This window comes from Pseudomonas sp. GXZC (genome assembly GCF_026967615.1).
GTDB classification, from domain to species: domain Bacteria; phylum Pseudomonadota; class Gammaproteobacteria; order Pseudomonadales; family Pseudomonadaceae; genus Aquipseudomonas; species Aquipseudomonas azotoformans_A.
Genome location: NZ_CP114115.1, coordinates 1,940,614 through 1,997,815, shown reverse-complemented (window position 1 = coordinate 1,997,815; position 57,202 = coordinate 1,940,614). Strand labels below are relative to the sequence as shown.

Here is a 57,202-nt window from a genome sequence, read left to right as displayed (position 1 = left end):
CACCTTGCCTTCCTGCGCCGGGTCGATACCGCTGATCTCAATCGGCTGCATCGCGCCTTTGTAGGAGAACATGCCGTCCATCTGCGTGAAAGGTACGGCGGCGGTCACTTCCGGATTCTTCATCGCGGCGGCGGCCACCGGCTGCCAATCGTTAATCGGATTCACGCCGACGATGGTCGCGTGAGGCACCATGCCGAGGATGCGCGAGCTCATTTCGCGCTGGAAGCCGTTCATCACCGACAACACCACGATCATCGCCAACACGCCCAGGGCGAGGCCGATCATCGAGGTCATCGAGATAAACGAGACAAAACGGTTGCGGCGCTTGGCGCGGGTATAGCGCGTGCCGATGAAAATCGATAACGGTCTGAACATTCGCTTGCACCGCCTGAAAAAATGAAAAAGCCCGGCGCTTGAAGCGCCGGGCTTGAAACGGGTCAGATGGCGACCAGATGACCTTCCTGCAGGTGCAACACACGGTCCATCTGGCGGGCCATGCTCATGTCATGGGTCACCACCAGGAACGCGGTGCGCATCTGGGTGCTCAGTTCCAGCATCAAGTCCTTGATGCCCTGGGCGGTGTGGGAGTCGAGGTTGCCGGTCGGCTCATCGAGCATCACCAGCCCTGGGTTGTTCACCAAGGCGCGGGCGATGGCCACACGCTGGCGCTCGCCGCCGGACAACTCGGCCGGTTTATGCTCCAGGCGATGGCCGAGGCCAACGCGCTCCAGCAGTGCTTTGGCACGCTGGCGGGCTTCCGGAATCGCGTTCTTGCCGATCAGCAGCGGCATGCACACGTTTTCCAGGGCGGTGAACTCCGGCAGCAGGTGGTGGAACTGATACACAAAGCCCAGCGAACGGTTGCGCAACTGGCCGCGAGCCTTTTCACCGAGGGCCGACAGTTCTTCACCGGCCAGCCACACGCTGCCCTGGGACGGCGTATCAAGGCCGCCCAACAGGTTCAGCAAGGTACTTTTACCGGAACCGGAACTGCCCACGATCGCTACGCGCTCGCCTGGGTGCAGCTCAAGTTGCAGGTTGGACAGCACCACCACCGACTCCGGGCCTTCCTCGTAGGATTTGCCCAGGTCGCGGCAGCTCAGGATTGCTTTTTCACTCATGCCCGATTCACTCATAACGTAAGGCCTGTGCTGGCTGGGTACGTGCCGCGCGCCAGGCTGGATACAGGGTGGCAAGGAAACTCAGGACCAACGCAGCACCGCCCACCATCAACACGTCCTGGGCCTGAACCTGGGACGGCAAGTAGTCGATGAAGTAGACGTCGGCGTTGAGAAACTTGTGGCCGATCAGGGTTTCGAGGCCGGCGATGGCGGCGCTCACGTTCAGCGCGGCCAAAATGCCGACGGCCGTACCGATCAGGGTACCGACCACGCCGATCACGGTGCCCTGCACCATGAAGATCGCCATGATCTGCCCCGGCGTGGCGCCGAGAGTGCGCAGGATGGCGATATCGCCCTTCTTGTCGTTCACCACCATCACCAGCGTGGAGATGATGTTGAAGGCCGCCACGGCGACGATCAGCAGCAACAGCAGGCCGATCATGGCTTTTTCCATGCGGATGGCCTGGTACAGGTTGCCGTGGGTACGGGTCCAGTCGCGGGCGTAGTACTGGCTTTCACCCAGGTGCTGGGCGATTTCCCAGGCGCCGCGCGGCGCATCGAACAGGTCGGCGAACTTGAGGCGCAGGCCCTGCACCTGGTCCGGCTGCCAGCGATGCAGGCGCGCCAGGTCGGTGAGGTTGGTCAGGCCGAGGTAGCCGTCGATTTCGCCAGCGCCCACGTGGAAAGTGCCGACCACGGTAAAGCGCTTCATGCGTGGGAACATGCCCGCCGGGGTCACCGTGACTTCCGGCGCCACGAAGGTCAGCTTGTCGCCGAGGCCCACGCCGAGCTTGGCCGCCGCCTTGTCGCCGATGACAATGCCGAAGCTGCCGGGCGCCAAGTCGTCGAGTTTGCCCTGCAGCATGAACTTGTCGATGATCGAGACGTTGCGTTCCTGGACCGGGTCGATGGCATTGAGCAGGATCTTCTGCACCTTGCCGTCATGGGTCAGCAACCCCTGCATCTGGGTGAATGGCGCGACGGCCAGCACCTTGGGGTTCTGCTTGACCTTGTCGGCCAGGCTTTGCCAATCACTGATGGGCGCATCGCCCTCGATGGTCGCGTGGGGCACCATGCCCAACACGCGGGTGCGCATCTCATGATCAAAGCCATTCATCACCGACAGCACCACGATCATCACGACCACGCCCAAGGCGAGCCCGATCATCGAGGTCAGGGAAATGAACGACACAAAATGATTGCGACGCTTTGCACGGGTATAACGCGTGCCGATAAATACGAAGAGAGGTCTGAACATGTCGGGGCTTGTTCGGAGGAAAAGAAGACGTCCCGGTGGCGGGGTCTGGTAAGCAGCTTTACACTCTGACCATTACCGCTAGCTGGGGTTCGCCATGTCGACATTAGATGAAGAAGAACGCCGCGAATACTACCGTATCGACGACATGATCGCACTTCAAATCAAAAGCCTGTCTGCCCCCGAGGCGGCGAGCAAGGAAGTGTTGCTGGATGATTCTCCGCTGTTCAACTTACTCAGTGAACTGCACCTGAGTGAATTCGAAGCCCAGCACCTGCTGCGCCAGCTCAGCGAGAAGGATCGCACCCTCGCCGCCTTCCTGCGCGTGCAGAACAAACGCCTGGACCTGCTCAGCCAGATCATGGCGCGCGGGCTGCTGGATGAAGTCGGCGCGCCGCAGCCGGTGATCATTTCCGAAGGCGGCATCGACTTCCAACACCCCACGCCCCTGCCGGCTGGCGCACACCTGGCGGTCAAGCTGGTGCTGATGCCCCAGGCGCTCGGCCTGCTGCTGCGTGCGCGGGTCACCCATTGCGACCCCAAAGGCACAGGCTTTGATGTCGGCACGGAATTCGAATCCATGACCGACGCCCAACGCCAATTGCTGGCGCGCTACATCCTGCAGAAACAGGCCCAGGAACGCCGCCTGGCGCGGGAACAGAGCGACGCCCAAGACACTTGAACTCTCGAATTCACCCCGCCAGACGACCTGGCGTAAAGGAGCAACTGTGACCCTGATCTACGGCCACCGCGGTGCCAAAGGCGAAGCACCGGAAAACACCCTGACCAGCTTCCAGGAGTGCCTCAAGCACGGTGTACGCCGTTGCGAACTGGATTTGCACCTGTCCATGGACGGCGAGCTGATGGTCATCCACGACCCGACCCTCAAGCGCACCGCCGACCGGCGTGGCAAAGTCGTCGAATACTCGGCGGCGGACCTGGTGAAGATGGACGCACGCAAAGGCGGCCCAGGCTGGGTCAAGCCGTGCCCGATTCCGCGTTTGGAAGAGCTGTTCGAAAAGTGTGACTTCGATCACTGGCAACTGGAAGTCAAAAGCGCCTCGCGCACCCGCGCCGCCACCACCGTACTGGCGATTCGTGAAATGGCTGTGCGTTTCGGGCTGATGGACAAGGTCACCGTGACCTCAAGTTCGCGGGAAGTACTGAAAGCCGCCGTTGAACTCACACCGGACCTGTCACGCGGACTGGTGGCGGAATATGCCTGGCTCGACCCGCTGAAGGTCGCGCAGAACTATGGCTGTGAGATCTTGGCGTTGAACTGGACGCTGTGCACCCCTGAGCGACTGGAAAAAGCCCAGCGCCAGGGCTTGCACGTGTCCGTGTGGACCGTCAACGAACCCGCGCTGATGCGCAGGCTCGCCGACTTCGGCGTAGATAGCCTGATTACAGACTTTCCCGGTTTGGCCACTGCCACTCTCGGGAATTACTGAAATCGGTCTCCCCGGCCGGCTCAGGCCACCGGCCGGAGCCGCTCAAAAAAGCCGGTTGAGGCCGTCGTAGGCCGCTACCCGATAGGCTTCCGCCATGGTCGGGTAGTTGAACGTGGTGTTGACGAAATACTTCAGGGTATTGAGTTCACCCGGCTGGTTCATGATCGCCTGGCCGATGTGCACGATCTCAGAAGCCTGGTAGCCGAAGCAATGCACGCCGAGGACTTCCAGGGTTTCACGGTGGAACAGGATCTTCAGCATGCCTTGGGGCTCACCGGCGATCTGCGCACGCGCCATGCTCTTGAAGAACGCCTTGCCCACTTCGTAAGGCACCTTGGCCTTGGTCAGTTCGTGTTCGTTCTTGCCGATCGAGCTGATCTCGGGAATCGTGTAGATCCCGGTCGGCACGTCGTTCACGTAGCGCCAACTGCCATTGTCGACGATGCTGCCAGCGGCCGAGCGGCCCTGGTCATGCGCCGCACTGGCCAGGCTCGGCCAGCCGATCACGTCACCGGCGCCGTAGATGTTCGCCACGCAGGTGCGATAGTTCTCGTCCACTTCGATCTGGCCACGGCTGTTGACCTTGACCCCGATATTTTCCATACCCAGCTTGTCGGTGTTGCCGGTACGGCCGTTACACCACAACAAGGCATCCGCCTTGATCTTCTTGCCGGACTTGAGGTGCAGGATCACACCATTGTCCAGGCCTTCGACGCGCTCGTACTCTTCGTTGTGGCGCACGGTGATGTTGTTGTTGCTGAAGTGGTAACTCAACGCCTGGGAAATTTCCGAGTCGAGGAAGCTCAGCAACTGGTCGCGGTTGTCCACCAGCTCCACCAGCACGCCCAAGCCGCTGAAGATCGAGGCGTATTCACAGCCGATCACGCCAGCGCCGTAGATGATCAGTTTGCGCGGGGTGTGGCCCAGGCTCAGGATGGTGTCGCTATCGTAGATACGCGGATGGTGGAAATCGATGTCCGCCGGGCGGTACGGGCGCGAACCGGTGGCGATGATGATGTGCTTGGCCACCAGCTTCTCGACCACGCCGTTGGGGCAGACCACTTCGATGGTTTGCTCGTCGGCGAAGCTGCCGGTGCCGAAGAACAGGTCGACGCGGTTACGGGCGTAGTAGCCGGTACGCGAGGCGACCTGCTTGGAGATGACTTTCTCGGCGCTCTTGAGCACGTCCGGGAACGAGAACCAGCGCGGCTCACCAATGGCCCGGAACATCGGGTTGGTGTTGAACTGCATGATCTGGCGCACCGAGTGACGCAAGGCCTTGGACGGGATGGTGCCCAGGTGGGTGCAGTTACCGCCGACCTGGCGACGGCTATCGACCATCGCCACCTTGCGCCCAGCTTTGGCGGCGTTCATCGCCGCACCTTCTCCAGCCGGGCCGGAACCCAGTACCACCACGTCGTAGTTGTAGACAGCCATGCGTACTCCTCAGAACAGGCCAGGCGTACGGTTGGACGCCGGGCTAAATCATGCCGCGGCCAGCGGTCATGAAGGACAATTCGGCTCAAGTGTGTGAACCGGGGCACAGTCTATATAAGGCTCAACGCCGCGAACATTAACCCTTGGTCGCGTCGTAGGCCAGTCTTGCCTTTACTACACCATCAGGAAATTGCAATTACACTGCCAGCAAGCCCCTTTGCAGGACTGACCATTATGCGGCATGTCGCTTTCTGTTTATTACTGATGCTGTCGATCACGGTGCAGGCCAATGAGGCGGATCGGCTGAAACAGGCCGACTTTCCGGTGCAGTCCCAGCAATTGACCTTGAAAAACCAGGCGGTGCTCACCTATCTCTGGGCGGATGTTTACGCGGCTGCACTGTATGCCCCGTCCGACGTGAGCGCCAAGCAGGCCTGGGCGCAACAAAAAGCGCTGCGCCTGACGCTGTATTACTTTCGCGACATCGACCGCAATGATGTGATCAAAGCCGCCACTGCCACGCTGGAGCGCCAGCAGACCAACGCCCGCCTCAAACCCGAAATAGACAAACTACACGCCAGCTTTCGCGATATCCGCAGCGGTGATCGGTATGCCCTGGACTTTCGTCCGGGACGTGGTTTGAACCTGGAGATCAATGGGCAGGTGGTGTTCAGCAGTCGTGATGACGAGCTAGCGCGGGCTTACCTGGGCATTTGGCTAGCGCCCAAAGGGTTGTCCGACAGTTTGCGCGACAGACTCCTCCTATAGGAGCGAGCGTTTTGTGGCGAGGGAGCTTGCTCCCGCTGGGCTGCGAAGCGGCCCCAAAAAGCATGCGGGCGCTACGCACCCGAGCGGGAGCAAGCTCCCTCGCCACAACAATCCCCCCCTTGCAAAAAAGCAAATACGAAAAAGCCCCGAACCAGTCGGGGCTTTTTCATTTACGGCTGATACTTAGCGCGGAAACGCAGGCGGGTTGACCCCAGCCATGTCTTCCATCACGCGAACCACCTGGCAGCTGTAGCCGAACTCGTTGTCGTACCACACGTACAAGACAACGCGGTTGTCCTGGGTAATGGTCGCTTCCGCGTCCACCACACCGGCGTGGCGCGAGCCCACGAAGTCGGTGGAGACCACTTCCTGCGAGTTGACGAAGTCGATTTGCTTATGCAGATCGGAGTGCAGCGCCATGTAGCGCAGGTACTCGTTCATCTCTTCACGGGTGGCGGCTTTCTCAAGGTTCAGGTTGAGAATGGCCATCGACACGTTGGGCGTCGGCACGCGGATCGCGTTGCCGGTCAGCTTGCCGGCCAGCTCAGGCAGGGCCTTGGCAGCAGCAGTGGCAGCGCCGGTCTCGGTGATCACCATGTTCAACGCGGCGCTACGGCCACGGCGATCGCCCTTGTGGAAGTTGTCGATCAGGTTCTGGTCGTTGGTGTACGAGTGAACGGTCTCGACGTGGCCGTTGACGATGCCGAACTTGTCATTCACCGCCTTCAGCACGGGCACGATGGCGTTGGTGGTGCAGGAAGCAGCGGACACGATCTTGTCGTCAGCGGTGATTTCGCTGTGGTTGATGCCGTGAACGATGTTCTTCAGCTTGCCTTTGCCAGGCGCGGTCAGGACAACGCGATCCACACCCGGGCAAGCCAGGTGCTGGCCCAGGCCTTCGGCGTCACGCCATACGCCGGTGTTGTCCACCAGCAGGGCGTCCTTGATGCCGTACTGGGTGTAATCCACCTCGGACGGGTTTTTCGCGTAGATCACCTGGATCAGGTTACCGTTGGCGGTGATGGTGTTGTTTTCTTCGTCGATGACGATGGTGCCGTTGAACGGACCGTGTACCGAATCGCGACGCAGCAGGCTGGCGCGCTTGGTCAGGTCGTTCTCGGCGCCTTTGCGCACGACGATGGCACGCAGGCGCAGGCCGTCGCCGCCACCGGTTTTTTCGATCAGGATGCGTGCCAGCAGGCGGCCGATACGACCGAAGCCGTACAGCACCACGTCGGTACCTTTGCGGGCAGCGGCGTTTTGCTGGCCAACCACATCGGCCATTTCTTCACGCACGAACTGCTCGGCGGTACGGCCGGCACCTTCCTTGCGGAATTTGTAGGCCAGCTTGCCCAGGTCTACCGAAGCCGCGCCGAGCTTGAGCTCGCTCATGGCTTTAAGCAGTGGGAATGTTTCGTGGACGGAGAGTTCGCTGTCGTCGGCGGAACGGTGACGCGCAAAGCGGTGGGCTTTGAGAATCGCGATGACGGACTGGTTGATCAGGCTGCGGCCATAGATCGAGCTCACCACATTGTTATTGCGGTACAGCTGACCGATAAGCGGGATCATCGCTTCTGCGAGTGCTTCACGGTCGATCCATTCACCAAGACACTGGTCGGGCTTCTGAGTCACGGGAACCTTCCACATGTAGGGGCTGAAAAAAGGGGCTACATTATGCCGCCCGACTGCCCCCGGAGCAATGCGCGTCCGGCAACAAAAAGTCCTTGCGAAAAATTGACACCCCGCTACAGCCCAGTAAATACGCGGGTTCCAGAAGGCCACTAATGGCAGGCGCGGAACAACTTGTCCGTAACCCTCCGAAAAACGCGTACATTTTGGCACTACATATTGAGTCAAAACCCGCCATTGTTTGTCTTAGCCACTACATTTCCTACAAACCGTAATAGGCTCAGTCAGCAACTGACAGACGGCGCCCCGCACCGTTACAATTACCGACTTTGTCGCAACGCTTGGAGCTCAACCTTCCGTGCCCGTCCTGCGTCTACCGCTACTCCCTGCTGCGGCAGGCAAACAGCACTGGGGCAACCTGCCCGGTGCCGCCCTGAGCCTGGCCATCGCCGAGGCTGCCAGCGCAGCCAAACGCTTTACCCTGCTGCTCACCGCCGACAGCCAAAGCGCCGAACGGCTGGAGCAGGAGCTGAGCTTCTTCGCCCCCGATTTGCCGGTGCTGCATTTCCCAGACTGGGAAACCCTGCCCTACGATCTGTTCTCGCCGCACCAGGACATCATCTCCCAGCGCATCGCCAGCCTGTACCGCTTGCCGGAACTGGCCCACGGCGTGCTGGTGGTGCCGATCACCACGGCCTTGCATCGCCTGGCGCCGACCAAGTTCCTGCTGGGCAGCAGCCTGGTGCTGGATATCGGCCAGAAGCTGGACGTCGAACAAATGCGCACGCGCCTGGAAGCCAGCGGCTATCGCTGCGTCGACACGGTGTACGAGCACGGTGAGTTCGCGGTGCGTGGCGCGCTGATCGACCTGTTCCCGATGGGCAGCAAATTGCCCTATCGCATCGACCTGTTCGATGACGAAATCGAGACCCTGCGCACCTTCGATCCGGAAAACCAACGCTCCATCGATAAAGTCGAATCGGTCAAGCTGCTGCCCGCACGGGAATTCCCGCTGCAGAAAGACGCGGTCACGCGCTTCAAGGCGCGCTTCCGTGAACGCTTCGACGTGGACTTCCGCCGCTGCCCGATTTTCCAGGACCTGAGCAGCGGAATCACCCCGGCCGGTATCGAATACTACCTGCCGTTGTTTTTCGACGAGACCTCCACCCTCTTCGATTACCTGCCCCAGGACACCCAGGTGTTCTCGCTGCCAGGCATCGAACAGGCGGCGGAAAACTTCTGGAACGACGTGCGCAACCGCTATGAAGAGCGCCGCGTCGACCCGTCCCGCCCTTTATTGCCGCCCGCCGAACTGTTCCTGCCGGTGGAAGACTGCTTCGCGCGCCTGAAAAGCTGGCCGCGCGTGGTCGCCAGCCAGCAGGATGTGGAAACCGGCGTCGGCCGCGAACGCTTCCCGGCGGGCACACTGCCGGACCTGGCGATCCAGGCAAAAGCCACGCAACCGCTGGAAGCGCTGTCCAATTTCCTCGGCGACTTCCCCGGCCGCGTGCTGTTTACCGCTGAATCCGCCGGCCGTCGCGAAGTGCTGCTGGAACTGCTGGAACGCTTGAAGCTGCGACCGAAAACCGTCGATAGTTGGCCGGACTTTGTCAAAAGCAAAGAACGCCTGGCGATCACCATCGCCCCGCTGGACGAAGGCCTTTTGCTGGATGATCCGGCCCTGGCGCTGATCGCCGAGAGCCCGTTGTTCGGCCAGCGCGTGATGCAACGTCGCCGCCGCGAAAAACGCGCCGACGCCAACAACGACGCGGTGATCAAGAACCTCACCGAACTGCGCGAAGGCGCGCCGGTGGTGCACATCGACCACGGCGTCGGCCGCTACCTGGGCTTGCAGACCCTGGAGATCGACAACCAGGCCGCCGAATTCCTCACCATGGAATACGCCGAGGGCGCCAAGCTCTATGTGCCAGTGGCCAGCCTGCATTTGATCGCGCGCTACACCGGCAGCGATGACGCCCTGGCGCCCTTGCATCGCCTGGGCTCCGAGACCTGGCAGAAAGCCAAGCGCAAGGCCGCCGAGCAGGTGCGCGACGTCGCCGCCGAATTGCTCGACATCTATGCCCGCCGCGCCGCCCGCGAAGGTTACGCGTTTGCCGACCCGAAAGCCGACTACGCCACCTTCAGCGCCGGCTTCGCCTTCGAAGAAACCCCGGACCAGCAAACCACCATCGAAGCGGTACGCGCCGACATGCTCGCGCCCAAGCCCATGGACCGCCTGGTCTGCGGCGACGTGGGCTTCGGCAAGACCGAAGTGGCCATGCGCGCCGCCTTCATCGCCGTGCACGGCGGCCGCCAGGTGGCAATCCTGGTGCCCACCACCCTGCTCGCCCAGCAGCACTACAACAGCTTCCGCGACCGCTTTGCCGATTGGCCGGTGACCGTGGAAGTGATGAGCCGCTTCAAGTCGGCCAAGGAAGTGAATGCCGCCGTCGCCGACCTGGCTGAAGGCAAGATCGACATCGTGATCGGCACCCACAAGCTGCTGTCGGATGATGTGAAGATCAAGAACCTGGGCCTGGTGATCATCGACGAAGAACACCGCTTCGGCGTGCGCCAGAAAGAACAGCTCAAGGCCCTGCGCAGCGAAGTCGACATTCTCACCCTCACCGCCACGCCAATTCCGCGTACATTGAATATGGCGGTGTCGGGCATGCGCGACCTGTCGATCATCGCCACACCGCCGGCGCGCCGCTTGTCGGTGCGCACCTTCGTGATGGAGCAGAACAAAAGCACGGTCAAGGAAGCACTGCTGCGCGAGCTGCTGCGCGGCGGGCAGGTGTATTACCTGCACAACGACGTAAAGACCATCGAGAAATGCGCCGCCGACCTCGCCGAGCTGGTGCCGGAGGCACGTATCGCCATCGGCCACGGGCAGATGCGCGAGCGCGAACTCGAACAGGTGATGAGCGACTTCTACCACAAGCGCTTCAACGTGCTGATCGCCTCGACCATCATCGAGACCGGCATCGACGTGCCGAGCGCCAACACCATCATCATCGAGCGCGCCGACAAGTTCGGCCTGGCGCAATTGCACCAGCTGCGTGGCCGCGTCGGACGCAGTCACCACCAGGCGTATGCCTATTTGCTCACGCCGCCGCGCCAACAGATCACTTCCGACGCAGAGAAGCGCCTGGAAGCCATCGCCAACACCCAGGACCTGGGCGCCGGTTTTGTGCTGGCCACCAACGACCTGGAAATCCGCGGCGCCGGCGAACTGCTGGGCGACGGCCAGAGCGGGCAGATCCAGGCAGTGGGTTTCACGCTGTATATGGAGATGCTTGAGCGCGCCGTAAAAGCGATCCGCAAGGGCGAGCAGCCGAACCTCGATCAACCGTTGGGCGGTGGTCCGGAGATCAACCTGCGCTTGCCGGCGTTGATTCCCGAAGATTACCTGCCAGACGTGCACGCGCGGCTGATTCTGTACAAACGCATCGCCTCGGCCACCGATGAAGAAGGCCTTAAAGACCTGCAGGTCGAGATGATCGACCGCTTCGGCCTGTTACCGGAACCGACCAAGAACCTGGTGCGCCTGACCCTGCTCAAGTTGCAGGCCGAACAGTTGGGCATCAAGAAGGTCGACGCCGGGCCGCAGGGTGGACGCATCGAATTCGAAGCGCAGACGCCGGTAGACCCTCTAGTGCTGATCAAACTGATCCAGGGCCAGCCCAACCGCTACAAGTTCGAAGGGGCTACGCTGTTCAAGTTCATGGTGCCGATGGAGCGTGCCGAAGAACGCTTTAATACCTTGGAGGCGTTGTTCGAGCGCCTCATCCCGAAATCTGCTTGAAGGACGCCCCAATGCGCCTGTTCCGCATGTTGTGCCTGTTGTTGGTGGTCGTGGCCCCTGCGGCGTTCGCCGACAGCCCGTACCAGGTGGAAATGATCCTGGTGCGCCAGAACGCCGAGCCGGTGATCAACAGCCGCGCCGCCCCGGAAAACTGGGATGCCGGAGCGGCGCGCCTGGGCGACAGACTGAGCCCGCCGCGCCTGTCCAACATTGTCGACAAGCTGCGTGCCGACTCTACCTACACGGTGCTGCTGCATAAGGCGTGGGAACAGAACCTGGGCGAGCAGCCGGTCAAGGTCGCGATCACCGACGGTTCGGAGCAATTCGGCCAGTTTCCGATCGAGGGCGTGTTGAGCCTGCAACTGGGGCGTTTCACCGATATCGATGCGAACTTCTGGATCAACCAATTCGACGCCAACGGCAGCGTGATCGCCAGCGAGCACCTGAGCCAGACCGACGTGCGCACCAAAAACAACCAACTGAACTACCTGGACGGCGGCCACCTGGCGCTGCTGATCAAGATCACCTCGCTGACCGCCAAGCCCCCCAGCGCGCCCCCGCCCGACATCCAGGACTGATCCAGCACCATGTCCCTCACGTCGTCGCTGACCAAACCCCTGGCCCCTTCGTGGGCCAATCGCTTTAAAGAGCAGAGCCTTGAGCGCGGGCGACGTTATGCCCTGGAAAACCGGGTGCGCATCGTCGAGTGCGGCGACAGCACCATCGTCGCCAGTTGCGAAGGCTCAGGCAGCAATGTGTATCGCCAGACCATCTCGCTGCGTGAATCGGCCAAGGGTACCTTGATCCTGGTGGACAGCCGCTGTACCTGCCCGGTGCACACCAACTGCAAACACATCGCCGCGGTATTGCTCAAGGTCCAGGAAACCCTGGCCTACCCCGCCGCCGCACAGGATGCAGAGCTTCTGGAAAAACTCCAGGCCGTGCTGGAAAACCGTGCGGTGCTGCCGCAAGTGGTGATGGAAGACGTGGTGCCGGTACCGCGCCTGTGGATGGCCAGTGTCGAATTCAGCGCCTTCGAACCGCGCAACGGCAAGATGCAGCGCTATATCCAGCACCGGGCGGCGCTGTCGTTCAACTACCTGGGTAACTACGTCAGTGGGCAGAAAAACGCTGACATCATCGTGCGCCAGGATACCCAGAGCCTGCGGATCAAGCGGCATCCGGAGCTTGAGCAACCGTATCGCGAACAACTGCGCCTGCTGGGCTTCAAGATCGCCACACGCCAGAGCAAGGCCCTGCCGGAAAGCGCCGGCGAGCTGTTCGAGATGGTCAATGACAGTGCCTGGCTCACCTTCACGCTCAATGCCACGCCGACACTGCGGGCCGAGGGCTGGGAACTGCTGATCGACGATGATTTCGGCTTCGACCTCAGCGCCGTCGATGACTGGTATGCCACCGTTGATGAAGGTCCGGAGCGTGATTGGTTCGATCTGGAGCTGGGGATCATCGTCAATGGCGAGCGACTGAGCCTGTTGCCGATCCTGCTGAACCTGATGCGCTCCCACACCGAGATACTCAACCCGGAGAAGCTGGCGCGGCGCCGCGATGATGAGCTGATCCTGGTGAATATCCCAGGCCTGCCCAATGGTCATGGCCCGATACAAGTTGCGCTGCCCTACGGTCGATTGAAACCGGTGCTGGCGACCCTCGGTGAGTTTTACCTACAGGAAGCCGGCACCACCACGCTGCGCATGGCCAAGGCCGATGCGATCCGGCTCAACCCACTGGAAGACTTGCCGCTGCAATGGGAAGGTGGCGAGAAAATCCGCAATTTTGCCCAGCGCCTGCGGGATATCAAGGACTTTACCTGCGTAGCGCCTGAAGGGCTGAACGCGACCTTGCGCCCTTACCAACTAGAAGGCTTGAGCTGGATGCAGTCGCTGCGTCAGCTGGATGTCGGCGGCATACTTGCGGATGACATGGGCCTGGGCAAAACCCTACAGACCCTGGCGCATATCCTCACCGAGAAGGCCGCGGGTCGCCTGGATCGGCCGTGCATGGTGGTGATGCCCACCAGCCTGATTCCCAACTGGCTGGATGAGGCGGCGCACTTCACACCGCAACTCAAGGTGCTGGCGCTGTATGGCGCAGGGCGCAAGAAACATTTCGCCAACCTGCAGGACTATGACCTGCTGCTGACCACCTATGCGCTGCTGCCCAAGGACATAGAACAACTCGCCGCCCTGCCCTTGCATGTGCTGATCCTCGATGAAGCCCAGTACATCAAGAACCCGTCCAGCAAGGCGGCCCAAGCGGCGCGTGAGCTGAACGCACGCCAGCGCCTGTGCCTCAGTGGTACGCCGCTGGAAAACCACCTGGGCGAGCTGTGGTCGTTGTTTCACTTCCTGCTGCCGGGCTGGCTCGGTGACGTGAAAAGCTTCAACCGCGATTACCGCGTGCCCATCGAAAAGCGCGCCAGCGATGTACGATTGCAGCACCTCAACGGTCGGATCAAACCTTTCCTGCTGCGCCGCACCAAGGAACAGGTGGCGACAGAATTGCCACCCAAGACCGAGATCATCCACTGGGTCGACCTCAATGAAGCCCAGCGCGACGTGTACGAAACCATGCGCCTGGCCATGGACAAGAAAGTCCGCGACGAGATCACCCGCAAAGGCGTGGCGCGCAGCCAGATCATCATTCTTGAGGCGCTGCTGAAGTTGCGCCAGGTTTGTTGCGACTTGCGACTGGTCAACGACGCGACCCTGCCCGCCCGTGGCAGCAGCTCCGGCAAGCTGGATAGCTTGATGGAGATGCTTGAGGAACTGTTTGAGGAAGGTCGGCGGATCCTGCTGTTTTCCCAATTCACCTCAATGTTGAGCCTGATCGAAGTCGAGCTGAAAAAACGTGGCGTGGCCTACGCACTGCTCACCGGCCAGACCCGGGATCGGCGCACACCGGTGAAAGACTTCCAGAGCGGCAAGCTGCAGATTTTTCTGATCAGCTTGAAGGCCGGGGGCGTGGGCCTGAACCTGACCGAGGCCGATACGGTGATCCACTACGATCCTTGGTGGAACCCGGCCACGGAAAACCAGGCCACCGACCGTGCCTATCGCATTGGTCAGGAGAAGCCGGTGTTCGTCTACAAGATGATTGCCCGGGGCACGGTGGAAGAGAAAATCCAGCACCTGCAGAAGGAAAAGTCCGACCTGGCAGCGGGCGTGCTGGATGGGCGTACTACTGGGGATTGGCAGTTGGGCAACGAGGATATCGAAGCGCTGTTTGCGCCGTTGCCCAACAAACAGGAAAAGCGCTAGATCAACTGCGCATCGCGCAAGGCAGTGAGGGCTTTCAGCCAGCGCGGATCCTGCTTGTAGTCCGTCGACGCAATCGCCTGGCCGCGCATCCGTGCGATTCGGGCCGATGGCTTGACCTTCATACGCTGGGCGGCGGTCAACGCCAGTTCTGCAGCCGCGCGATCATTGCACACCAACCCCATGTCACAACCCGCCGTCAGCGCCGCTTCGATACGGCTGGCCGCGTCGCCCACCACATGGGCACCGGCCATGGACAGGTCATCACTGAAAATCACGCCATCGAACTGCAACTCACCACGCAGGATGTCCTGCAACCAGCGTCGCGAAAACCCGGCTGGCTGGGCGTCGACCTGCGGATAGATCACGTGCGCGGGCATCACCGCCGCGAGTTGCTTGCTCAAGCGTGCGAAAGGCACCAGGTCATTCGCACGAATCTGCTCAAGACTGCGTTCATCATTGGGAATGGCGACGTGGGAATCGGCCTCAGCCCAACCGTGACCAGGGAAGTGCTTACCGGTGGCGGCCATGCCGGCGCTGTTCATGCCACGGATAAATGCACCGGCCAACACGGCGGCACGCTCCGGGTCACCTTCGAAGGAACGGGTTCCGACCACGGCGCTGCGTTGGTAGTCCAGGTCCAGCACCGGGGCGAAGCTCAGGTCCAGGCCAACGGCCAACACTTCTGTCGCCATGATCCAGCCGCACTGCTCGGCCAAATACTCGGCGTTGGGGTTGTCCGCCAATGCACGCATGGCCGGCAGGCGCACAAATCCCTGGCGCAGGCGCTGTACGCGGCCGCCTTCCTGGTCGACGGCCAGCAACAGGTCCGGGCGCACGGCGCGAATCGCGGCGCTCAATTCCCGCACTTGGCGCGGATGCTCGATATTGCGCGCGAAAATGATCAGGCCGCCCACTTCAGGCTGGCGCAGCAGGTGGCGGTCCTCGGCCGTCAGCCAGGTGCCGGCCACGTCGACCATCAAAGAACCTTGCAGGGCAGCAGTCATAAACCTTCCTTAAATAACGCACACAACCCGTTGCCCTCACCAGGCACAGTGAGCACAACGGGTTATGAGTCAATAGCTGTATTCGGCATGGGCCGCTAGCTTAGCGGATGCAAGCGACCGCGCCCACCCGGCGCGGTCAAACCTTGGCGGGGGCTGGCGCGGACTTGCTGCGTGGGCGCAATTGGGCGGCGGCCATGGCGGCGTCGGTCACGCCGGTTTCGGCGCGCATGCCGGCGGCCAGGAACGGCACCATCAGGCGCATGACCTGCTCAATGGAGGTGTTGACGCCGAAATCAGTCTCGGCAATGGCCCGCAACGCTTTGATCCCAGACATGCTGAACGCAGCGGCACCGAGCATGAAGTGCACACGCCAGAACAGCTCGATCGGCGGAATACGCGGAGCGGCCTCGTTAACCAGCAACATATAGCGACGAAATACCTTGCCGTACATGTCTTCGAGGTAACGGCGCAGGTGCCCCTGGCTCTGACTGAAGGCCAGGCCCAACAGGCGCATGAAGATCGACAAATCATTGCCACTGCGAGGCTGAACCACCAGGGCTTGCTCAACGAGGATTTCCAGCAGCTCTTCCAGGGTCGGCTTATGGTCAGCTTTGGCCTGGCGACGCTCCAGCTCACGGTCGAGGCTCGCGCAGAACGGCCCCAGGAAGCGTGAGAACACCGCCTGGATCAGGGCCTTTTTCGAGCCGAAATGATAGTTCACTGCGGCGAGGTTGACGCCAGCCTTGCTGGTAATCAGCCGCAATGAAGTTTCAGCAAATCCTTTTTCCGCGAACAATTGCTCGGCAGCATCGAGAATGCGTTCAACGGTTTCCGACTGGGCCATGGCTACTCCGCCTGACAAACACTTGTTTGAAACATACGTTTCAGGGTGTGTCTTGTCAAGCCTGCGGGTTCGCTTTCCGGCCGGGCAGTCATACATTTCATCGCTATTTAATCACATCCATACCGGTCTGTAGGCAGCGCTATCCCTGGCTTGTGGGAAGCATGCCCGATGACCGTCCAGCGGAGGGGCAGAAAAGGATGATTGCCAAGCGTAGTTCACTGTATATAATCCCAGTCACTGTATAAAAAGACAGAGCGATCAACATGCTAAAACTGACGCCACGCCAAGCTGAGATTCTGGCTTTTATCAAGCGCTGCCTCGATGACAACGGCTACCCGCCGACACGAGCGGAAATTGCGCTGGAACTGGGGTTCAAGTCCCCCAACGCCGCTGAAGAACACCTCAAGGCCCTCGCTCGCAAAGGCGCGATCGAGATGACCCCCGGTGCCTCGCGCGGTATTCGAATCCCTGGCTTCGAAGCCAAGGCCGACGAATCGACCCTGCCGATCATCGGCCGTGTCGCCGCCGGCGCGCCGATCCTGGCGCAGCAGCACGTCGAGGAATCCTGCAACATCAACCCGACCTTCTTCCATCCTCGCGCCGACTACCTGTTGCGGGTCCACGGCATGAGCATGAAGGACGTGGGCATCTTCGATGGCGACCTGCTGGCCGTCCACACCACCCGCGAAGCCCGTAATGGCCAGATCGTCGTCGCCCGCATCGGCGATGAAGTCACCGTCAAACGCTTCAAGCGCGAAGGCAGCAAGGTCTGGCTCCTGGCCGAGAACCCTGAGTTCGCCCCGATTGAAGTGAACCTGAAAGACCAGGACCTGGTGATCGAAGGCTTGAGCGTCGGCGTCATTCGCCGCTAGAGGAGGCATCATGCAACTCGTCCACACCCCACAACACACACAACTGTCGCTGTTCGAGGCCTTCATGGCCCAACCCCTTGCGCCTATCCTCAAGGAAACGGTCGAGGCGCCCTGGGGTGCCGAACCTGAGGCGTTCAGTGAATTGTCGTTGCGCGGTGCAGCGGGGAGTTGCCTGAGCCTGCTCGCGCCGATCCTGCGTGATCTGAGCGAAGAGCAGGACGCCCGCTGGCTGACGCTGATCGCCCCGCCCGCCAGCCTGACCCAGGCCTGGCTGCGGGATGCCGGCCTCAACCGCGAGCGCATTCTGTTGCTGCAACCGCGTGGCGCACAAAGCGCCCAGCAGTTGACCTGTGAAGCACTTCGACTGGGTCGCAGCCATACGGTGGTGAGCTGGTTGAACCCACTGAGTGTCAGCGCCAAGCAACAGTTGATCAGTGCCGCGCGCACGGGGGATGCGCAGAGCTTGAACATTCGATTGGGCTAAACGGCTTTTGTAGTGAGCGGGCTTGCCCCGCGCTGGGTGGCGAAGCCGCCCCAAATTCAAACACCTCGGTGTTTCTGAAATACCGCAGCGGCCTTGTTGGGGCGGCTTCGCCACCCAGCGCGGGGCAAGCCCGCTCACTACAACGATCACCGTCAGTCAGTGAAGAACCCGCGGCCCCTCGTCTTTCTCCGGCTCGCCTTCTGCCAATCGACCGGCCATCTGCACACCCACGCTCAACATGGCTTTAGCCACTTCCACGTGCTGGCCCTGCAGGAACTGTTTGGCATCCTCGGAAAAATCCAAGATAACCAGAGAACCCTCGTCCTCAGCCCGGCGCAGCTCGATTCGGCCGTCAGGCAACTCAACAATTTCCAGAAAGGACGTTGGCATAAAAGTCTGTTCTCCACGAAAGGCCGGGATTATATCAGTCATCCACCCAGCCCCGCAGAGGATCTGAACAGGTTTCTTGACAGCTTGATGAATGGTCGCCTACAGGATGCTCAACACTCGTTGAGACCTTCACGAAAACGCAGCGCCATCTTTTTCAGCTCCTGGCGCCAGCCTTCCAGCTCTTCCCGGCTTAACGGCTTGGGTTCTTCCTCTTCCAGCGCGACCGCCACGATCAGCGGCTGGGTCATATCCCCTTTGGGCACATGCGGAATACGCGGTGGCTGGAACATATCCGCATGCGCCTTGAGCAAACGCGCCACCCAACTGTCCGGGCTTTGAGCCATTTCCACCAGTTCGGCCAGCTCAGGAATGGCCATCGAGTCCAGCACTTCGCGATTCATGATCATTTCTGCACGGGGCGAGCCGGCTTGAGGCAGGCGGTAAAACCCGGCGATCTCATGGCACAGGCCCAGCAAGGCACCGTACAGATGGAACAACGCCGCTTCACGCCCCGCCTGGACCAGCGCGATGGCATTCATCTCTTTCCCTTCCTCGGCGCGGCCAAGGGCTTCCAGGGATAAACCCGCGAAGTAAATTTTCTGATTGGTACGGGTATAGAGTTCGTTGGCCATGACGGCAATCTCCACAACGAATAAGCATGATGCTGGCTGAACAGTGTCACGGATCGGCCGAGTGCACCGCAAGGGCAAAAAAAGGCCGCCTGTGCAGGCGGCCTTTGTCATTGGCAGATTAGTCGATCAAGCGCCCTGGCGCTTGTCCTCGACCTTCCACTTGCCGCCGTCGTAGAACGCTTTCCAGCCGGTAGGCTTACCGTCCACTTCGGTCTGCACGTACTGCTCCTTGGTCTTGCGGCTGTAGCGGATCACGGCTGGTCGACCATCCGGGTCCTTCTTCGGCGCTTCACACAGGAAGTGGTACTTCGGATCGATCTCATCCTTGTGCGGCACGATCTCCAGCACCAGCGGTGCACGGGTCTCGCGGTTTTTCGGGAACTGGCTGGCCGCCAGGAACAACCCCGAAGCGCCGTCACGCAGGATGTAGGTGTCGTTGACCTTCTCGCACTTGAGTTCCGGCATCTTCACCGGGTCCATCTTCGGCGGCGCCGCGTCACCGCTTTTCAGCAGTTTGCGGGTGTTCTTGCAGGTCGGGTTGGTGCAACCGAAGAACTTGCCGAAACGGCCGGTCTTGAGCTGCATCTCGCTGCCGCACTTGTCGCATTCCAGGCTCGGACCTTCGTAGCCCTTGATGCGATAGGTGCCCTCTTCAATCTCGTAGCCGTTGCAATCCGGGTTGTTACCGCAGATGTGCAGCTTGTGCTTCTCGTCCAGCAAGTAGGCGTCCATCGCCGTGCTGCAGATCGGGCAACGGTGCTTGCCACGCAGGACCAGCGACTCGGACTCACCCTCGTCATCGGCAGCGATTTCATCACCCGGCACCAGGTTGACGGTGGCCTTGCAGCGCTCTTTCGGCGGCAGGCTGTAGCCCGAGCAACCGAGGAACACGCCGGTGGACGCCGTACGAATCTGCATCGGCCGACCGCAGGTCTGGCACGGGATGTCGGTCATCACCGGCTGGTTGGCGCGCATGCCGTTTTCAGGGCTTTCGGCTACTTCGAGTTTCTTCTTGAAGTCGCCGTAGAACTCGTCCAGCACGTTTTTCCAGTCGCGTTCGCCCTGGGCCACGTCATCGAGGTTCTCTTCCATACCGGCGGTAAAGCCGTAGTCCATCAGGTTGGAGAAGCTCTCGGACAGGCGCTCAGTCACGATGTCGCCCATCTTTTCCGAGTAGAAACGACGGTTGTGCAGCGCAACGTAGCCACGGTCCTGAATGGTCGAGATGATCGCCGCGTAGGTCGAAGGACGACCGATGCCGCGTTTCTCCATCTCTTTTACCAGGCTGGCTTCCGAATAACGCGCCGGCGGCTTGGTGAAGTGCTGCGACGGGTCGAGCTTGATCAGCTTCAACGTGTCGCCCTGGGCCATGTCCGGCAGCACGTCGTCATCGCCAGGCTTGGCGATTTGCGGCATCACACGGGTATAGCCGTCGAACTTGAGGATACGGCCCTTGGCACGCAGCTCGAAGTCGGAAGCCGCCACCGTCACGGTGGTGGACAGGTATTGCGCTGGCAGCATCTGGCAAGCCAGGAACTGGCGCCAGATCAGCTCGTAGAGGCGCTCAGCGTCGCGCTCCATGCCGCTCAGCTTGGCGGGCGTGGTGTTGGCGTCGGAAGGACGGATCGCTTCGTGAGCCTCTTGTGCGCCTTCCTTGCTGCTGTAGACGTTCGGCTTCTCCGGCAGGTACTTCTTGCCGAACTCTTCTTCAATGTAAGTACGCGCCATCGCCACCGCATCTTGCGACAGGTTGGTCGAGTCGGTACGCATATAAGTGATGTAGCCGGCTTCGTACAAGCGCTGGGCCATCATCATGGTTTTCTTCACACCAAAGCCCAGGCGGTTACTCGCGGCCTGTTGCAGGGTGGACGTGATAAACGGAGCCGACGGCTTGCTGCTGGTCGGTTTGTCTTCACGCTTGACGATGCTGTAGCTGGAAGACTTGAGCTTTTCCAGCGCGGCCATGGCCTGGGCTTCGTTCAGCGGCTTGAAGGCCTCGCCTTTCTCGCGGGCTACTTCGAAGCGCACGTTGGCGCCCTTGGCGGTGCCCAAGTCGGCGTGGACTTCCCAGTATTCTTCGGGGATGAACGCACGGATCTCGCGTTCACGCTCCACCACCAGCTTCACGGCAACCGATTGCACACGACCAGCGGACAGGCCACGGGCGATCTTGGCCCACAGCAGTGGCGAGACCATGTAGCCCACGACGCGGTCGAGGAAACGGCGGGCCTGCTGGGCGTTGACACGGTCGATGTCCAGTTCGCCCGGCTTGGAGAAGGCTTCCTGGATGGCTTTCTTGGTGATTTCATTGAACACCACGCGCTTGTAGCGGCTGTCATCACCGCCGATGGCTTCCCGCAGGTGCCAGGCAATGGCTTCCCCTTCGCGGTCCAAGTCCGTCGCGAGATAGATGGTGTCAGCATCCTTGGCGAGCCGGCGCAGCTCTTCGATGACCTTTTCCTTGCCTGGAAGGATTTCGTACTTGGCCTTCCAGCCATGATCCGGGTCCACACCCATGCGCGAGACCAGCTGCTTGCGCGCTTTCTCTTTAGGGGTGAGCACCGGACCTTCGCCCGCAGCCGCCTTGCCGCGCTTGGCGGCTGGCTCCTTGCTGGCGCTAGCCGAACCGCTGGTGGGCAGGTCTCGGATATGGCCGATACTCGACTTCACCACGTACTCGTTGCCCAAGTACTTGTTGATGGTCTTGGCCTTAGCCGGGGATTCCACAATGACCAGCGATTTGCCCATGGATCGGAAAATTCCTGAATTCGAGAAGTGAAAGGCAGTTGGCGCCTGTCGCGGCAACGCTATATATAGTGGCAACAAGGTGAGGTCAAGCGCAGCATTCTGCGCGACCTGCCGTTATTGCCCTGAAAAAAGACTGGGTTCGGCCTGGACCAAAGCAAAGCGCGGGACCTGCTCGCCGTCAACTTCGACGGTCTCCACAAACATGCTCAACGGGCGCACCCAAAAGCCGTAATCGCCATACAGTGCTTGGTAGAACACCACTTCTTCTTCGGTCTCGGAGTGGCGCGCCACACTGAAAACACGGTACTGCGGACCTTTATAATGCTGGTAGAGCCCTGGTTCGACTTTCATGCTCTGGCCCTCTTACAAAATTTGTTAAAAAAAAAAATACAAAACCACCCAAAAACAAAAACCGGGGCACTGGGCCCCGGCTTCCGTCAACCCAACGCTTAGACGCGTTCGAAGACGGTGGAAATGCCTTGGCCGAGACCAATGCACATGGTTGCAACCCCAAGGTTGCCGCCATTTTGCTTCATCACGTTAAGCAAAGTGCCGGAGATACGCGCACCGGAGCAACCGAATGGGTGGCCCAGGGCAATCGCGCCGCCGTGCAGGTTAACCTTCTCATTCATCTTGTCGAGTACTTTCAAATCTTTCAGCACAGGCAGGGCCTGTGCGGCGAAAGCTTCGTTGAGCTCGAAGAAGTCGATGTCGTTGATGGTCAGGCCCGCGCGCTTCAAGGCTTTTTGTGTGGCCGGTACTGGACCATAGCCCATGATTGCCGGGTCCACACCCGCCACGGCCATCGAACGGATCACGGCCAGCGGTTGGATGCCCAGGTCCTGGGCACGCTGCGCCGACATCACGATCATGCACGAGGCACCGTCGGTGATTTGCGACGAAGTACCGGCAGTCACGGTGCCGCCCTTTGGATTGAACGCCGGCTTGAGCGCCGCCAGGCTTTCCAGGGTGGTGTCCGGACGAATGGTTTCGTCGTAGTCGAACAGTTTCAGGAAACCGTTCTCGTCATAACCGTTCATCGGGATGATTTCATCCTTGAACTTGCCTTCCACGGTCGCCTTGTGGGCGAGCTGGTGGGAACGCAGGCCGAACGCGTCCTGGGCTTCGCGGGTAATACCGTGCATTTTGCCGAGCATTTCCGCGGTCAGGCCCATCATGCCCGAGGCTTTTGCCGCGTACAGCGACATGTGCGGGTTAGGGTCAACGCCATGCATCATGCTGACGTGGCCCATATGCTCCACGCCACCGACCACGAACACATCACCGTTGCCGGTCATGATCGCCTGGGCGGCAGTGTGCAGCGCGCTCATCGACGAACCGCACAGGCGGCTCACAGTCTGGCCGGCGGCGGTGTGCGGGATCTGGGTCATCAGCGACGCCATGCGCGCAATGTTCCAGCCCTGCTCCAGGGTCTGGTTGACGCAGCCCCAGATCACGTCTTCGACTTCGTTCGGGTCGACCTTGACGTTGCGTTCCAGCAGTTTGCTGATCAGGTGTGCCGACATATCTTCGGCACGGGTGTTGCGGTGCATGCCGCCCTTGGAGCGGCCCATCGGCGTACGACCGAAGTCGACGATCACGACGTCTCTTGGATTCAAGCTCATAAATATTCTCGCTCTAGTCGTCTGGGCACTTAACCGAAGAAGCGCTGGCCGTTCTTGGCCATTTCACGCAGCTTCGCGGTCGGGTGGTACAGCGGGCCCAAATCAGCGTATTGATCAGCCAGGGCAACGAACTCGGCCACACCGATCGAGTCGATGTAACGCAGTGCACCACCACGGAATGGAGGGAAACCAATACCGTACACCAGGCCCATATCGGCTTCGGCGGCGGTCTCGACGATGCCGTCTTCCAGGCAACGCACGGTTTCCAGGCACAGGGCGATCATCATCCAGTTGATGATGTCTTCGTCCGACACCTCACGCTGTTCGTAGATGACCGGAGCCAGCACTTCATGCACCGACGGGTCGGCCACTTTCTTCTGCTTGCCCTTCTTGTCGGCCTCGTAGGCGTAGAAACCCTTGCCGTTCTTCTGGCCCAGGCGCTTGGCCTCGTACAGCGCGTCGATCGCCGAACGGCGGTCGTCTTTCATGCGGTCCGGGAAGCCTTCAGCCATGACGTCGCGACCGTGGTGGCCGGTGTCGATGCCGACCACGTCCATCAGGTACGCCGGGCCCATTGGCCAGCCGAATTTTTCCATCACTTTGTCGATGCGCACGAAGTCCACACCGGCGCTGACCAACTTGGCGAAACCACCGAAGTACGGGAACAACACGCGGTTGACCAGGAAGCCCGGGCAGTCGTTGACCACGATCGGGTTCTTGCCCATTTTCTTGGCGTAGGCAACGGTGGTGGCAACCGCCAGCTCGCTGGACTTCTCGCCACGGATCACTTCCACCAGCGGCATCATGTGCACCGGGTTGAAGAAGTGCATGCCGACGAAGTTTTCCGGACGCTTGAGGGCCTTGGCCAGCAGCGAGATGGAAATGGTCGAGGTGTTGGACGCCAGGATGGTGTCGTCTTTAACCTGTGCTTCCACTTCGGCCAGAACGGCTTGCTTGACCTTCGGGTTCTCGACAACGGCTTCGACCACCAGGTCGACGTGGCCGAAATCGCCGTAGGACAGCGTAGGACGAATGCCGTTAAGCACTTCAGCCATCTTCGCGGCGGTCATGCGACCTTTATCCACGCGGCCGACCAGCAGCTTGGCGGCTTCCGCCAGGCCTTGCTCGATGCCGTGCTCGTTGATGTCTTTCATCAGGATCGGCGTGCCTTTGGACGCCGACTGATAGGCGATACCGCCGCCCATGATACCGGCGCCGAGTACGGCTGCCTGTTTCACGTCCTTGGCGATTTCGTCGTAGGCCTTGGCTTTTTTCTTCAGTTCCTGGTCGTTCAGGAACAGGCCGATCAGGCTCTGGGCTGCAGAGGTTTTCGCCAGTTTGACGAAACCTGCCGCTTCCACTTCCAGGGCTTTGTCGCGACCGAAGTTCGCGGCTTTCTGGATGGTCTTGATCGCTTCAACCGGTGCCGGGTAGTTCGGGCCGGCCTGGCCAGCCACGAAACCTTTGGCGGTTTCGAACGACATCATTTGTTCGATGGCGTTGAGCTTGAGTTTTTCCAGCTTCGGCTGACGCTTGGCCTTGTAGTCAAATTCGCCGCTGATGGCGCCCTTGATCAGGTTCAGTGCGGCTTCGGCCAGTTTTTCCGGGGCAACCACAGCGTCGACGGCACCGACTTTCAGCGCGTCTTCAGCACGGTTTTCCTTGCCAGCGGCAATCCACTCGATGGCGTTGTCGGCACCTATCAGGCGCGGCAGGCGTACGGTGCCGCCGAAACCTGGGTAGATGCCCAGCTTGACTTCAGGCAGGCCGATCTTGGCCGTGGCCGACATGACGCGGAAGTCTGCCGCCAGGCACATTTCCAGGCCGCCGCCCAACGCGATGCCGTTGATCGCGGCGACGGTCGGTACGTTGAGGTCTTCAAAATCGCTGAAAATCTTGTTGGCTTCGAGGTTGCCAGCCACCAGCTCGGCATCGGGCAGCTTGAAGTTGTCGACGAATTCGGTGATGTCAGCGCCGACGATAAACACGTCCTTGCCGCTGGAAACGATCACGCCCTTGACCGAAGCATCTGCTTTGATGGTGTCTACGGCCTGACGCAATTCATTCAGGGTTAGACGGTTGAACTTGTTGACGGACTCACCCTTGAGGTCGAACTTCAGTTCGACGATGCCACTTTCAAGAGCCTTAACCGTGATGGCTTTACCTTCGTAAATCATCAACTGATCTCCACGATATGGAAGCTGAACAGTACACACTGGACGCTGGCCTCTGGTTGGACACTGACAGTTGCGTCAATGCTCATGCCAATCCGCCAGGCACACCCGCCAATGCGATAGTCGGGATTCTGTATGAGTCGTCTGACAGACAAACGCTCAATTCATACGCCCGTTTGATTTGGGTACGCCACCTTCATCCAATTCCGGGCAATTGTCAATCGCTCGAAAGGCTAGGAAAAACGCGACTTTCCAGTCATTTCAGAACCCCAACCCTAAGCCCGCGACTCGTCAATATTCAACTATTCACGAAATCAATAATGCAAAAGATATGGAAAAAGACTGTACAGGACGGGATATGCGGCTAGGCTAGCCGCAACCGTAAAGCGTCTGGGTGAACATCCGACGCGCGAAACACCAGAATTACCGGCCTGCCTGGCCAACTCCAGCCCGATGATGATGTCGGGCTTTTTATTGCCTGCAATTCAGGCCAGGGCTCTGAGCAGCGTATCGATAGCCTTCAGCACGCTCGCCTCGCCCTTCTCTCCCCAATACAAGGCGATCATCTGCTTGTCGGCTTCGACCTTGTAGACGTTGTCCGGCAGCGTCGCAAAATGCGGCAACAACTTTTCATCGACGCACACTTCGCGCCACTGATTGACCCAGACCCCGGGCTCCAGCTGCCAGTAACTCCAGATCGCCGGCGTGCTGCCGCGCCGTGGCCGGCAATACTGCGCGCACGGGCTCGGCGGCTCTTGCTTGAGCCAATGCGGCCATTCCTGGGGCGACAACTGCATGGCCAGGCCGATGCGGCGTGCCTCCATGCGCAGGGCCATGCGCCCGCTCTGATGGCGCGACGGGCGCAGCCATGCCAGAGGGCTCAGAACCACCACAAGGATTGACACCACTATCCAGACCGTCATATGTGTACTCCCGAATTTCTAGATGAGCGGATTTGACCTGACGCAACCCCATCCGCTTGAAAGCAGCCATACTGAACTTATTGCAGTCCCTTGGAGGAACGCCTCATGCCCTACCAACATATTCTGGTCGCTGTTGATCTGACCGAAGAGTGCGATCCAGTGATCAAGCGCGCGCAGGAGTCTGCATTGGCCAATGGCGCCATACTGTCGCTGGTGCATATCGTCGAGCCCATGGCCATGGCCTTTGGCGGTGACGTGCCGATGGACCTTTCCCAGTTGCAGCAACAGCAGTTTGACCAGGCCAAAGAGCGCCTTGACCGCTTGATTCTCAAATACCCGCATTTGAAAAAGGAAGACTGCCACCTCACCTACGGCCAACCGCGCCAGGAAATCCACCATCTGGCCAAGGAAAAGGGTTGCGACCTGATCGTGGTCGGCAGCCATGGCCGTCACGGGCTGGCGTTGCTGCTCGGTTCCACCGCCAATGATGTGCTACACGGTGCGCCGTGCGATGTGCTGGCGGTGAAGCTGGTCAAAGACGCCAAGTAAACCGATACGAAAAGCCCGGCACTCACATCAGTGAGGCCGGGCTTTTTTATGGCTGGCGGGTCAATCAGGCATCCAACTCCGCCCAACGCTCAACCAGCACTTCCAGCTCCTGGTTCAGTTTCTCCAGGGAAGCGATGACCTTGGCGGTTTCTGCCGCCGGACGCAGGTAGAAACCCGCGTCAGCCATGTCCGCTTCTACAGCGGCAATCTGCTGTTCCTTGGCGTCGATATCACCCGGCAAGGCTTCCAGCTCGCGCTGCAGCTTGTAGCTGAGCTTCTTTTTGGCCGAAGGCGCAACTTCTTGGACAGGCGCAGCAGCGGCCACCGGGGTCACCACCGCCGAGTTCAAGTCGGCCTTGCCGGACTTGCTCTCGGTCACGCCCAGCAGGCGCGGCGAGCCGCCCTGGCGCAGCCAGTCCTGGTAACCACCGACGTATTCACGCACCTTGCCTTCGCCTTCGAAGACCAGGGTGCTGGTGACCACGTTGTCGAGGAATGCCCGGTCGTGGCTGACCATCAGCACAGTGCCATTGAAGGTCAACAGCACTTCTTCCAACAGCTCGAGGGTTTCCACGTCGAGGTCGTTGGTCGGTTCGTCGAGCACCAGCAGGTTGGCCGGCTTGCTGAACAGCTTGGCCAGCAGTAGGCGCGCACGCTCACCACCGGACAAGGCTTTCACCGGCGTACGTGCACGCTGCGGGCTGAACAGGAAGTCGCCCAGGTAGCTGAGGACGTGGCGGCTCTGGCCGTCGATATCGATAAAGTCGCGGCCTTCGGCAACGTTGTCGATCACGGTTTTTTCCAGGTCCAGCTGGTGGCGCAACTGGTCAAAGTAGGCCACGTCAATGCGCGTGCCTTCTTCCACGGTGCCGCTGGTCGGCTGCAGACCGCTGAGCATCAGCTTGAGCAAGGTGGTCTTGCCGGTGCCGTTGGCGCCCAACAGGCCGATACGGTCGCCGCGCTGCAGGACCATGGAGAAGTCCTTGATCAGGAACGGGCCGTCCGGGTGATGGAAGCTGACGTTCTCCAGCACCATCACTTGCTTGCCCGACTTGTCGGCGGTATCCAGCTGGATATTCGCCTTGCCGGTGCGCTCGCGGCGTTCGCTGCGCTCGACACGCAGGGCTTTCAGGGCGCGTACGCGGCCTTCGTTACGGGTACGGCGGGCCTTGATGCCCTGGCGGATCCAGACTTCTTCCTGGGCCAGCTTTTTGTCGAACAGCGCGTTGGCGGTTTCTTCGGCAGCCAGCGCGGCTTCCTTGTGTACCAGGAAGCTGGCGTAGTCGCCGTTCCAGTCGATCAGGCCGCCACGGTCCAGTTCAAGAATGCGGGTGGCCAGGTTCTGCAGGAAGGAACGGTCGTGCGTGATGAACAGCACGGCGCCCTGGAATTCCTTGAGGGCTTCTTCCAGCCAGGCAATCGCGCCAATGTCCAAGTGGTTGGTCGGTTCGTCGAGCAGCAGCAGATCCGGCTCGGACACCAAGGCCTGGGCCAGCAGCACGCGACGACGCCAGCCGCCGGACAACTCGGCGAGGGTCTTGTCGGCCGGCAGCTGCAGGCGGCTCAGGGTGCTGTCGACCAGTTGCTGCAAGCGCCAGCCATCACGGGCTTCGAGGTCTTGCTGAACGTGCATCAGCTTGTTCAGGTCATCTTCGGTGACGCAGTTCTGCGCCAGGTGATGGTATTCGGCGAGCAGTGCGCCGACGCCGTCGAGGCCTTCGGCAACCACGTCGAACACTGTCCGTCCGTCGGCCACCGGCAATTCTTGCGGCAATTCGCCGATCTTGAGGCCCGGCGCGCGCCATACGGAGCCGTCATCGGGCTTCTGGTCGCCTTTGACCAGCTTCATCATGCTGGATTTGCCGGTGCCGTTGCGGCCGATGATGCACACCCGCTCACCACGGGCGATCTGCCAGGACACCTTGTCCAACAACGGCATAGCGCCGAAAGCAAGGGACACATCGCTGAATTTGAGCAGGGTCATACGCTTCTCCAAAAACTGGGCGCGCATTCTACCTGAGTTAGGGGTGGGATGCGGCTGGCATTTTCGCTGCCGACACGTTCTGTAGGACATTTCCAACGAACTTGAACGAACCGCCCAGCAAAGCTTTCGTCTGCGTCGGGCAAAAGGCTAAGCTAGGGGCAATCAGTGTCGGCGGTGCCGATGCTAGTCGTGATTTCTCTGCACGGACGTCTCATGCGCAGTCGCCTTTTCAACTTTTTATCTTGTCTGCTTCTTTCCGCCACCGCCGTTCAATCCGCCCAGGCCGTGGACCTCACCACCCAACGTCAATATTACGATGAAGCCAAACGCGCCTTGGCCAAGGGCGATACCGGCCCGTACATGCAATACAGCCAGGCCCTGGCCGATTACCCGCTGACACCGTACCTGGCCTACGACGAACTGACGGCGCGCCTGAAAACCGCGAGCAACCAGGAAATCGAGCAGTTCCTGGCCAAAAACGGTGACCTGCCCCAGGCCAACTGGATGAAACTGCGCTGGTTGCGCTGGTTGGCCGACCGCGGCGATTGGCAGACTTTTGAAAAGTACTACGACGCCAAGCTCAATTTCGTCGAGCTGGACTGCCTGCATGGCCAATACCAGCTCACCCACAACCTGAAAGCCGAAGGCTACAAGACCACCGAAAAGCTCTGGATGACCGGCAAGTCTCAACCGGCTGCCTGCGATGCCACCTTCGGCCAATGGGCGGCTGACGGTCAGCTCACCGAACAGAAGATCTGGGACCGCACCAAGCTCGCCGCCGAAGCGCGCAACTACGCACTCGCCAACAGCCTGGTGAAAACCTTGCCCACCCTCGGCGCTCAAGGCCGCCTGATGGTGGACGTGGCGCAAAAGCCCGACATGCTCAGTGACCCATCACGCTTCCTGCCAGCCACCGAGGCCATGTCTGACGCCGTGGGCCTGGGCTTGCGTCGCCTGGCCCGCCAGGATCCGGACAAGGCCATGGCCCTGCTCGACGGCTACGCCAGCAGCATGCACTTCTCCCGTGACGAAAAAGTGTCGATCGCCCGTGAAATCGGCCTGACCCTGGCTAAGCGCTACGACCCGCGCGCCCTTGAGGTGATGACAAAGTACGATCCCGAGTTGCGCGACAACACCGTCTCCGAATGGCGCCTGCGCTTGCTGCTGCGCCTGGCACGTTGGGAAGATGCCTACCAGTTGACCCGCAAACTCCCACAGGACTTGGCGACCACCAACCGCTGGCGCTACTGGCAGGCCCGCAGCCTGGAACTGGCCGAGCCAAAAAACCCGCAAGCGCTGGTGTTGTACAAGAACCTGGCGCAAGAGCGTGACTTCTACGGCTTCCTTGCGGCGGATCGCTCCAAAGCCCCGTACCAACTGAAGAACAAGCCGCTGCTGATGAGCCAGGCGCTGGTCAACAAGGTGCGCAACACCCCTGGCGTGCGCCGTGCGCTGGAATTCTATGCCCGTGGTCAGATCGTGGATGGCCGTCGCGAGTGGTACCACGTGAGCCGTCACTTCAACCGTGACGAGATGGTCGCCCAGGCCAAGCTGGCGTATGACATGAAATGGTACTTCCCGGCGATCCGCACCATCAGCCAGGCGCAGTACTGGGACGACCTGGACATCCGTTTCCCGATGGCGCACCGCGACACCCTGGTGCGTGAAGCCAAGGTGCGCGGCCTGCACTCCAGTTGGGTGTTCGCGATTACCCGCCAGGAAAGCGCCTTCATGGACGACGCCCGCTCCGGCGTCGGTGCCAGCGGCCTGATGCAACTGATGCCCGGCACGGCCAAGGAAACCGCGCGCAAGTTCAGCATCCCACTGGCCTCCCCGGCCCAAGTACTGGACCCGGACAAGAACATCCAGCTCGGCGCCGCCTACCTGAGCCAGGTGCACAGCCAGTTCAACGGCAACCGCGTACTCGCCTCCGCCGCCTACAACGCCGGCCCCGGCCGCGTGCGCCAGTGGCTGCGTGGCGCGGACCACCTGAGTTTCGATGTGTGGGTGGAAAGCATCCCGTTCGATGAAACCCGCCAGTATGTGCAGAACGTGCTGTCTTATTCGGTGATCTACGGGCAGAAGCTCAATTCGCCACAGCCGTTGGTGGATTGGCATGAGCGGTATTTTGATGATCAGTAAGGCTTAGCCCGAGGTGTCTACTCCAAGCGGCTGAAAACCCTGTGATGAGCGGTCTTGCCCCGCGCTGGGCTGCGTAGCAGCCCCAAAACCGGACAATACAATTTATCGGCTAGACCTACACCGTAACGACTGGATGGGGAGTGCTTCGCACTCCAGCGCGGGGCAAGCCCGCTCACCACAGGAGCCCCCTCAGCAACTCTCAGCAATCCTTGGCAACCCGCCTAGCCCTCGCTGTTCGCAGCCTCTACCCCATCACTGAACTGCAACGCCGCCAGCCGCGCATACAACGCATTGCTCGCAATCAACTGCTGATGCGTGCCCACCGCCACCAACTTGCCCTGATCCATCACTGCGATGCGATCGGCGTTTTTCACCGTCGCCAGCCGATGGGCGATCACCAGGGTGGTGCGCCCTTGCATCAATTGCGGCAGCGCTTGCTGGATCAGGTGTTCACTCTGGGCATCCAGAGCGCTGGTAGCTTCGTCGAGCAGCAGGATCGGCGCGTCCACCAGCAGCGCGCGGGCGATGGCCAGGCGTTGGCGTTGGCCGCCGGAGAGGCCCATGCCGCCGTCGCCTAGATGAGTCTGGTAGCCGTCGGGCATTTGCAGGATGAAGTCATGGGCGTGGGCGATGCGAGCAGCGGCTTCGACTTGTTCCTGGGTGGCGGTCGGGTTGCCGTAACGGATGTTGTCCTCGACGCTGCCGAAGAACAGCGCCGGGCTCTGGGACACCAGGGCGAAGTGGCGGCGCAGGTCCATCGGATCAAGTTCGGTGAGTGGATGGCCTTCAAGCAGGATGCGGCCTTGCTGGGGGTCGTAGAAGCGCAACAACAGGTCGAAAATCGTCGATTTACCCGCGCCGGAGGGGCCCACCAACGCGAGGGTTTCGCCGGGATTGATGGTCAGGTCAAGGCCGTCGATGGCGTAGCTGTCCGGCCGTGAGGGATAGGAAAAACGCAGATCTTGCACCTCCATGCGGCCGCTGACGCGGGCGGGCAATTGGACGGTGCCTGCGCTCGGCGCCTGGATCTCGTTGCTCGACTGCAACAACTCACCAATGCGCTCGGCCGCCCCGGCGGCGCGTTGCAACTCACCGAGCACTTCGCTCAGAGTGCCAACGGCGCTGCCGACGATCAGGCTGTAGAACACAAAGGCCGCCAGCTCACCGCCGGAAATACGTCCGCTGATCACGTCCATGCCGCCGACCCACAGCATCACGCCCACGGCACCGAGCACCAGCATGATCACCAGGGTAATCAGCCAGGCGCGTTGGGTGATGCGCTTGCGCGCGGTGGTAAAGGCGTCTTCCACGGTCACGGCGAAACGCTGTTCGTCCTGCACCTGGTGATTGTAGGCCTGCACGGTCTTGATTTGGCCGAGGGTCTCAGACACATAGCTGCCCACATCGGCGATGCGGTCCTGGCTTTGCCGTGACAGCGTGCGCACCCGGCGGCCGAAGATGAGTATCGGGGCCAGCACCAACGGCAACGCCACCACCACGATGCTGGTGAGCTTGGGGTTGGTGACGAACAGCAGCACGATGCCACCGATGACCATCAAGGCATTGCGCAGGAACAGCGACAGCGATGAGCCGATCACCGACTGCAGCAACGTGGTGTCGGTGGTCAGCCGCGACTGGATCTCCGAACTGCGGTTGTTCTCGTAAAAGCCCGGATGCAGATAGATCAAGTGGTTGAACACTTGCCGACGAATATCCGCCACTACGCGCTCGCCGATCCAAGACACCAGGTAGAACCGCGCAAACGTGCCCACCGCCAGTCCCAATACCAGGACCATGAACAGACCGATGGACTGGTTGAGCAAGTGCGGAGACTGGGTCATAAAGCCCTGATCCACCAGCAGGCGGATGCCCTGCCCCATGGACAAGGTAATACCGGCCGTGACGATCAGCGCCAACAGGGCGCCGAGCGCCTGCCAGCGGTAGGGTGCGATGAAGCGGCTGGCCAGGCGGATCGCGCGGCGTTGACGGACTGAGAACATGGAGGGCATCACCAATGAGGAACCTGTCCTCAACATTGGGGGAACTTGGGTAAATAACAATGAGTCAGGTTAATTATGCCCGCCGATACCTAACCCTAGAGGCTATCGGTCTAACCCCTGGCTGGAAATTTTTATCGGTTTCTGGTCGACTGGGTATTCGAACCGGTGACTTTGAAAGGAGTTGTAACAGCCTGGTCACGCGGGCGGCTTAGAGTGATAAGCAGAATGGGTACACAACCTGATGAGGAGACAGGCCATGACCTTGCAAAACAGCAGCGATGCCAAGATTGAAGTAATCCGCCAGCCGCAGCAATTGCCCTGCTGGTACGTCGATGCCAATGGCAAAGATGTGCAGATTACCGAAGAGATGATCCAGCAAGCGTGCAGCGAACTGGAACAGCGACTGGTCAAGCCTGCCCAGCAAGGCTGAAGCGCCGACGCTCTTTCAAACCCGGCCCAGGTGGCCGGGTTTTTTATGGGGGTCTAAACGCTCACCGCGCCCAATGCGCTGAGGATGTTCGACAGCGCCGCCGATTCACCGTTGATCCGCACCTTCAAGCCATCAATCTCGCGGCGCTCCGGGTAGTGCTTGCGCAGCAGGTCAAACGCCTTACGCTGTTCTTCCACTGTTCCTACCAGGCTACGCCGGAAATCCGCATCATCACGGCGTGGGTCGTACACGCTGCGGCACAGGGCCGCCAGCGCCCAGGCCGGGTCGGTGGACGCATTCAACTGCACCTCGGCCAACCACGGCGGCGGCAGCAAGTCACTCAACTGAATGCTCGGTTCCTGCCCCAGGTGCGCGCAAAACGCCTGATAGATCTGCGCCGTGCCGCGTTGCTTGCCGTCCAGGCTGTAACCGGCGATATGCGGCGTGGCCAGCACGCACAGGTCCGCCAAGTCCACGTCCACTTCAGGCTCACCCTCCCACACATCCAGCACCGCTTGCAGATCTTCGCGCGCGAGCAGCACCTCACGCAGGGCGGCATTGTCTACCACCGGGCCACGGCTGGCGTTGATCAGCCAGGTGCCTGGCTTGAGCTGGTTGAGCCGCTGGCGATCGAACAAATGCCAGGTGGAACCGTTGCCGGACTTGGTCAGCGGTGTGTGCAAGCTGATCACATCGCATTGTTCAATGATCTGCTCCAGGCTGACGTAATCGCCGTCTTCGGCAATCTGCCGTGGCGGATCGCACACCAGCACGTTCCAGCCCAGGCCCTTGAGCACCTTGACCAGCCGCCCGCCGACCTCACCGGCCCCCACCACGCCATAGGTGCGCTGGGTGAGGTCGGCCCCTTCGATTTCCGCCAGGGTCATCAGGCTGCCCAGCACATAATCCACCACGCCACGGGCATTGCAGCCGGGGGCGCTGGACCATTGGATGCCGGCCTGCTTGAAGTAATCGAGGTCCAGATGGTCGGTGCCGATGGTGCAGGTGCCGACGAAGCGCACTTTCGTGCCCTCCAGCAGGGCACGGTTGACGTTGGTCACCGAGCGCACCAGCAACACGTCGGCCTGCTCGACCGTGGCGCGGTCGATGGAACGGCCGGGCACGCGGCGAATCTCGCCAAATCCCTGGAAGAATGCATCGAGCAGCGGAATATTTTCGTCGGCAACAATCAGCATGGCAGGCTCCTTTCGCGGACCCGCAGTGTACAGGGATCACAGCCCGCGCTTACAAATCCCTAACACAGGTTTTTTCCTGACCAATGCGTCAAGGCGTAGAATCCGCCGTCCTTGCGCTTCCCTTTATTGGACACCTGTACGTGAACACTGCAACTGCCACCCTCAGCCGCCCCGCCCGCATCAGCCGGGAAGTCGGCGGCCTGCTGACGCTCGCCCTGCCGATCATGGTCGGCCAACTGGCCACCACCGCGATGAGCTTTGTCGATGCGGTGATGGCCGGCCGCGTCAGCCCACAGGACCTGGCGGCGGTGGGCCTGGGCAACTCGATCTGGATTCCGGTCTACCTGCTGATGAGCGGTACGCTGCTGGCCACCACGCCGAAAGTCGCGCAACGCTACGGCGCGGGCCAGTACCGCGAGATCGGGCCGTTGGTGCGTCAATCACTGTGGCTGGCCTTGATGGTCGGCATCATCGGCTCACTGCTGCTGCTCTGCGCCGAACCGATCCTGCATGCAATGAAGGTGGAGCCGGACCTGATCGCGCCCACCATGGGTTACTTGCATGGCATCGCCGCCGGTATGCCAGCCATTGCGTTCTATTACGTGCTGCGCTGCTTCAGTGACGGCCTGGGCCGCACGCTACCGAGCATGGTCATGGGCCTCTTCGGCCTGGCGCTGAACATTCCACTGAACTACATCTTCATCTATGGTCACCTCGGCCTGCCCGCCATGGGCGGCGTAGGCTGCGGCTGGGCCACGGCCATTTCGATGTGGGCGATGATGCTCGGCCTGGCCGCCTGGACCCGCTGGGGGCCGGCCTACCAGAGCAGCGAATTGTTCAAGCGCTTCGACTGGCCGCAATGGGCAGTGATCAAGCGCGTGCTGGGCATTGGCTTGCCGATTGGCGTGGCGATCTTTGCCGAGTCGAGCATTTTTGCAGTGATCGCCCTGCTGCTCGGTGGCTTGGGCGCCACCGTGGTGTCCGGTCACCAGATCGCGCTGAACATCAGTTCCATGGTGTTCATGATCCCGTACTCCTTGAGCATGGCCGTCACCGTGCGCGTGGGCCAAGCGTTGGGGCGTGGGGAACCGCGTGAAGCCCGCTTTGCCGCCGGTGTCGGCATGGGCACGGCGCTGGCCTACGCCTGCCTGTCCTGCAGCCTGATGCTGCTGTTTCGCGAGCAGATTGCGGCGATCTACACCCCGGACCCGGTGGTTATTCACCTGGCGTCGACGTTGATCGTGTTTGCAGCGCTGTTCCAGTTCAGCGACTCGATCCAGGTGACGGCAGCCGGCGCACTGCGTGGCTACCAGGACACCCGAGTGACCATGGTGCTGACGCTGTTCGCATACTGGGGCGTTGGCCTGCCGGTGGGTTACGCCCTGGGCCTGACGAATTGGCTGGGCGAGCCGAGCGGCCCAAGCGGCTTGTGGCAAGGGCTGATCGTGGGCCTGAGCTGTGCGGCGGGGATGTTGCTGGTGCGCCTGGCGCGCAGTGCACGCCGGCGTATCCGCGCCGATAAGGCGCGGGTTTAAGCGGACTTCTTGCGGATCCAGTACAGGTACGTACCGGCCTGCTCCTGCTGATCCACCAGTTCGTGGTCAAGGAACACGCAGAACTTGGGGATATCGCGGCGCGTGGACGGGTCGGTCGCGATCACCTTGAGCAAGCCGCCGGGCGGCAGGTCGCGGATGTGCTGGTGCAGCATCATCACGGGTTCCGGGCAATTCAAGCCTGTTGCATCTAAGGTGCCGTCGACGGCGCTGTCGAAAATATCGCTCATGATCTACTCCTGAAACTGGCCGCCAGTCTACCGGGCCTTGGTTTTCTTCACATCCACCAACCGACGCAAATGGCAGGTCACTTCCTCACGGTCGTGATACAGCTGCTTGCAGCCGATCTCCACGCGGATGCCGCGCGCCTTGAATCCGTCTTCGATGCGCTCCAGCAGGCGCTTCACTTCGGCGTAGCGCTGTTTCATCGGCAGCTTCAAGTTCACCACTGCCTCGCGGCAATGCCCCTCGCCGATCCAGGTTTCCAGCAGCGCGGCGTTACGCGCCGGTTTTTCGACAATGTCGCAGACCATCCAGTCCACCGGCTGCTTGGGCACGAAGGTGAAACCGTCGGCCATCAAGTGCTGCACCAGGCCAGTGTCCATCAGGCTTTCGGCCATCGGGCCGTTGTCGATGGCGGTCACCAGCATGCCACGGTTGACCAGTTGCCAGGTCCAGCCGCCGGGCGCTGCGCCGAGGTCGACGCCGGTCATGTCGCCGTGCAGACGCTCGTCCCACTGGTCGCGGGGGATGAAGTGATGCCAGGCCTCTTCCAGCTTCAAGGTCGAACGGCTAGGTGCTTCGCGGGGAAACTTGAGGCGCGGAATGCCCATTGGCCACATTGCCGAGTTGTTCGACTCGGCCAGGCCCATGAAGACTTCGCGGCCACTCTTGAAGGTCAGCAGCAGGCGCGGCTTGCTCGGGTCGTCCACCAGCTTGCCGGCGTTCAGCAGGGCTTTGCGCAGGTGCACTTCGAATTTCTTGCAGAAGTTGGACAGTTCCTTGCCGTCGTTGGTATCGACCATTTCCAGCCACAGGCTGCCGCACACCGGGAACTCGCGCAGGTGGGCGAGGATCACGCTGATGCGGTCGGTTTCCGGCAGGTCGATAAACACCCCCCGCGCCCACTGCCGAGGAAAAATCAGCTCGGCAAAGCGCTGGCCGTGCATCAGGCGCTGGGCGCCGTCTTCTTCGGTGCAGACAAATTCGGCGCAGGCGCTGCCGGTCTTGGCCTTGGCGTAGCCGGAAACGTTCAGGCGCGCGGCGAGGTCCGCGATCTCGGAACAGACTTCGCCTTCAAAACCCGGGCGGCAGTGCATAAAAAGGGTGTTCATCAACTCTCCAAGTGAATCAACTGACGTTGCGCTGTCGCAATGCCTGTCATGAAAACCCGCGCATGATAACGGAGTTCGGAACCTTGGACTTAACGATAGAGTCCAGTTATTAGCCTGCTAATGAAAACAGGGCTAAGTTGATAGCTCTGTTCGTCCCGTCAGGTCCGTAGCCGTGCGGACCATAAGGAGTCGTGTCATGTCATCGCTTGATAGCCTGAGAACCCTTAAGACCCTTGAAATAGACAGCAAAACCTACCACTACTTCAGCCTGCCCGAAGCCGCCAAGAGCCTGGGTGACCTGGACAAGCTGCCGATGTCGCTGAAGGTGCTGCTGGAAAACCTGCTGCGCTGGGAAGACAACAAGACCGTCACCGGCGCCGACCTCAAGGCCATTGCCGCCTGGCTCAAGGAACGCCAGTCCGACCGCGAGATCCAGTACCGCCCCGCTCGAGTTTTGATGCAAGACTTTACCGGCGTACCCGCCGTGGTCGACCTGGCCGCCATGCGCGCCGCCGTGGCCAAGGCCGGGGGCGATCCGCAGCGCATCAACCCACTGTCCCCCGTGGACTTGGTGATTGACCACTCGGTGATGGTCGACAAGTTCGGCAACGCCGACGCCTTTGAGCAGAACGTCGACATCGAAATGCAGCGCAACGGCGAACGCTACGCCTTCCTGCGCTGGGGCCAGAGCGCCTTTGACAACTTCAGCGTGGTGCCACCGGGCACCGGCATCTGCCATCAGGTCAACCTCGAATACCTCGGCCGCACCGTGTGGACCAAGGACGAAGACGGCCGCACCTACGCCTTCCCGGACACCTTAGTGGGCACCGATTCCCACACCACCATGATCAACGGCCTCGGCGTACTCGGCTGGGGCGTGGGCGGCATCGAAGCGGAAGCGGCGATGCTCGGCCAGCCGGTGTCGATGCTGATCCCGGAAGTGATCGGCTTCAAGCTCACCGGCAAATTGAAGGAAGGCATCACCGCCACTGACTTGGTGCTGACCGTCACCCAGATGCTGCGCAAAAAAGGCGTGGTGGGTAAATTCGTCGAATTTTACGGCGACGGCCTGGCTGATCTGCCGTTGGCCGACCGCGCCACCATCGCCAACATGGCCCCGGAATATGGCGCCACCTGCGGCTTTTTCCCGGTGGATGAGGTGACGTTGGATTACCTGCGTCTCTCCGGCCGTCCTACCGAAACCGTGAAGCTGGTCGAGGCCTACACCAAGGCCCAGGGCCTGTGGCGCATCGCCGGCCAGGAGCCGGTGTTCACCGACAGCCTGGCCCTGGACATGGGCAGTGTCGAAGCCAGCCTGGCCGGGCCGAAACGCCCGCAGGACCGCGTAGCACTGCCCAATGTCGGCCAGGCCTTCAGTGACTTTCTCGACCTGCAATTCAAACCCACCAACAAAGAAGAGGGCCGCCTGGAAAGCGAAGGCGGCGGCGGGGTTGCCGTGGGCAATGCCGACCTGGTGGGCGAAACCGACTATGAGTACGACGGCCAGACCTATCGCCTGAAAAACGGCGCGGTGGTGATCGCCGCGATCACCTCCTGCACCAACACGTCAAACCCCAGCGTGATGATGGCGGCCGGGCTGGTGGCGAAAAAGGCCGTGGAAAAGGGCCTGACGCGCAAGCCTTGGGTCAAGACCTCCCTGGCGCCAGGCTCCAAAGTGGTCACCGACTACTACAAGGCGGCAGGCCTCACCCAGTACTTGGACAAGCTCGGCTTTGATCTGGTGGGCTACGGCTGCACCACCTGCATCGGCAACTCCGGACCGCTGCCCGAGCCGATCGAAAAAGCCATCCAGAAAGCCGACCTCGCGGTGGCGTCGGTGCTGTCGGGCAACCGCAACTTCGAAGGCCGCGTGCACCCGCTGGTGAAAACCAACTGGCTGGCTTCGCCGCCGCTGGTGGTGGCGTATGCCTTGGCGGGCACCGTGCGCATCGATATCAGCAGTGAACCGCTGGGGAATGACCAAGACGGCAAGCCGGTCTACCTCAAGGACATCTGGCCCAGCAGCAAGGAAATCGCGGATGCCGTGGCTCAGGTCAGCACCGGCATGTTCCACAAGGAATACGCCGAGGTGTTCGCCGGTGACGAGCAGTGGCAAGCCATTGAAGTACCACAGGCCGCCACCTACGTCTGGCAAGAGGATTCGACCTATATCCAGCATCCGCCGTTCTTCGACGACATTGCCGGGCCGCTGCCGGTGATCAAAGACGTCAAAGGCGCCAACGTGCTGGCGTTGCTCGGTGATTCGGTGACCACCGACCACATCTCCCCGGCCGGCAATATCAAGACCGACAGCCCCGCCGGTCGCTACCTGCGCGAACAAGGCGTGGAACCGCGCGACTTCAACTCCTACGGCTCGCGCCGGGGCAACCATGAAGTGATGATGCGCGGCACCTTTGCCAATATCCGTATCCGCAATGAAATGCTCGGCGGCGAGGAAGGTGGCAATACGCTGTATATCCCCACCGGCGAGAAGATGGCGATCTATGACGCGTCGATGAAGTACCAGGCCTCGGGCACGCCCTTGGTGGTGGTCGCCGGCCAGGAATACGGCACCGGCTCCAGCCGCGACTGGGCAGCCAAGGGTACCAACCTGCTGGGCGTCAAGGCGGTGATCGCCGAGAGTTTCGAACGGATCCACCGCTCCAACCTGGTGGGCATGGGCGTGCTGCCGTTGCAGTTCAAGCTGGATCAGAATCGCAAGACGCTCAAGCTGACCGGGAAGGAGAAGATCGACATTCTCGGGCTGACCGACGTGGAGATCGTGCCACGGATGAACCTGACGCTGGTGATTACGCGGGAGGATGGGAGTACGGAGAAGGTCGAGGTGTTGTGCCGGATCGACACGCTTAATGAGGTGGAATACTTCAAGGCCGGGGGCATCTTGCACTATGTGCTTCGCCAGCTGATCGCCTCGTAAGCTATAGGAGCCCGGCTTGCCGGGCTCCTATTTAATCGAATCAATCAGCCGAACAACCACTTCCACAGCAGCACCAGCACCACCACCGCCAGCAGCGGCCGCGCAATGCGGTAAGCCTTCGGATGCTTGCGCTTCCACTGCTTGACCACACCGCTGAACTTGTCACTGAAGGTCTTGCTCCAAGCGTACGCCTGGTTGATCCCGCCCACGCGCTCGTCATCCAGGTTCTGCGGTGCAGTGGCGCGGCCCAATTGCTTGCTGACCCAACGGTTGACGCGGGTCATCACGCGGTTGCTCAGGGGGCGCTCGATGTCGCAGAACAGGATTACACGGGTCTGCTCGGTTTCATTCTTGACCCAGTGCACGTAGGTTTCGTCGAACATCACGTCTTCACCGTCACGCCAGGCGTACACCTGGCCGTCGACAAAGATGCGGCAGTCGTCGGAGTTCGGCGTGGACAAACCCAGGTGATAACGCAGGGAACCGGCGAACGGGTCGCGGTGCGGGTTGAGGTGGCTGCCGCCCGGCAACAGCGCGAACATCGCGCCTTTCACATTGGGAATGCTGCTCACCAGCGCCACGGTTTTCGGGCACAGCGCTTCGGCCGAGGGCAGGGGTTTGTCGTACCACTTGAGGTAGAAACGCTTCCAGCCCTTCTTGAAGAACGAGCCGAAGCCGGCGTCGTTGTTCTTTTCGGCGGCGCGGATGTAACCCTCGTCGAACAGGTGCATGGCCTCTTCGCGGATCACTTCCCAGTTGTCCTTGAGCACGTCCAGTTCGGGGAACTTGCTGCGGTCCAGGTACGGCTTGGACGGCACAGCCGAGAACAGGTACATCAAGGCGTTATACGGGGCGAACAGCGCCGAATGGTTGACGAACTGACGCAATATCGGCAAACGCGCCTTGCCGCGCAGGTGCACATACAACGTGCTGCCGATAAACAACGCCAGCACGGACAGTTTGGCGGCCAAAGAAAAGGTCATGCAGCAACTCCTGGAAATAAGCGCCTGGCCAACAGCAGACGTAGCAGCCGGCCATGATAAACAGTTGGGCCATTATGCAGAAGGCCTAAGGTATGGGCGCTGACATACATCAAGCCTGGTTTTCTTGCTCGGTAAACAAATCGCTGAACAGCATGCTCGACAGGTAGCGCTCACCGGAGTCCGGCAGGATCACCACGATGGTCTTGCCCTGCATCTCCGGTTTCTCGGCCAGGCGCACCGCCACGGCCATCGCGGCGCCGCAGGAGATGCCACACAGAATCCCTTCTTCCTGCATCAGCCGCAGGGCCATGGCCTTGGACTCGTCGTCGGTCACCAGTTCCACCCGGTCAACCATCGACAGGTCGAGGTTCTTCGGCACAAAACCGGCGCCGATGCCCTGGATCTTGTGCGGGCTGGGCTTGATCTCTTCACCGGCCAGCGCCTGGGTGATCACCGGCGACACGATCGGCTCGACAGCCACCGACAGGATCGGCTTGCCGGCAATGTTCTTGATATAGCGCGACACACCGGTGATGGTGCCGCCGGTGCCCACGCCCGCCACCAGCACGTCCACGGCGCCATCGGTGTCGTTCCAGATTTCCGGACCGGTGGTTTTTTCATGGATCGCCGGGTTGGCCGGGTTTTCGAACTGGGCCGGCATAAAGTAGGTGGCCGGGTCGCTGGCAACGATTTCGCCGGCTTTTTCGATCGCGCCCTTCATGCCCTTGGCCGGCTCGGTCAACACCAGTTCGGCGCCGAGGGCCTTGAGTACCTTGCGGCGCTCGATGCTCATGGACGCTGGCATGGTCAGCAGCAACTTATAGCCACGGGCGGCGGCGACGAATGCCAGGCCGATGCCGGTGTTGCCGGAGGTGGGTTCGACAATGGTCATGCCCGGCTTGAGTTTGCCGGTGCTTTCAGCGTCCCAGATCATGTTTGCGCCAATGCGGCATTTCACCGAGTAGCCTGGGTTACGCCCTTCGATCTTGGCCAGGATGGTCACACCACGCGGTGCGATCCGGTTGATCTGAACCAGGGGCGTGTTACCGATGGAGTGCGCGTTGTCTGCAAAGATGCGGCTCATGACGGGTCCTATGGGTCGATTCAAGGAAGGCCACAAGGGTATGCCTCGTGCCGCAAAGCGTCCAGTCGGAGGAACGTTGCGCCCTTCGCAACAGTCCATCCCCTATACGGACAGAGGACCCTCCCCATGAAACGTCGCTACAGCTGGCCACTATGGACCGTCGCCGGATTGCTGGTGGTACTGGTTGCCTTGAGCATCGCCCTGCCCTACCTGGTGCGTAACTACTTGAATGACAAGCTCGCCAACATGGGCGACTACCGCGGCCACGTGACAGATGTGGACCTGGCCCTATGGCGCGGCGCGTACAAGATCAACGGCCTGGAGATCATCAAGGTCGACGGCAAGGTGCCCGTACCGTTCGTCAAGGCGCCGCTGATCGATTTGGCGGTGAGCTGGCACTCGTTGTGGTACGACCATGCGGTCGTAGCCAAGGTGCTGTTTATCAACCCCGAGGTGAACTTCGTCGATGGCGGCGCCAACAAGCAGGCGTCCCAGACCGGTAAAGGCACCGACTGGCGCGAGCAATTGAGCAAGCTGGCCCCTATCACCCTCGACGAAGTGCGCATCGAAGACGGCAAGATCGCCTTCCATAACTTCAGCTCCAAACCACCGGTCAACATCAACGCCACTGCGGTCAACGCCAGTTTCTACAACCTGACCAATGTGGTCGATGTCAAAGGCAAGCGCGACGCCCGCTTCGAGGGCAAGGCGCTGCTGCAAGGCCAGGCGCCGCTGGAAGCCACAGCCACCTTTGACCCGCTGAGCAATTTCGAGAACTTCGAATTCCGCTTCCGCGCCAAAGACTTGCAGCTCAAGCGCATGAATGACTTCGCCTCGGCCTACGGCAAATTCGACTTCAAGGCCGGCACCGGCGACGTGGTGATCGAAGCCCAGGCGGAGAAAGGCCAGTTGACCGGCTATATCAAACCGCTGCTGCGCGACGTCGAAGTCTTCGACTGGCAGCAGGACGTGGAAAACAAAGACAAGAACATCTTCCGCTCGATCTGGGAGGCGGTGGTCGGTGCCAGCGAGACCGTGCTGAAAAACCAGGCGAAAAACCAGTTCGCCACCCGGGTTGAGCTCAGTGGCAGCGTGCACCAGCAAAATGTCAGCGCGTTTTCCGCGTTTTTGGCGATTTTGCGCAACGGCTTCATCCAGGCGTTCAATGCGCGCTATGAACAACCCAAGCCCTCGGCGGACTGAAGGTGACTGGTCATTCAGAGACTGAATGAGCCGCCTGCGTTCACAGTCGCCGGGGCTGCGCGGTATAGTCCGGGCATTGATGAATGCGAGGAAACACCGATGAAGTTCGAAGGCACCCAGGCCTATGTGGCTACCGATGACCTGAAACTGGCCGTCAACGCCGCCATTACCCTGGAGCGGCCGTTGCTGGTCAAGGGCGAGCCCGGCACCGGCAAGACCATGCTCGCCGAGCAATTGGCCGAGTCCTTCGGTGCCAAGCTGATCACCTGGCACATCAAGTCCACCACCAAGGCGCATCAGGGCCTGTACGAGTACGACGCGGTGAGCCGCCTGCGCGACTCGCAGCTGGGCGTGGACAAGGTGCACGACGTGCGCAACTACCTGAAAAAGGGCAAGCTCTGGGAAGCCTTCGAATCCGAAGAGCGGGTGATCCTGCTGATCGATGAAATCGACAAGGCCGACATCGAGTTCCCCAACGACCTGCTGCAAGAACTCGACAAGATGGAGTTCTACGTCTACGAAATCGACGAGACCATCAAGGCCAAGAAACGCCCGATCATCATCATTACCTCCAACAACGAAAAGGAGCTGCCGGACGCCTTTCTCCGCCGCTGCTTCTTTCACTACATCGCCTTCCCCGACCGCACCACCCTGCAGAAAATCGTCGATGTGCATTACCCAGACATCAAGAAGGATTTGGTCAGCGAAGCGCTGGACGTGTTCTTCGACGTACGCAAAGTGCCGGGCCTGAAGAAAAAACCGTCCACCTCCGAACTGGTCGACTGGCTCAAGCTGCTGATGGCCGACAACATCGGCGAAGCCGTGCTGCGCGAACGTGACCCGACCAAGGCCATCCCGCCGCTGGCCGGTGCGTTGGTGAAGAACGAGCAGGACGTGCAGTTGCTGGAGCGTCTGGCGTTCATGAGCCGTCGCGGTAACCGCTGATGCTGCTCAACCTGTTCAATGAAATGCGCGCCGCCAAGGTGCCGGTGTCGGTGCGCGAGCTGCTCGACCTGATTAACGCGCTGAAAATGCGCGTGACCTTCGCCGACATGGACGAGTTCTACTACTTGGCCCGGGCGATCCTGGTCAAGGACGAGCGGCACTTCGATAAGTTCGACCGGGCCTTCGGCGCCTACTTCAACGGCCTGGAGAAACTCGACGACCACTTGCAGGCGCTGATCCCCGAAGAGTGGCTGCGCAAGGAGTTCGAGCGTTCGCTGACCGATGAGGAACGCGCGCAGATCCAGTCCCTTGGCGGCCTGGACAAGCTGATCGAAGCATTCAAGAAACGCCTGGAAGAACAAAAGGAACGCCACGCCGGCGGTAACAAGTGGATCGGCACCGGCGGCACCAGCCCGTTCGGCTCCGGCGGCTATAACCCAGAAGGCATCCGTGTCGGTGACGCCGGCAAGCGCCAGGGCAAGGCCGTTAAGGTGTGGGACCAGCGCGAGTACAAGAACCTCGACGACCAGGTTGAACTGGGCACGCGTAATATCAAGATCGCCCTGCGCCGCCTGCGCAAATTTGCGCGCCAGGGCGCGGCAGAAGAGCTGGACATTGACGGCACCATCGACCACACCGCCCGCGATGCCGGGTTGCTGAATATCCAGATGCGCCCGGAGCGGCGCAACACCATCAAGCTGCTATTGCTGTTCGATATCGGCGGCTCGATGGATGCCCACGTGAAGATCTGCGAAGAGCTGTTCTCCGCGTGCAAGACCGAGTTCAAGCATTTGGAGTACTTCTACTTCCACAACTTCGTTTATGAGTCGGTGTGGAAGAACAACCAGCGCCGCACCTCCGAGCGCACCTCGACCCAGGACCTGCTGCACAAGTACGGCGCGGATTACAAAGTGATTTTTATCGGCGATGCGTCGATGGCGCCGTATGAAATCACCCAGGCCGGCGGCAGCGTCGAGCATTGGAATGAAGAGCCGGGGTATGTGTGGATGCAGCGCTTCATGGCCAAGTACAAGAAGCTGATCTGGATCAACCCGTATCCGAAGGACACTTGGGGGTATACGGCGTCGACCGGGATTGTGCGGGAGTTGGTGGAGGATCAGATGTATCCGCTGACGTTGCGGGGGTTGGAAGAAGGGATGCGCTTTCTCTCGAAATAGCGTCGCTGTTTTGTGGCGAGGGAGCTTGCTCCCGTTGGCCTGCGCAGCAGGCCCAATGCCGGGGGGCCGCTACGCGCCCCAACGGGAGCAAGCTCCCTCGCCACAGGTTTCACCTATTCAAAAAGCGCTGCAAAAAGTCGACGTGCTGGCGATGCGCAGTCTCCTGCACCACCGGCGTCAGCCGCACCTTCTCCCCCGGCAAACACTGCGCCAGCCGCGCCAGCGACAACGGCGTCAACGCTCCAAGACGCGGATAACCGCCAATGGTCTGCCGGTCATTGAGCAACACAATCGGCTGCCCATCCGGCGGCACCTGGATCGCGCCCAACGGAATCCCCTCGGAGATCAGCGACGGCCCCTGATACTGCAACGGCGTGCCCAGCAGACGCATGCCCATGCGGTCGGCGCGGCTGTCCAGGGTCCATTCGGTGTTGAACGCATCGAACAGGCTTTGCCCACTGAACTGGCCGATCTGGGCACCGACGATCACGTCCAATGCAGTTTTGGAAAGGCCTGGATCATTCAGCACTTTCATTGCGCCGCCGACGCCGGAATACGCCAAGCGCCCGCCTTCGGCCAACGCCTTACCGAAACCGTCCACGCCGCCCAGTTCTTCACGCACAACGGTGGCGCAACTGCCCAGCACGTCCGGCGCATCAAACCCGCCCGGCGCCGCCAGATAGGCCCGCGCGCCATTGAATGGCTGGGTAAAACGCAAACGCTGGCCCTTTTGCAGGATAAAACTGCGGCCGGGGCTGATGGCACGTTCGTCGATGTAAGCACCCAAGTCCGCACCGGCCAGGGCCAGCAGGCAATAATCCTCGGCCTGCACGGTAAAGCCGCCCAAGGTGATTTCCACCACCGGCGCGTTCAGCGCATTGTCCAGCAGCCAGTTGGCCCAGGACATCGATACCCAGTCCAGCGCCCCGCCCTGGGTTACGCCCAGGTGACGCACGCCAAAGCGGCCGGCGTCCTGCAACAGGCACAGCGGTGTGCTGGCCTCGATGATCAAGCGGCTCATGCCTGCGCCTCCAACGGCGTGTCATCGCCACCCAGTTTGATGAATTGCGCGTGATCGACAGGTTCGAAGCGTACCGTGTCGCCCGGTTGCATCAGGCTGTAGCCGTCGCGCTCACGGTCGAACAACTTGGCCGGGGTGCGGCCGATCAGGTTCCAGCCGCCCGGCGAGACCACCGGGTAGGCCGCGGTTTGCCGTTCGGCAATGCCGACGCTGCCCGCCGCCACGCGTTTGCGCGGGGTGTTGAGGCGTGGCGCGGCGAGGACTTCATCCACCAGGCCCATAAAGGCAAAACCGGGGGCGAAGCCGAGGGCGAACACTTGGTATTCGTGGGCGCTGTGGCGGCGGATCACGTCATCGACGCTTAGCCCGCTGCGCTGGCTGAGCAGGCTCAGTTCGGGGCCGACGCTCAGGTCGTACCACACCGGCAGCACGTGGCACTGGCCGCTGCCCTGGGTGTGCGGCTGCAGGTCGGTCAGGGCCTGGTCGATCAATTCCCGTGCCTGGGCCGGGTTCAATGCGCTGAGGTCGTAATGCACCATCAAGGTGGTGTAGGACGGCACCAGGTCGACCAAAGCCGCGCCGAAACCGCTGCGCAAGCGCTGGGTGGCGGCGAGCATCCAGGGCATGTTGGCTTCGGCGATTGCATCAAACAGACGCACCATCAGGCAGTCGATGGCCACCACTTCAATCCGTGGCTTCATGCTGGCTTCAATGCCTCGCGGATGCGCTGTACGGCAGCGATTGAGCTGGCATTGTCGCCATGCACGCACAGCGTGTTGGCTTGCAGGACCAACGAGCTGCCGTCGCTGGCGGTCAGCGCTTCCCCCCTGGAAATGGTCAAGGCTTGCTGCAGGATGGTGTCGGCATCGTGGTGCACGGCGCCGGGCAACTGCCGCGAGACCAGGTGGCCCTTGTTGTCATAGGCGCGGTCAGCAAAGGCTTCGAACCACAGGGTGACGCCATATTCATCGCCCAAGGCCTGCGCTGCGCTGTTGTCGCGGGTTGCCAGCAACATCAGCGGCAGGTCGCCGTAAGCCGCCACGGCCTGGATCACCGCGCGCAATTGCGCGGGCTTGGCCATCATGTCGTTGTACATCGCGCCGTGGGGCTTCACATAGCTGACCCGCCCACCTTGCGCCCGGCATATGCCGTCGAGGGCGCCGATCTGGTAGTGCAGCAGGTCCTGGATTTCCTGGGGAGTGTAGGCCATGGAGCGACGACCAAAGCCTTGCAGGTCCTGGTACGCCGGATGTGCGCCGACTTGCACGCCATGCTTGAGCGCCAGGCTGACGGTCTTGCGCATGATGCTCGGGTCGCCGGCATGGAAGCCGCACGCCACGTTGGCGCAATCAATGAACGGCATGACCTCGGCGTCCAGACCCATGGTCCAGTTGCCAAAGCTTTCGCCGATGTCGCAATTCAGTAGAAGGCGGCTCACGGTAGGTGCTCCTGTAGGCTTTATTTTTTTGTAGTGTGGGATTTTTTACGCAGAACTCGCAACTTGTCCTGACACCCCAACGGCGCTTATCGTGGAATAGCTCGATTTTTGGCGCTGGCTCGGTGCGGCGTCCAACTAATAAAAACCGATCCATGCATAAGAAAAAGTTGATCCCATGAATTTGAAGTTCCTCGAAACCTTCGTCTGGGTGGCCAAGCTCAAGAGTTTCCGCCTGACCGCCGAGAAGTTGTTCACCACCCAGGCTTCGATCTCCAGCCGCATTGCCGTGCTGGAAAGCGAGTTGGGGGTGAAGCTTTTTCTGCGCGACTCACGCGGCGTGAGCCTGACCCCGGAAGGCTTGAAGGTGCTCGACTATGCCGAGCAGATGATGGTGACGATGCAGGGCCTGAAGCAGTCCCTGGAGACCACCAGCAGCAAGGTCGGGCGCATCCGCATTGGCGCGATGGACACGGTGATCCACACCTGGCTCAGCCCGTTGGTGGCGGAATTGATGGACCACTTCCCGCTGGTAGAGATCGAATTGGTCGCCGATACCGCATTGAACCTCAGCGATCAGCTGCAAAAAGGCTTCCTCGACCTGATCCTGCAAACCGACCTGCTGCGCCTCGAAACCGTGCGCAGCCTGGAGCTGTGCAGCCACCCCATGGCCTGGATCGTCGCCAGCCAGTCGATCTACAACCGTGACTACGCCTCCCTCGCCGAACTGGCGCAGGAACGCATCATCACCTACTCGAAAAACTCCCATCCGCACCAGGACGTGATCAGCCTGATGCAGGCCAACGGCGTGGCCGCGCCACGCATGAACTGCGTGAATTCGGTGTCGGCCATCACCCGTTTACTGCGCGATGGTTTTGGCATTGGCGCACTGCCGCCGGTGCTGGTCAGCGAAGAACTGGCGCGCGGCGAATTGGTGATGTTGCCGATGGCGCAGAAACTGCCGAACTTGCAGGTGGTGGTGTCGTGGCGCGTGGGGGTGGAGCTGGTGGAGGAGATTGTCGGGTTATGCCAGAAAGTAGTGGCGCGGTATGCCGAGGAAGTGGGTGAGGAGCGGATGGTGCTCGCTCACCCGTGAGGCTCAGAGCCCTTTGAGGTCCCGCTCTTCGATCGGCCGGCTCTGGCGCAGGCGCTTGCCGCCCAACACCACCCAGTCGATCAAACGGAACAGGCACTCCAGGCCAAACGACAACAGCATCGCCCCGCCCAACCCCCAGCCCATGGCCTCGGGCGTCAGCAGGATCTGGTAGCTGTAGCCGTTCCAGGTTTCCTGGCGGATATCCGGGTCCGCCGCGACCGCCACTTGCAGGGCGCGGATGTACCATGGGCCTTGCATGGCCTGGAATTGCTTGTCCAACGCCACCTGGCGGTCAAGCATGGCGCCCAGGCTGTTGGCGTCGCTCTGGAACACCGGGTCATCACTGGCGCGGTAATGCGCGACCAACGCTTTCAAGTCACCGTTGAAGAACTGCCGTGCCGTGTTTTCAAACCCGCTGAGGCCGGTCTGGGCCTCGATCAGATGAGCTTCGACGCGCTTGGCGTAGTCGTTGATGAAGCCCGGCACTTGCACGCCGACCAACAGGCCAATGGCAAACAGCACCAACCGCAGATAACTGAGCAACATGGTCGATATCCTTACTCGGTGATGCCTTGGCTGACGCATTCACCGCGTCGCCACAGGCTCCATTGGCCCGGTTCGTAGCGGGTCCAGTTTTCGTTGTCGGTCAAAGGTTCGGTGGCGATCACGGTCACCACGTCATTGGGCGTGGTTTCGGCCTGAAAATCGACGATCACGTCGACATCTTTCAAGCGTGCAGGGCCGAACGGGGCGCGACGGGTGATTTGCGCCAACTTGGTCGAGCAATAGCAAAACAGCCAGTCGCCGTCGCTGAGCAGGCAATTGAACACGCCTTTGCTGCGGTATTCGGAGCAGGCGGCGATCAGGTCCGGCAGGACGTTTTCAATGTCCACCGGCTCCGGGAAGGCTTCGCGCACGCGGTTGAGCAGATCGCAAAAGGCCGCTTCGCTGTCGGTATCGCCCACGGGACGATAGAAAGTCGCGCGGGGATTGAAGTCGGCCAACTGGCCGTTATGCGCAAAGCACCAGTTGCGGCCCCACAGTTCGCGCACAAACGGGTGAGTATTGGCCAAACTGACCTTGCCGACGTTGGCCTGGCGGATATGGCCGATCACCACTTCGCTTTTGATCGGGTAACGCTGCACCAGCAGCGCGACTTCCGATTCGCTGCTCGCGGCCGGGTCCTGGAACAGGCGCAGGCCACGGCCTTCATAGAACGCGATGCCCCAACCGTCACGGTGGGGACCGGTGCGCCCACCGCGCTGCATCAGCCCGGTGAAGCTGAACACGATATCGGTGGGGACGTTGGCACTCATGCCCAATAATTCACACATGCCAGGGCTCTCGCAGCAGGGCGGACAACGTTAAAGCCGCGGTTCGACGCGCAGACCGCTCACAGGTGCCGGACGGCGAAAAGGCACGTCATCGTCATCTTGATCCGGTTCGGCGGCCAGGGCGGCATCGGCGGCAGCCTTGCGCTCACGGCGGGCGTTGGCAGCGCGCTCGATGGGCCAGCGGATCAGCACGAACACCAGGTACACGCCAAAGGCGATCATGCTGTACATGAACAGATCGGAAATGGCCCGCCAGGCGTTATTGCCGACCTTGAGCACCAGGTCCAGGGCGGTGATGGCCACGGCCGGCGCGAACTGGGTCTTGACCGGATCGACGATGGTCGGGCTGAACAGCAACACCGCCATCAGCAACAGCAGCGGCTCGCGCAGCCAGCGCCAGATCCAGCGGGTCATGCGCCACCACACCAACAGGCAGCCCAAAGCGGCGAAGGCGTAAAGGCCCCAAGCGGTCAGATAGTCGTTCTCGGTCATGGTGTCCATGGCAAGGTTGGCAAACAGGCGGCTATGATAACGGCTTTTGCGTGTCGCGGCTGCAATGCCTGCCACCGTCCGCCCGATAGAGATTAATCCCATGCCTACATCGACCGCTCCGATTGCCCGCAAGGCCCAAGGCTCAGATCCGTACGCCTGGCTGCAAGAGCGCGACAGCGCTGAGGTGCTCGATTACCTCAAGGCCGAAAACGCCTGGCAGGAAGCGCAACTCGCCGATCAGGCAGCGCTGCGTGAAACCCTGTTCGAGGAGATCAAGGGCCGCATTCTCGAAACCGATCTGTCGCTGCCTTCGCCGTGGGGCCCGTATCTGTACTACACCCGCACCACCGCCGGTGACGAATACGCCCGCCACTACCGCTGCCGTCGCCCGGCCGACGACAGCAACCAAGTGGATGACAGCAGCGAAGAGTTGTTGCTGGACCCGAACGTGCTGGCCAATGGCGGTTTCTTCTCCCTCGGCGCGTTCAGCATCAGCCCCGACCACCAACGCCTGGCCTACAGCCTCGATACCAGCGGTGAAGAGATCTACACCCTGTACGTGAAGGAATTGGCCACCGGCAAAGTCAGCGAACTGGCGTTTGAAGACTGCGACGGCAGCATGACCTGGGCGAATGACAGCCTGACCCTGTTCTTCGGCGAACTGGACGACACCCACCGCCCGCACAAGCTGTATCGCTATCGCCTGGACGGCACGGCGGCGCAGGAAGTGTTCCATGAGCCGGACGGCCGTTTCTTCCTGCATTGCTACCGTTCCAGCTCCGAGCGCCAGCTGCTGCTGTCACTGGGCAGCAAGACCACCAGCGAAGTCTGGGCCCTGGACGCCGACCAGCCACACCTGGACTTCACCTGCCTGGCACCGCGGGTCGAAGACCATGAATACGATGTCGACCACGGCCAGTTGAATGGCGCGTGGACCTGGTTTATCCGCAGCAACCGCGATGGCATCAACTACGCGCTGTTCGTGGCAACCGACATTGGCGACGTGCCGACCGAAGCTGAATGGCAGAACCTGATCCCCCACAGCGATGAGGTGATGCTCGACGGCGTGAGCCTGAACACCCACGCCATGACCCTGAGCCTGCGCATCGGTGGCCTGCCGGTGATCGAAGTGCACCCGCAGGGCTTGCCGGCCTATCGCGTGGAATTGCCTGACGCCGCCTACAGCCTCTACGTACAGAACAGCCTGGAGTTTGTCAGCGACAAGATCCGCCTGCGCTACGAAGCCCTGAACCGTCCGGCCCACGTGCGCCAGCTGGAACTGGCCAGCGGCGCGCAACAGGTGCTCAAGGAAACCCCGGTACTCGGCGTGTTCAACGCCGATGATTACGTGAGCCAGCGCCTCTGGGCCACCTCGGCAGATGGCACCCAGGTGCCGATCAGCCTGGTGGTCAAGCGCGACCAGTTGGGTAAACCAACGCCCCTCTACCTGTATGGCTACGGCGCCTACGGTTCGAGCCTGGACCCGTGGTTCTCCCACGCACGCCTGAGCCTGCTGGACCGAGGCGTGGCGTTTGCCATCGCCCATGTGCGCGGCGGCGGTGAGCTGGGCGAGGCCTGGTATCGCAACGGCAAGCAGGAACACAAACAGAACACCTTCAGCGACTTTATCGCCTGCGCCGAACACCTGATCGCCCAGGGCCTGACCACGTCCAAACAACTGGCCATCAGCGGCGGCAGTGCCGGCGGCCTGTTGATCGGCGCGGTGCTTAACCAGCGCCCGGCGCTGTTCCAGGCGGCGATTGCCGAAGTGCCGTTCGTCGACGTGCTCAACACCATGCTCGACCCGGAATTGCCGCTCACCATCACCGAGTACGACGAGTGGGGCAACCCGGAAGAACCGGACGTCTACGAACGCATCAAGGCCTACGCGCCCTACGAAAACGTTCGTGCCCAGGCCTACCCGCACCTGCTGGTGATCGCCGGCTACAACGACAGCCGCGTGCAATATTGGGAAGCCGCCAAGTGGGTGGCCAAGCTGCGCGACACCAAGACCGACGACAACCTGCTGCTGCTCAAGACCGAACTGGGCGCCGGCCACGGTGGCATGAGCGGTCGTTACCAGGGATTACGTGACGTAGCACTCGAATATGGCTTTGTGTTCAAGGCGCTGGGGCTGGTTTGAGGAACTTAGCCGGGCGGTTCTGTCTGAACACAGGACCGCCTACTGATTGATGGACCAAGATTGCAGCCATGGCACTACCGACACTAATGAATACCGAAATCCGCGACATGCTCATGGATTGCGGCCTGTTCGACCCGCTGTTGCCGGAAGACTTTCACGTCGCCGCCGGCTATTTCAATATCAGCAGCATTGCCCGCGATGAGGTGATTTTCCTTGAGGGCGATGCTGGCACCTTCATGTGCATCCTCCACAGCGGCCAGGTGGCGGTGCAGAAAACCAACCACGACGGCCAGCGCCTGACCATCGCCACCTTGCGCAGTGGCCGGGCCTTTGGCGAAATGGCGGTACTCGACGGCGAGCGCCGCTCAGCCAGTTGCATGGCGGCCAGTGACTGCGTGCTGTTGAACCTGGGCAAGGATTCCCTGGAAAAGATGCTCAACGAAGCGCCCAGGGTCGCCGCCAAGATCATCCGCGCGATTGCCATCGCCCTGTCCAAGCGCCTGCGCATGGCCGACGGGCAATTACTTTCGCAACAGTTTTAGCCGCCCGGCGTCTTCGGCTTGCTGTCATTTTGCAGCAGGCCCGGCACCGTCTGATCCTTGGGTGGCGTGGGCAGCACGATGGGCACCAAGGGTGGCGAGCCGTTGGTCTTGGGCACGGCCGGTGGGGTGACTTGCGGGTACAACGTCGGCGTCGGGGTGCCCGGTGCGCCTGGCGTTGGGGCGGGCGCGACCGGTACGGTTTGCAACTCCTGAGCCTGCACCGCACCAGAGGCGAGCGCGCTCAACACAATGACCGTTAGAATGCTGCACTTCATCGATGGCTCCATGGCCTGACCGGAATGTCGTAAGGCTACTCCCAACCGCGCAAGAATGCCCTTCCCAATGAGATTTCCATGAAACGTTTCGTTCTGCTGGACACCACCCCGATCCCCGACAACGGCGGTGCCTTGTGCCTGTTCGAATACGGTGAAGATTTCGTCATCAAGATTCAGGGCGGTGACGGCGGCCAGCTGATGAACACGCGCATGCACGGTTCCGAAGATGCGCTGGCGGAGATCCCCTGCCGCAAAGTCGCCGGGCGTGCGGACTCACGGGTGTTGATCGGTGGCTTGGGCATGGGCTTTACCCTGGCGTCAGCGCTCAAGCACCTGGGCAAGACTGCCGAAGTGGTCGTGGCAGAACTGGTACCAGGCGTCGTGGAATGGAACCGTGGACCACTGGGCGAAAAATCCGGCCGCCCGCTGCTGGACCCGCGCACGGTGATCCGCCTGGAAGACGTGGCCAAGGTGCTGCAAGCCGAGCCCCAGCGCTTTGACGCGATCATGCTGGACGTGGACAACGGCCCCGAAGGTCTCACGCAAAAGGCCAACAGTTGGCTCTACTCCGCCGGAGGCCTGGCGGCCTGCGCCAAGGCCCTGCGCCCCAAAGGCGTGCTGGCCGTGTGGTCGGCCAGCGCGGACAAGCTGTTCAGCGACAAACTGCGCAAGGCCGGTTTCAAGGCCGAGGAAGTGCAGGTATTCGCCCATGGCAACAAGGGCACCCGACACACCATCTGGATTGCGCAGAAGGTGTGATCGGTTAGCGCAGGGAATTGCGGTAATCGATCACATAGGGGACTTTTTTGTCGAAGGTCTTTTCCAGCTCACTGCGGTCGAGTTTGGTCATGCCGCCCAGTTGATGGGCGGTGAAACCGCTGTCACCGACCTGTGAGCCCGGCGCCAGGCTGACCATGCGCTTGGCCACGGCCTCAATGGCGTCCTTGTAGCCACCCTTCTTGTTCAGGTTGTACTTGCCCAGGTCAATTTGAGTGCGCAGCCAATTGCCCCAATAGAACTCCAGGAACTCCGGTGCGATCTCGCCCGCCTCGGGCTTGCCATACGCGGCCTTGCGGGTGAAATACACCAGGCTGCGGAAGGTATCGTCCTGCAGGTTCTTGAAGCCCAGGTGCGCCGGCAGTTGCTCGGGCGGCAGGGTCTGGCCTTGATTGTCCTTGAGCCACACCTTGCGCGCGGCCTGCATGCGCTGCCAGAAGTTGGCCAGGGTTGGGCTGTTGCTGAAGTCGTCGGTGACCTTGACCCACATGTTCAGGCGAGGCCCGCCGCCGGGCACTTCCCACAAGGTGGTGAAGCTGTGGTGACCGTCGGTCAGGTACAACTGGCCGCCGGGGCCGACTACCACGGTCTTCATGTCGTCGGGATGGGTGCCCACCGGGTCCTTGCAACTGAAGCTCGCCGGCTTGTGCAGGTCCGCGCCCTTGGGCACGTTGTCGGCTTCGCCCTGGCCGTTGGTTTCGCAGTATTCATCGAAGACCTTGGCGGGTTTGTCGGCGAACAGGCCGAGGCTGTAGTAGATCTGGTCGAACCCCACCACGGCCTGGGTCGGGTGCAATTGATCGAGGGTCACTTCGATCACCTCGCCGGGCTGGGGTGTAGAAAACGCTTGGGCTTGGGCCGTGAGCCCACACAACAACAGTGCAACAGTCCATGAATGCAGACGCATGAGTTTCAGTCCTTATGAGTAAAGTGAAGCGGTTATTTGCAACGCGAGCGGCTAGAATCAACCCTATCCGTGAACCCCAAAATAGCCAGGAGCCATGATGAGCTCGACCAACCCGCCCTCCCACACCGCCAAGCTGGACCGCATCCTTGCCGATGCCCAGCGCGACCGGGAAATGGGCTACCGCGATAAAGCCTTGAAAATGTACCCCCACGTGTGCGGCCGCTGCGCCCGTGAGTTCGCCGGCAAACGCCTGAGCGAACTGACCGTACACCATCGAAACCACAATCATGATGACAATCCCCAGGACGGTTCCAACTGGGAGCTGCTGTGCCTGTATTGCCACGACAACGAACACTCGCGGTATACCGACCAGCAGTATTTCGGCGAAGGCTCCACCAGCAGCCCGACGATTGCCAAGGCCACGCATAACCCGTTTGCGGCGTTGGCGGGGTTGATGAAGAAAGACGACTGAAATCGTCACTGACTGTGCCGGCCTCTTCGCAGGCAAGTCGAATCGTCGCACCGCAGCTCCCACAATTGGAATGCATTCCCCTGTGGGAGCCGGGCTTGCCCGCGATAGCGATATCCCAGACAACACCGCACCCTGCCTAATCCCCGTATAATCGCCGCTTTTCTCCAAGGCACCCTTCCCCGTGGGCAATAAACGCTACAGCTGCATCGGTTTGTATAACCCCAAATCCCCCGAAAACGTCGGTTCGGTCATGCGTGCCGCCGGCTGCTACGGCGTGGCCTCGGTGTTCTACACCGGCGTGCGTTACGAGCGCGCGCGGGACTTCATCACCGATACCAAGAAAGTCCACCACGACATTCCGCTGATCGGCATCGATGACCTGAAAAAGATCCTGCCCCTGGGCTGCATCCCCGTCGCCGTGGAGTTGGTAGAAGGCGCTCGCCCCCTGCCCGAATACACCCATCCGGACCGCGCGCTGTACATCTTTGGTCCGGAAGACGGTTCCCTCGACAAAGAGATCCGCGACTGGTGCGAAGACGTGGTCTACATCCCGACCACCGGTTGCATGAACCTCGCCGCCACCGTCAACGTGGTGCTCTACGACCGCCTGGCCAAGGGCAACAACACCCGCTCGGGCCCCAAGTACTGATCTTTTGGGAACATCCGACGCCTGCGGGCAGTCAGCTACTTATCAATAGCCCTCGTTGGAGACAGATCATGAGCGACAGCAAAACCTTGCGACCTAT

General features: G+C 61.1%; 52 protein-coding genes (2 of these 52 running past the window's edge). 23 read left to right on the top strand and 29 right to left on the bottom strand.

The features are described from left to right. The 3 genes from OZ428_RS09535 to OZ428_RS09525 form a co-directional block, all read right to left on the bottom strand. Positions 1-375: the 5' portion of a lipoprotein-releasing ABC transporter permease subunit gene (locus OZ428_RS09535; protein WP_033902566.1), read on the bottom strand. It extends 870 nt beyond the left edge of the window; 375 of the gene's 1,245 nt are visible here — the first part of the coding sequence; the start codon lies at positions 373-375; its stop codon lies off the left edge, out of view. 62 nt (positions 376-437) lie between these two features. Beyond that, positions 438-1,121 carry a lipoprotein-releasing ABC transporter ATP-binding protein LolD gene (lolD, locus tag OZ428_RS09530; RefSeq protein WP_269133205.1) on the bottom strand — a complete coding sequence of 228 codons (684 nt, stop codon included), beginning with the start codon at positions 1,119-1,121 and terminating at the stop codon, positions 438-440. A 7-nt stretch (positions 1,122-1,128) separates the two neighbouring features. Beyond that, positions 1,129-2,379 carry a lipoprotein-releasing ABC transporter permease subunit gene (locus OZ428_RS09525; protein WP_038850355.1) on the bottom strand — a complete coding sequence of 417 codons (1,251 nt, stop codon included), beginning with the start codon at positions 2,377-2,379 and terminating at the stop codon, positions 1,129-1,131. Between the two features lie 94 nt (positions 2,380-2,473). Here OZ428_RS09525 and OZ428_RS09520 point away from each other — a divergent pair, with 94 nt between their 5' ends. Both OZ428_RS09520 and OZ428_RS09515 read left to right on the top strand, forming a co-directional pair. Then, positions 2,474-3,058, top strand: a complete 585-nt coding sequence (locus tag OZ428_RS09520; protein WP_269133204.1) for a PilZ domain-containing protein — start codon at positions 2,474-2,476, stop codon at positions 3,056-3,058. A gap of 46 nt (positions 3,059-3,104) precedes the next feature. Next, positions 3,105-3,827 (top strand): glycerophosphodiester phosphodiesterase, encoded by a 723-nt coding sequence (locus OZ428_RS09515; RefSeq protein WP_016975274.1) that lies wholly within the window; start codon positions 3,105-3,107, stop codon positions 3,825-3,827. Positions 3,828-3,869: 42 nt separating this feature from the next. Here OZ428_RS09515 and sthA read toward each other — a convergent pair whose 3' ends face one another. Next, complete coding sequence (gene sthA, locus OZ428_RS09510; protein ID WP_016975273.1) at positions 3,870-5,264, bottom strand: Si-specific NAD(P)(+) transhydrogenase; 1,395 nt, start codon at positions 5,262-5,264, stop codon at positions 3,870-3,872. 234 nt (positions 5,265-5,498) lie between these two features. On the opposite strand from sthA, the gene OZ428_RS09505 reads away from it, so the two are divergent. Continuing rightward, the gene (locus tag OZ428_RS09505; RefSeq protein ID WP_269133203.1) at positions 5,499-6,032 is read left to right on the top strand and encodes a chalcone isomerase family protein; all 534 of its coding nucleotides are present in this window, start codon (positions 5,499-5,501) and stop codon (positions 6,030-6,032) included. A gap of 183 nt (positions 6,033-6,215) precedes the next feature. Here the strand turns inward: OZ428_RS09505 and OZ428_RS09500 are convergent, their stop codons facing one another. Next, positions 6,216-7,679: a glyceraldehyde-3-phosphate dehydrogenase gene (locus OZ428_RS09500; RefSeq protein ID WP_269133202.1), complete on the bottom strand. Its 1,464-nt coding sequence runs from the start codon at positions 7,677-7,679 to the stop codon at positions 6,216-6,218. Positions 7,680-8,019: 340 nt separating this feature from the next. On the opposite strand from OZ428_RS09500, the gene mfd reads away from it, so the two are divergent. Genes mfd through OZ428_RS09485 form a run of 3 tightly spaced genes read left to right on the top strand, consistent with a single transcriptional unit; the run spans position 8,020 to position 14,747 of the window. Continuing rightward, positions 8,020-11,469, top strand: coding sequence for a transcription-repair coupling factor (gene mfd, locus OZ428_RS09495; protein WP_269133201.1), 3,450 nt, complete (start codon positions 8,020-8,022; stop codon positions 11,467-11,469). 11 nt (positions 11,470-11,480) lie between these two features. Continuing rightward, positions 11,481-12,047 (top strand): CsiV family protein, encoded by a 567-nt coding sequence (locus tag OZ428_RS09490; RefSeq protein ID WP_269133200.1) that lies wholly within the window; start codon positions 11,481-11,483, stop codon positions 12,045-12,047. A gap of 9 nt (positions 12,048-12,056) precedes the next feature. Next, positions 12,057-14,747 (top strand): DEAD/DEAH box helicase, encoded by a 2,691-nt coding sequence (locus OZ428_RS09485; protein ID WP_269133199.1) that lies wholly within the window; start codon positions 12,057-12,059, stop codon positions 14,745-14,747. On the opposite strand, the gene nagZ is transcribed toward OZ428_RS09485, so the two are convergent. Continuing rightward, positions 14,744-15,751 carry a beta-N-acetylhexosaminidase gene (nagZ, locus tag OZ428_RS09480; protein WP_269133198.1) on the bottom strand — a complete coding sequence of 336 codons (1,008 nt, stop codon included), beginning with the start codon at positions 15,749-15,751 and terminating at the stop codon, positions 14,744-14,746. The genes OZ428_RS09485 and nagZ overlap by 4 nt on opposite strands. Before the next feature lie 136 nt (positions 15,752-15,887). Continuing rightward, positions 15,888-16,595 (bottom strand): TetR/AcrR family transcriptional regulator, encoded by a 708-nt coding sequence (locus OZ428_RS09475; RefSeq protein ID WP_033902576.1) that lies wholly within the window; start codon positions 16,593-16,595, stop codon positions 15,888-15,890. A 263-nt stretch (positions 16,596-16,858) separates the two neighbouring features. Here OZ428_RS09475 and lexA point away from each other — a divergent pair, with 263 nt between their 5' ends. Together lexA and sulA are read left to right on the top strand one after the other, a co-directional pair. Beyond that, complete coding sequence (gene lexA / locus OZ428_RS09470) at positions 16,859-17,467, top strand: transcriptional repressor LexA (RefSeq protein WP_003172575.1); 609 nt, start codon at positions 16,859-16,861, stop codon at positions 17,465-17,467. Between the two features lie 10 nt (positions 17,468-17,477). Then, positions 17,478-17,951, top strand: coding sequence for an SOS-induced cell division inhibitor SulA (sulA, locus tag OZ428_RS09465; protein WP_028619419.1), 474 nt, complete (start codon positions 17,478-17,480; stop codon positions 17,949-17,951). Between the two features lie 156 nt (positions 17,952-18,107). Here sulA and OZ428_RS09460 read toward each other — a convergent pair whose 3' ends face one another. The 7 genes from OZ428_RS09460 to OZ428_RS09430 all read right to left on the bottom strand — a co-directional run bounded on the left by OZ428_RS09460 (position 18,108) and on the right by OZ428_RS09430 (position 26,443). Further along, complete coding sequence (locus tag OZ428_RS09460; protein ID WP_016975264.1) at positions 18,108-18,341, bottom strand: hypothetical protein; 234 nt, start codon at positions 18,339-18,341, stop codon at positions 18,108-18,110. Positions 18,342-18,451: 110 nt separating this feature from the next. Further along, a complete protein-coding gene (locus OZ428_RS09455) occupies positions 18,452-18,973 on the bottom strand; it encodes a DUF6586 family protein (protein WP_269133197.1) in 522 nt (173 codons plus the stop codon). 126 nt (positions 18,974-19,099) lie between these two features. Next, entirely contained in the window at positions 19,100-21,721 is a 2,622-nt protein-coding gene (gene topA, locus OZ428_RS09450; protein ID WP_269133196.1) for a type I DNA topoisomerase, read from the bottom strand. A 114-nt stretch (positions 21,722-21,835) separates the two neighbouring features. Continuing rightward, positions 21,836-22,072, bottom strand: coding sequence for a DUF1653 domain-containing protein (locus OZ428_RS09445; protein ID WP_028619417.1), 237 nt, complete (start codon positions 22,070-22,072; stop codon positions 21,836-21,838). A gap of 98 nt (positions 22,073-22,170) precedes the next feature. Further along, positions 22,171-23,346 carry an acetyl-CoA C-acyltransferase FadA gene (gene fadA / locus OZ428_RS09440; protein ID WP_016975260.1) on the bottom strand — a complete coding sequence of 392 codons (1,176 nt, stop codon included), beginning with the start codon at positions 23,344-23,346 and terminating at the stop codon, positions 22,171-22,173. A 29-nt stretch (positions 23,347-23,375) separates the two neighbouring features. Then, a complete protein-coding gene (fadB, locus tag OZ428_RS09435; protein ID WP_095015132.1) occupies positions 23,376-25,523 on the bottom strand; it encodes a fatty acid oxidation complex subunit alpha FadB in 2,148 nt (715 codons plus the stop codon). A 482-nt stretch (positions 25,524-26,005) separates the two neighbouring features. Next, positions 26,006-26,443: a hypothetical protein gene (locus tag OZ428_RS09430; RefSeq protein ID WP_126570039.1), complete on the bottom strand. Its 438-nt coding sequence runs from the start codon at positions 26,441-26,443 to the stop codon at positions 26,006-26,008. Between the two features lie 105 nt (positions 26,444-26,548). On the opposite strand from OZ428_RS09430, the gene OZ428_RS09425 reads away from it, so the two are divergent. After that, a complete protein-coding gene (locus OZ428_RS09425; protein WP_033902582.1) occupies positions 26,549-26,992 on the top strand; it encodes a universal stress protein in 444 nt (147 codons plus the stop codon). Between the two features lie 64 nt (positions 26,993-27,056). Here OZ428_RS09425 and OZ428_RS09420 read toward each other — a convergent pair whose 3' ends face one another. Next, complete coding sequence (locus tag OZ428_RS09420) at positions 27,057-28,976, bottom strand: ATP-binding cassette domain-containing protein (RefSeq protein WP_269133195.1); 1,920 nt, start codon at positions 28,974-28,976, stop codon at positions 27,057-27,059. 213 nt (positions 28,977-29,189) lie between these two features. Between OZ428_RS09420 and OZ428_RS09415 the strand changes: the two genes are divergently transcribed. Next, positions 29,190-31,118, top strand: coding sequence for a transglycosylase SLT domain-containing protein (locus OZ428_RS09415; RefSeq protein WP_269133194.1), 1,929 nt, complete (start codon positions 29,190-29,192; stop codon positions 31,116-31,118). Between the two features lie 221 nt (positions 31,119-31,339). Here the strand turns inward: OZ428_RS09415 and OZ428_RS09410 are convergent, their stop codons facing one another. After that, the gene (locus OZ428_RS09410; RefSeq protein WP_269133193.1) at positions 31,340-33,127 is read right to left on the bottom strand and encodes an ABC transporter transmembrane domain-containing protein; all 1,788 of its coding nucleotides are present in this window, start codon (positions 33,125-33,127) and stop codon (positions 31,340-31,342) included. Between the two features lie 247 nt (positions 33,128-33,374). On the opposite strand from OZ428_RS09410, the gene OZ428_RS09405 reads away from it, so the two are divergent. Next, positions 33,375-33,548 carry a PA1571 family protein gene (locus OZ428_RS09405; protein ID WP_016975252.1) on the top strand — a complete coding sequence of 58 codons (174 nt, stop codon included), beginning with the start codon at positions 33,375-33,377 and terminating at the stop codon, positions 33,546-33,548. 53 nt (positions 33,549-33,601) lie between these two features. Here OZ428_RS09405 and pdxB read toward each other — a convergent pair whose 3' ends face one another. Continuing rightward, positions 33,602-34,744 (bottom strand): 4-phosphoerythronate dehydrogenase PdxB, encoded by a 1,143-nt coding sequence (gene pdxB / locus OZ428_RS09400; protein ID WP_269133192.1) that lies wholly within the window; start codon positions 34,742-34,744, stop codon positions 33,602-33,604. Positions 34,745-34,884: 140 nt separating this feature from the next. Between pdxB and OZ428_RS09395 the strand changes: the two genes are divergently transcribed. Further along, complete coding sequence (locus tag OZ428_RS09395) at positions 34,885-36,279, top strand: MATE family efflux transporter (RefSeq protein ID WP_269133191.1); 1,395 nt, start codon at positions 34,885-34,887, stop codon at positions 36,277-36,279. On the opposite strand, the gene tusA is transcribed toward OZ428_RS09395, so the two are convergent. Then, entirely contained in the window at positions 36,276-36,527 is a 252-nt protein-coding gene (gene tusA / locus OZ428_RS09390) for a sulfurtransferase TusA (protein ID WP_038846538.1), read from the bottom strand. The genes OZ428_RS09395 and tusA overlap by 4 nt on opposite strands. 27 nt (positions 36,528-36,554) lie before the next feature. Next, entirely contained in the window at positions 36,555-37,631 is a 1,077-nt protein-coding gene (gene rlmM / locus OZ428_RS09385; RefSeq protein WP_016975248.1) for a 23S rRNA (cytidine(2498)-2'-O)-methyltransferase RlmM, read from the bottom strand. A 196-nt stretch (positions 37,632-37,827) separates the two neighbouring features. Between rlmM and acnA the strand changes: the two genes are divergently transcribed. After that, positions 37,828-40,569 (top strand): aconitate hydratase AcnA, encoded by a 2,742-nt coding sequence (acnA, locus tag OZ428_RS09380; RefSeq protein ID WP_269133190.1) that lies wholly within the window; start codon positions 37,828-37,830, stop codon positions 40,567-40,569. A 44-nt stretch (positions 40,570-40,613) separates the two neighbouring features. On the opposite strand, the gene OZ428_RS09375 is transcribed toward acnA, so the two are convergent. Both OZ428_RS09375 and cysK read right to left on the bottom strand, forming a co-directional pair. Then, positions 40,614-41,552: an aspartyl/asparaginyl beta-hydroxylase domain-containing protein gene (locus OZ428_RS09375; RefSeq protein ID WP_269133189.1), complete on the bottom strand. Its 939-nt coding sequence runs from the start codon at positions 41,550-41,552 to the stop codon at positions 40,614-40,616. Positions 41,553-41,661: 109 nt separating this feature from the next. Continuing rightward, on the bottom strand, positions 41,662-42,636 hold the full coding sequence (gene cysK, locus OZ428_RS09370; protein WP_010212098.1) for a cysteine synthase A: 975 nt from the start codon (positions 42,634-42,636) through the stop codon (positions 41,662-41,664). A gap of 126 nt (positions 42,637-42,762) precedes the next feature. Between cysK and OZ428_RS09365 the strand changes: the two genes are divergently transcribed. The 3 genes from OZ428_RS09365 (at position 42,763) to OZ428_RS09355 (ending at position 45,962) form a co-directional block, all read left to right on the top strand. Beyond that, positions 42,763-43,839, top strand: coding sequence for a DUF748 domain-containing protein (locus OZ428_RS09365; protein WP_269133188.1), 1,077 nt, complete (start codon positions 42,763-42,765; stop codon positions 43,837-43,839). A 99-nt stretch (positions 43,840-43,938) separates the two neighbouring features. Further along, positions 43,939-44,784 (top strand): AAA family ATPase, encoded by an 846-nt coding sequence (locus OZ428_RS09360; protein ID WP_003210690.1) that lies wholly within the window; start codon positions 43,939-43,941, stop codon positions 44,782-44,784. After that, the gene (locus tag OZ428_RS09355) at positions 44,784-45,962 is read left to right on the top strand and encodes a vWA domain-containing protein (protein WP_038846526.1); all 1,179 of its coding nucleotides are present in this window, start codon (positions 44,784-44,786) and stop codon (positions 45,960-45,962) included. Before OZ428_RS09360 ends, OZ428_RS09355 begins: the two co-directional genes overlap by 1 nt. Before the next feature lie 109 nt (positions 45,963-46,071). Here the strand turns inward: OZ428_RS09355 and OZ428_RS09350 are convergent, their stop codons facing one another. The 3 genes from OZ428_RS09350 to OZ428_RS09340 are packed head-to-tail and all read right to left on the bottom strand — an operon-like array spanning position 46,072 to position 48,421. Beyond that, on the bottom strand, positions 46,072-46,983 hold the full coding sequence (locus OZ428_RS09350; RefSeq protein WP_269133187.1) for a biotin-dependent carboxyltransferase family protein: 912 nt from the start codon (positions 46,981-46,983) through the stop codon (positions 46,072-46,074). Further along, complete coding sequence (pxpB, locus tag OZ428_RS09345; protein WP_033902595.1) at positions 46,980-47,684, bottom strand: 5-oxoprolinase subunit PxpB; 705 nt, start codon at positions 47,682-47,684, stop codon at positions 46,980-46,982. Before pxpB ends, OZ428_RS09350 begins: the two co-directional genes overlap by 4 nt. Further along, complete coding sequence (locus tag OZ428_RS09340) at positions 47,681-48,421, bottom strand: 5-oxoprolinase subunit PxpA (protein WP_033902596.1); 741 nt, start codon at positions 48,419-48,421, stop codon at positions 47,681-47,683. The genes pxpB and OZ428_RS09340 overlap by 4 nt, the downstream gene beginning before the upstream one ends. A gap of 175 nt (positions 48,422-48,596) precedes the next feature. On the opposite strand from OZ428_RS09340, the gene OZ428_RS09335 reads away from it, so the two are divergent. Then, complete coding sequence (locus OZ428_RS09335) at positions 48,597-49,514, top strand: LysR family transcriptional regulator (RefSeq protein ID WP_038846225.1); 918 nt, start codon at positions 48,597-48,599, stop codon at positions 49,512-49,514. A 3-nt stretch (positions 49,515-49,517) separates the two neighbouring features. Here the strand turns inward: OZ428_RS09335 and OZ428_RS09330 are convergent, their stop codons facing one another. Genes OZ428_RS09330 through OZ428_RS09320 form a run of 3 tightly spaced genes read right to left on the bottom strand, consistent with a single transcriptional unit; the run spans position 49,518 to position 51,415 of the window. Beyond that, positions 49,518-50,060, bottom strand: coding sequence for a DUF2937 family protein (locus OZ428_RS09330; RefSeq protein WP_016975238.1), 543 nt, complete (start codon positions 50,058-50,060; stop codon positions 49,518-49,520). A gap of 11 nt (positions 50,061-50,071) precedes the next feature. Continuing rightward, complete coding sequence (locus OZ428_RS09325; protein WP_061435721.1) at positions 50,072-50,848, bottom strand: class II glutamine amidotransferase; 777 nt, start codon at positions 50,846-50,848, stop codon at positions 50,072-50,074. A 30-nt stretch (positions 50,849-50,878) separates the two neighbouring features. Beyond that, entirely contained in the window at positions 50,879-51,415 is a 537-nt protein-coding gene (locus tag OZ428_RS09320) for a hypothetical protein (RefSeq protein ID WP_033902598.1), read from the bottom strand. Positions 51,416-51,440: 25 nt separating this feature from the next. Between OZ428_RS09320 and OZ428_RS09315 the strand changes: the two genes are divergently transcribed. Both OZ428_RS09315 and OZ428_RS09310 read left to right on the top strand, forming a co-directional pair. Further along, positions 51,441-53,483: a S9 family peptidase gene (locus OZ428_RS09315; protein ID WP_269133186.1), complete on the top strand. Its 2,043-nt coding sequence runs from the start codon at positions 51,441-51,443 to the stop codon at positions 53,481-53,483. A 68-nt stretch (positions 53,484-53,551) separates the two neighbouring features. Next, positions 53,552-54,025 (top strand): cyclic nucleotide-binding domain-containing protein, encoded by a 474-nt coding sequence (locus OZ428_RS09310; RefSeq protein ID WP_016975234.1) that lies wholly within the window; start codon positions 53,552-53,554, stop codon positions 54,023-54,025. On the opposite strand, the gene OZ428_RS09305 is transcribed toward OZ428_RS09310, so the two are convergent. Next, positions 54,022-54,300, bottom strand: coding sequence for a hypothetical protein (locus OZ428_RS09305; RefSeq protein WP_038846232.1), 279 nt, complete (start codon positions 54,298-54,300; stop codon positions 54,022-54,024). The genes OZ428_RS09310 and OZ428_RS09305 overlap by 4 nt on opposite strands. Before the next feature lie 78 nt (positions 54,301-54,378). On the opposite strand from OZ428_RS09305, the gene OZ428_RS09300 reads away from it, so the two are divergent. After that, complete coding sequence (locus OZ428_RS09300) at positions 54,379-55,059, top strand: spermidine synthase (RefSeq protein WP_269133185.1); 681 nt, start codon at positions 54,379-54,381, stop codon at positions 55,057-55,059. A gap of 4 nt (positions 55,060-55,063) precedes the next feature. Here OZ428_RS09300 and OZ428_RS09295 read toward each other — a convergent pair whose 3' ends face one another. Continuing rightward, the gene (locus tag OZ428_RS09295) at positions 55,064-55,984 is read right to left on the bottom strand and encodes a ParB/Srx family N-terminal domain-containing protein (RefSeq protein ID WP_269133184.1); all 921 of its coding nucleotides are present in this window, start codon (positions 55,982-55,984) and stop codon (positions 55,064-55,066) included. Positions 55,985-56,081: 97 nt separating this feature from the next. Between OZ428_RS09295 and OZ428_RS09290 the strand changes: the two genes are divergently transcribed. The 3 genes from OZ428_RS09290 to OZ428_RS09280 all read left to right on the top strand — a co-directional run. Further along, entirely contained in the window at positions 56,082-56,456 is a 375-nt protein-coding gene (locus OZ428_RS09290) for a YajD family HNH nuclease (protein WP_003210675.1), read from the top strand. A gap of 181 nt (positions 56,457-56,637) precedes the next feature. Continuing rightward, positions 56,638-57,105 (top strand): RNA methyltransferase, encoded by a 468-nt coding sequence (locus OZ428_RS09285; protein ID WP_003189607.1) that lies wholly within the window; start codon positions 56,638-56,640, stop codon positions 57,103-57,105. A gap of 68 nt (positions 57,106-57,173) precedes the next feature. Then, on the top strand, positions 57,174-57,202 hold the beginning of the coding sequence (locus OZ428_RS09280) for a YgaP family membrane protein (RefSeq protein ID WP_269133183.1). The gene runs 322 nt beyond the window's last position; 29 of the gene's 351 nt are visible here — the first part of the coding sequence; its start codon is at positions 57,174-57,176; its stop codon lies off the right edge, out of view.

Bases quoted from the DNA above. Each gene is read 5' to 3' on its own strand.
- cysK (WP_010212098.1), bottom strand. From the start codon at position 42,636: ATGAGCCGCATCTTTGCAGACAACGCGCACTCCATCGGTAACACGCCC.
- OZ428_RS09300 (WP_269133185.1), top strand. From the start codon at position 54,379: ATGAAACGTTTCGTTCTGCTGGACACCACCCCGATCCCCGACAACGGC.
- topA (WP_269133196.1), bottom strand. From the start codon at position 21,721: ATGGGCAAATCGCTGGTCATTGTGGAATCCCCGGCTAAGGCCAAGACC.
- tusA (WP_038846538.1), bottom strand. From the start codon at position 36,527: ATGAGCGATATTTTCGACAGCGCCGTCGACGGCACCTTAGATGCAACA.
- OZ428_RS09445 (WP_028619417.1), bottom strand. From the start codon at position 22,072: ATGAAAGTCGAACCAGGGCTCTACCAGCATTATAAAGGTCCGCAGTAC.
- OZ428_RS09350 (WP_269133187.1), bottom strand. From the start codon at position 46,983: ATGAGCCGCTTGATCATCGAGGCCAGCACACCGCTGTGCCTGTTGCAG.
- pdxB (WP_269133192.1), bottom strand. From the start codon at position 34,744: ATGCTGATTGTTGCCGACGAAAATATTCCGCTGCTCGATGCATTCTTC.
- OZ428_RS09485 (WP_269133199.1), top strand. From the start codon at position 12,057: ATGTCCCTCACGTCGTCGCTGACCAAACCCCTGGCCCCTTCGTGGGCC.
- OZ428_RS09290 (WP_003210675.1), top strand. From the start codon at position 56,082: ATGAGCTCGACCAACCCGCCCTCCCACACCGCCAAGCTGGACCGCATC.
- OZ428_RS09375 (WP_269133189.1), bottom strand. From the start codon at position 41,552: ATGACCTTTTCTTTGGCCGCCAAACTGTCCGTGCTGGCGTTGTTTATC.
- OZ428_RS09315 (WP_269133186.1), top strand. From the start codon at position 51,441: ATGCCTACATCGACCGCTCCGATTGCCCGCAAGGCCCAAGGCTCAGAT.
- OZ428_RS09500 (WP_269133202.1), bottom strand. From the start codon at position 7,679: ATGTGGAAGGTTCCCGTGACTCAGAAGCCCGACCAGTGTCTTGGTGAA.
- OZ428_RS09405 (WP_016975252.1), top strand. From the start codon at position 33,375: ATGACCTTGCAAAACAGCAGCGATGCCAAGATTGAAGTAATCCGCCAG.
- OZ428_RS09525 (WP_038850355.1), bottom strand. From the start codon at position 2,379: ATGTTCAGACCTCTCTTCGTATTTATCGGCACGCGTTATACCCGTGCA.
- OZ428_RS09410 (WP_269133193.1), bottom strand. From the start codon at position 33,127: ATGCCCTCCATGTTCTCAGTCCGTCAACGCCGCGCGATCCGCCTGGCC.
- OZ428_RS09325 (WP_061435721.1), bottom strand. From the start codon at position 50,848: ATGTGTGAATTATTGGGCATGAGTGCCAACGTCCCCACCGATATCGTG.
- OZ428_RS09460 (WP_016975264.1), bottom strand. From the start codon at position 18,341: ATGCCAACGTCCTTTCTGGAAATTGTTGAGTTGCCTGACGGCCGAATC.
- OZ428_RS09505 (WP_269133203.1), top strand. From the start codon at position 5,499: ATGCGGCATGTCGCTTTCTGTTTATTACTGATGCTGTCGATCACGGTG.
- acnA (WP_269133190.1), top strand. From the start codon at position 37,828: ATGTCATCGCTTGATAGCCTGAGAACCCTTAAGACCCTTGAAATAGAC.
- OZ428_RS09330 (WP_016975238.1), bottom strand. From the start codon at position 50,060: ATGTTGCTCAGTTATCTGCGGTTGGTGCTGTTTGCCATTGGCCTGTTG.
- OZ428_RS09455 (WP_269133197.1), bottom strand. From the start codon at position 18,973: ATGGCCAACGAACTCTATACCCGTACCAATCAGAAAATTTACTTCGCG.
- OZ428_RS09335 (WP_038846225.1), top strand. From the start codon at position 48,597: ATGAATTTGAAGTTCCTCGAAACCTTCGTCTGGGTGGCCAAGCTCAAG.
- sulA (WP_028619419.1), top strand. From the start codon at position 17,478: ATGCAACTCGTCCACACCCCACAACACACACAACTGTCGCTGTTCGAG.
- fadA (WP_016975260.1), bottom strand. From the start codon at position 23,346: ATGAGCTTGAATCCAAGAGACGTCGTGATCGTCGACTTCGGTCGTACG.
- sthA (WP_016975273.1), bottom strand. From the start codon at position 5,264: ATGGCTGTCTACAACTACGACGTGGTGGTACTGGGTTCCGGCCCGGCT.
- OZ428_RS09490 (WP_269133200.1), top strand. From the start codon at position 11,481: ATGCGCCTGTTCCGCATGTTGTGCCTGTTGTTGGTGGTCGTGGCCCCT.
- OZ428_RS09520 (WP_269133204.1), top strand. From the start codon at position 2,474: ATGTCGACATTAGATGAAGAAGAACGCCGCGAATACTACCGTATCGAC.
- lolD (WP_269133205.1), bottom strand. From the start codon at position 1,121: ATGAGTGAAAAAGCAATCCTGAGCTGCCGCGACCTGGGCAAATCCTAC.
- rlmM (WP_016975248.1), bottom strand. From the start codon at position 37,631: ATGAACACCCTTTTTATGCACTGCCGCCCGGGTTTTGAAGGCGAAGTC.
- nagZ (WP_269133198.1), bottom strand. From the start codon at position 15,751: ATGACTGCTGCCCTGCAAGGTTCTTTGATGGTCGACGTGGCCGGCACC.
- lexA (WP_003172575.1), top strand. From the start codon at position 16,859: ATGCTAAAACTGACGCCACGCCAAGCTGAGATTCTGGCTTTTATCAAG.
- OZ428_RS09295 (WP_269133184.1), bottom strand. From the start codon at position 55,984: ATGCGTCTGCATTCATGGACTGTTGCACTGTTGTTGTGTGGGCTCACG.
- OZ428_RS09310 (WP_016975234.1), top strand. From the start codon at position 53,552: ATGGCACTACCGACACTAATGAATACCGAAATCCGCGACATGCTCATG.
- OZ428_RS09355 (WP_038846526.1), top strand. From the start codon at position 44,784: ATGCTGCTCAACCTGTTCAATGAAATGCGCGCCGCCAAGGTGCCGGTG.
- OZ428_RS09305 (WP_038846232.1), bottom strand. From the start codon at position 54,300: ATGAAGTGCAGCATTCTAACGGTCATTGTGTTGAGCGCGCTCGCCTCT.
- OZ428_RS09415 (WP_269133194.1), top strand. From the start codon at position 29,190: ATGCGCAGTCGCCTTTTCAACTTTTTATCTTGTCTGCTTCTTTCCGCC.
- OZ428_RS09420 (WP_269133195.1), bottom strand. From the start codon at position 28,976: ATGACCCTGCTCAAATTCAGCGATGTGTCCCTTGCTTTCGGCGCTATG.
- pxpB (WP_033902595.1), bottom strand. From the start codon at position 47,684: ATGAAGCCACGGATTGAAGTGGTGGCCATCGACTGCCTGATGGTGCGT.
- OZ428_RS09365 (WP_269133188.1), top strand. From the start codon at position 42,763: ATGAAACGTCGCTACAGCTGGCCACTATGGACCGTCGCCGGATTGCTG.
- OZ428_RS09475 (WP_033902576.1), bottom strand. From the start codon at position 16,595: ATGGCCCAGTCGGAAACCGTTGAACGCATTCTCGATGCTGCCGAGCAA.
- OZ428_RS09360 (WP_003210690.1), top strand. From the start codon at position 43,939: ATGAAGTTCGAAGGCACCCAGGCCTATGTGGCTACCGATGACCTGAAA.
- OZ428_RS09425 (WP_033902582.1), top strand. From the start codon at position 26,549: ATGCCCTACCAACATATTCTGGTCGCTGTTGATCTGACCGAAGAGTGC.
- OZ428_RS09430 (WP_126570039.1), bottom strand. From the start codon at position 26,443: ATGACGGTCTGGATAGTGGTGTCAATCCTTGTGGTGGTTCTGAGCCCT.
- fadB (WP_095015132.1), bottom strand. From the start codon at position 25,523: ATGATTTACGAAGGTAAAGCCATCACGGTTAAGGCTCTTGAAAGTGGC.